A 42991-nucleotide genomic window follows, 5' to 3' on the forward strand; every position below is an offset into this window, starting at 1 on the left:
CAACATCGGCATCGGAAACTCCGGGGCCGGCAACATCGGCTTCTTCAACTCCGGCGAGGGCAATATCGGCTTCTTCAGCTCGGGCACCAATGCCCTGCAGCCCGGCCACTTCAACAGCCTCGGCTTTGGCAACGCTGGCTCCGGCAACGTGGGCTTCGGCAACTCTGGTATCGGAAACACCGGCTTCGGCAACGTGGGCAACTTCAACACCGGGTTCGGTAACTCCGGCGCCGAGAACACCGGCTTCGGGAACTCGGGCAACGTCAACACCGGCTTCGACAATGCGGGCGCCGATAACACCGGTGCGGGGAACTCGGGCAGCGTAAACACCGGCTTCTTCAACTCGGGCAATACGAACACGTCCGTCGGGGCAACGACGAACTCCGCCTCGGTTAACTCAGGCTTCGGTAACACCGGTAACAAGGTCTCGGGCTTCTTCAACTCCGCCACCGGTGGCACTATCCACGGCGATATGTCGGGATTCTTCAACTCGGTTAGCGGCGCCCCCGGTGCTAACGCCCGAATTTCCGGCATTGGCAATATCGGGGTTCTGAACACCGCGCTGAGCACCACCACTGCCGGCGTCAACTCAGGCTTTTTCAATATGGGCACCGGCGTTTCGGGCTTGTTCAACCTGAGCCGGTTATTGCCCTAGGCACGCGATATAGGTGTCGGCACGGTGCCGCCACCCACTGCGCGAAAACCCCATATCGGTTCTGCCGGCGTCGTAGCATCTGGGGTTAATTGCCCGATTCATCGGGGCAGGAGGTCGTCATGGTCAATTTTCCGATGCTGCCGCCGGAAATCAATTCATTGCTGATGTGCGGCGGAGCGGGCTCCGCACCGATGCTCGGGGCGGCCACGGCGTGGCGGGGATTATCCAATGAGCTTGCGGCCGCGGCGGATTCGTTCGTCTTGGTGACGTCAGGCCTGGCCGGTCAGGCGTGGCAGGGCCCGGCTTCGGCGGCCATGGCCGCCGCGGCGGCTCCGTATGCGAGTTGGCTGAGCGCTGCCTCGGCGACGGCCGCCGGAGCGGCCGGGCAGGCGCAGGCGGTGGTTAGTGCGTTCGAAGCGGCGCGGGCGGCGACGATCGACCCGCTGGCCGTGTCGGCCAACCGGGACATATTTTTGCAGTTGGTTCGCTCAAACTGGCTGGGGCTCAACGTGCAGGCCATCATGGCCGCCGAATGCCAGTACGAGCAGATGTGGGCCACAGACGTCGCAGCAATGTTCGGCTACCACTCCGGGGCGTCGGCCGCGGCAGCTGCATTGAACCCGTTCGAGCAGCTGTTGGAAAGTCTGCCCAGCCTGGGCATCGGTAACACCGGCAACAGTGTGGGCGACACCAACCTCGGCAGCGGAAACACCGGCAGCTTGAACGTGGGCAACGGCAACATCGGTAACCGGAACATCGGCGGGGGGAACTTCGGCGACGCCAACGCCGGCAGCGGCAACCTCGGTAGCGGTAACTTCGGCGCCGGAAACAGCGGCAATGGAAACATCGGATTCGGCAACGCAGGCGGGCCTGGCACCAACCCCGGTCACAACGTGGGGATGGGTAACCTCGGCGACTCCAATGTGGGCTTCGGCAACAGGGGCGTCGGAAACATCGGGGGCGGAAACTCCGGCAACGGAAACGTCGGTGGCGGAAACGCGGGTAGCGGCAACTGGGGCTTCGGCAACGCCGGCAACGGCAACATCGGAATCGGTCTCACCGGCAACAATCAGGTGGGCATCAACTTCGCCGGACTGCTGAACTCGGGCACGGGCAACATCGGCATCGGCAACTCGGGCACGGGCAACATCGGCTTCTTCAACTCGGGAAGCGACAACGTTGGCATCTTCAACACGGGCGTCAATGCCCCGATGCCGGGGCATCTCAACAACATTGGCATCGGAAACTCGAGTATCGGGAATGTCGGACTGGGGAATTCGGGCCTGGGCAACACCGGGATCGGGAACATTGGCCAGGTAAACACGGGCATCGGGAACTCGGGCACCTTTAACACCGGCTTCGGGAACTCGGGCAGCGTCAACACGGGTTTCTGGAATGCGGGCGATTTCAACACCGGCAACGGGAACTCGGGCACCAGCAACACGGGCTTTTGGAATTCGGGCAACGTGAACACCGGCTTCGGCATCATCACCGATACCGGTCTCGTCAATTCGGGCTTCAACACTACGGGTAGCGCAAGCTCTGGCTTCGGCAACAGTGGTGACGCCACGTCGGGCTTTGGCAACACCGCTAGCGGCGGCACCGTGTTTAACGGCTTTAGCTCCGGCTTTGGAAATAAGGGCGTCCCCGGCACGGCAGTCTCGTCAAGCGGCTTCAACTCCGGCTTGCTCAACGTCGGTTCGTTCGTATCCGGCTTGTTCAACCTCAGTCGGCTGTCGTAAGCCACCGGCTCACGGATGCTGATTCGATACCGAAATCACTTCTCCGGTAAGGTAACTCGAGTAGTCGCTGGCCAGGAACGCGATGGTGGCCGCCACCTCCCAGGGCTCGGCGGCGCGCCCGAAAGCCTCGCCCGCCGACAGCCGATCGAGCAGCTCGGCAGACGTCGTCTTGTCCAGGAACTTGTGCCGCGCGATACTGGGCGACACCGCGTTGATCCGGACCCCATATTCGGCGGCTTCTATTGCGCTACAACGCGTTAAGGCCATCACCCCGGCCTTGGCCGCGGCGTAGTGCGATTGCGAATGCTGGGCCCGCCAGCCCAACACGCTGGCGTTGTTGACGATCACCCCGCCGTGCGGTGCGTCGCGAAAGTAGCGCAGCGCCGCCCGGGTGGCCCGGAATACCGACGTCAGCGACACATCCAGAACCCGGTCCCACTGCTCGTCGGTCATGTCGGCTACGGGGGTTTGACCACCCAGGCCCGCGTTGTTGACCAATACGTCGAGTCGACCCATCCGCGCCGTGGTCGATGCGATCAGCGCGTCGACCTGGGCGGTAGACGTTACGTCGCACACCACGCTTTCGACACGACCCAGGCCCAGCGCAGACAGTTCGTCGGCGGTCTCCCCCAGGCGCCGTTCGTGATGGTCGGAGATGACGACATCAGCACCTTCGAGTAGCGCCCGCCGCGCGGTGGCCGAGCCGATGCCGGTGCCCGCCGCCGCGGTCACCACGACCACCTTGCCGTCCAGAAGTCCGTGTCCGGCAACCTCTTCGGGCGCTTCAGACAAGCTCACCCCTTCACCTCCCTGGGCAGGCCGAGCACCCGCTCGGCAATGATGTTGCGCTGGATTTCGTTGGATCCGCCGTAGATGGTGTCGGCGCGGGTAAATAGGTAGAGCCGCTGCCATTCGTCGAACTCACCCGCGGTCAGCACCAGCCCGGGCTTGCCGATCACATCCATGGCCAGCTCGCCCAGATCGCGATGCCAGTTGGCCCACAACAACTTTGATACGTTGTCCTGACCGGGCTGCTCAACATCCATGGTGGCCAGCGCGTAGGAACGCATCGCGCGCAACCCGGTCCACGCCCGGGTCAGCCGCTCCCGAATGAACGGGTCGTCGGCGGCGCCGGTACGTTGCGCCAGCCCGGCCAAGTTGGAAAGCTCACGGGCATAGACGATCTGCTGGCCCAGGGTGGAGACGCCGCGTTCGAAGGTAAGCGTTCCCATCGCGACCCGCCAGCCGTCGCCGGGCTGGCCGACCACCAACGATGCGTCGGTGCGGGCATCGTCGAAGAACACTTCGTTGAATTCGGCCGTGCCGGTGATCTGGACGATCGGCCGGATCTTCACCCCCGGTTGGTCAAGGGGCACAAGCAGATACGAGAGACCCGCGTGCCGCTTGGAACCCTTCTCGCTGCGCGCTACCACAAAGCACCACTGCGACAAGTGCGCCAGCGACGTCCACACCTTCTGGCCGTTGATCACCCACTGGTCGCCGTCGAGTTCGGCAGTGGTCGACACGTTGGCCAGGTCGCTGCCGGCGCCGGGTTCCGAATATCCCTGGCACCACAATTCGGTGACGTCGAGAATGCGCGGCAGGAAGCGCTGTTGCTGCTCGGGAGTGCCGAACGCGATCAGTGTCGGGCCCAGCAACTCTTCACCGAAGTGGTTGACCTTGTCCGGAGCGTCCGCCCGGGCGTACTCCTCGTAGAACGCCACCCGGTGCGCCGTCGACAGCCCGCGCCCGCCGTGCTCGACCGGCCATCCCAGACAGGTCAGTCCCGCGGCGGCCAGATGCTGGTTCCATGCGCGGCGTTCCTCGAACGCCTCATGCTCGCGCCCCGGCCCGCCGAGACCCTTGAGTGCTGCGAACTCGCCGACCAGATTGTCGCCGAGCCATTGGCGGACCTCCGCCCGGAACTCCTCGACCTCCTGCATGACCTGTAGGCTAACCTACCAAGCACTTGCTTTGTTAGCCTAGTGCCATGTCCGCCGATCCCCGCACCGTGCCCGCGGCGCTGGATCGTCTCGTGGCCCAGCTCCCCGATCACCAGGTTCTGATCACCGAGGACCGGACGTTCACCGCGACTGAGCTGCGCGACGAGATCTACCGCGCCGCTGCCGCGCTCATCAGCCTCGGCGTGCAGGCCGGAGACCGGGTGGCCATTTGGTCCCCGAACACCTGGCATTGGGTGGTGGCGTGTCTGGCTATCCACCACGCCGGCGCCGCGATGGTGCCGCTGAACACCCGCTATACCGCAGCCGAGGCCGCCGACATCCTGGCTCGAACCGAAGCTCCGGTGCTGTTCGCGCCGGGCCGGTTCCTCGGCAAGGATCGTGCAGCCGACCTCGACCGCGCCGCTTTGCCCGCGTTGCGGCAGATCGTGCGAATTCCGATCGAGGAATCCGACGGCACCTGGGACGAGTTCGTCGCCCTCGGTGCCGACGTCACGGCCGTACCCACCCGCGCCGCCGCCGTCACGCCCGACGATGTCAGCGACATCCTGTTCACCTCCGGCACCACCGGCCGCAGCAAAGGCGTGCTGTGCGCGCACCGGCAGTCGCTGGGAGCGTCGGCGTCGTGGGCGGCCAACGGCAAGATCACCAGCGACGATCGCTACCTCTGCATCAATCCGTTCTTCCACAACTTCGGCTACAAGGCCGGCATCCTGGCTTGCCTGCAGACCGGCGCGACGCTGATCCCCCATCTGACGTTCGACCCGTTGCGCACCCTGCAGGCCATCGAGCAACATCGCATCACCGTGCTGCCCGGGCCACCGACCATCTATCAGACGCTGCTCGATCACCCGGCTCGCGCCGACTACGACCTCAGCTCACTGCGGTTCGCGGTGACGGGCGCAGCGACCGTACCGGTGGTCCTGGTGGAACGCATGCAGTCCGAGCTCGACATCGACATCGTGCTCACGGCTTACGGCCTGACCGAGGCCAACGGCATGGGCACGATGTGCCGCGCCGACGACGACGCGGTGACGGTGGCGACCACCTGCGGGCGCCCGTTCGCCGACTTCGAACTGCGCATCGGTGACGACGGTTCGGACACCGGAGAGGTACTGTTGCGCGGGCCCAATGTCATGCTGGGCTACCTCGACGACCCCGAAGCCACCTCCGCCGCAATCGATTCCGATGGCTGGCTGCACACCGGCGACATCGGCGCGCTGGACCAAGCCGGCAATCTGCGCATCACCGACCGGCTCAAGGACATGTATATCTGCGGCGGCTTCAACGTCTACCCCGCCGAGATCGAGCAGGTGCTGGCCCGGCTGGAGGGCGTGGCCGACGCAGCGGTGATCGGCGTTGCCGACGAGCGGCTGGGCGAAGTGGGCCGGGCCTTCATCGTCACCCGGCCCGGAGCCGACCTTGACGAGGCATCGGTGATCGCCTACACCCGTGAGCATTTGGCGAACTTCAAGGCGCCGCGATCGGTGCGATTCGTCGACACGTTGCCGCGCAATGCCGGCGGCAAGGTGGTCAAACCACAACTGCGAGAGTTGGCCTGAATTGGATCTGAACTTCGACGAAGAGACGCTGGCCTTCCAGGCCGAGGTGCGCGATTTCCTCGCCGCCCACAAGGAGTCAATTCCCACCAAGTCGTATGACAACGCCGAAGGCTTTGCCCAGCACCGGGTTTGGGATCGGGTGCTGTTCGATGCCGGCCTGTCGGTGATCAACTGGCCGAAGAAGTACGGCGGCCGCGATGCTCCGCTGCTGCACTGGGTGGTTTACGAGGAGGAGTACTTTCGCGCCGGGGCACCGGGCCGCGCCAGCGCCAACGGGACCTCGATGCTGGCGCCGACGCTGTTCGCGCACGGCACCGAAGAACAACTGGAGCGGATCCTGCTGAAGATGGCCAGCGGCGAACAGATCTGGGCGCAGGCCTGGTCCGAACCCGAGTCGGGCAGCGACCTGGCGTCGCTGCGCTCGACCGCCAGCAAGACCGACGGCGGCTGGCTGCTCAACGGACAGAAGATCTGGAGCTCGCGAGCGCCGTTCGCCGACATGGGATTTGGGCTTTTCCGGTCCGATCCCACCGCCGAGCGGCACCACGGCCTCACCTACTTCATGTTCGACCTCAAGGCCGACGGCATAACGGTACGGCCGATCGTCCAGCTCGGCGGCGACACCGGCTTCGGCGAGATCTTTCTCGACGACGTCTTCGTGCCCGACCGCGACGTGATCGGCACCCCCAACGACGGCTGGCGCGCGGCCATGAGCACGTCGAGCAATGAGCGCGGCATGTCGCTGCGCAGCCCGGCCCGCTTCCTGGCGGCCGCGGAACGACTGGTGCGGCTGTGGCGGGAAAACGGCTCGCCACCGGAATTCGCCGATCGGGTTGCCGACGGCTGGATCAAGGCACAGGCCTACCGGCTGCAGACATTCGCCACCGTGACCAGACTGGCCTCCGGCGGTGAGCTGGGCGCGGAGTCGTCGGTGACCAAGGTGTTCTGGTCCGACCTCGATGTGGAGTTGCACCAGACCGCACTCGACATCCGGGGCGCCGACGGCGAGCTGGCGGGGCCGTGGACCGAGGGCCTGCTGTTCGCCCTGGGCGGCCCGATCTACGCCGGTACCAACGAGATCCAGCGAAATATAATCTCCGAGCGTCTGCTGGGCCTGCCGCGAGAGAAGAAGGGGGCCTAGGAATGCGATTCGTACTCGACGAACAGCAACGCGACTTCGCGGCCAGTATCGACGCGGCCCTGGGCGCCGCGGACCTTCCCGGCGCGGTCCGGGCCTGGGGGGCCGGCGACGCCGTACCCGGCCGCAAGGTGTGGGAGCAATTGGCCAACCTCGGCGTCACCGCACTGGCGGTACCGGAGAAGTACGACGGGATCGACGCTCACCCGGTCGACCTGGTGGTCGCTCTGGAACGGCTCGGGCACTGGTGCGTGCCCGGCCCGGTCACCGAATCCATTGCCGTCGCACCGGTTTTACTGGCCGCAGACGAGCGCAGTACCGGGCTGGCTTCCGGTGAGCTGATCGCCACCGTCGCACTGCCACCGCAGGTACCGTATGCGGTCGATGCCGATACCGCCGGGGTAGTGCTGCTGGCTGACGAAAGCGGCGTCAGGGAAGCCAAGCCCGGTGACGAGCATGAGTCCGTCGACCCGAGCCGTCGCCTCTACGAGGTGACCGCGACCGGTGAGCCGTGGCAGGCAAACACCAAGCGCGCCTACGAATTCGGCGCCCTGGCCACCGCGGCTCAACTGGTCGGGGCAGCCGGGGCACTGCTAGGCGCAACCGTGGACTACGCCAGGCAACGGACTCAATTCGGCCGGGCGATCGGCTCATACCAGGCGATCAAGCACAAGCTCGCCGACGTCCACATCGCGATCGAATTAGCCCGCCCCCTGGTCTACGGCGCCGCATTGTCGATGGAGCCCCGCGACGTCAGTGCCGCCAAGGTCGCTGCGGGCGAGGCCGCGCTGCTGGCGGCGCGGTCGTCGTTGCAGACCCACGGCGCGATCGGGTTCACCCAGGAACACGACCTGTCGCTGTTGCTGTTGCGGGTGCAGGCATTGCGCTCGGCATGGGGTACGCCCGAGCAGCATCGGCGGCGGGTGTTGGAGGCACTGCCATGAATAGCGCCGGCGACGATGCAGAGCGGAGCGATGAAGAGGAGCGGCGCCATGAATGAAGAACGTCAACTGCTGGCCGAGACCGTCGCCGCCCTGGTAACCAAGCACGCCAGCCCGGCGGCGGTGCGCGCGGCGATGGAATCCGACCGCGGCTATGACGAGTCGCTGTGGCAGCTGCTGTGCGAACAGGTCGGTGCCGCCGCACTGGTGATCCCCGAGGAACTGGGCGGAGCCGGTGGTGAATTAGCCGATGCCGCAACGGTTTTACAAGAGCTGGGTCGCGCGCTGGTCCCTTCTCCCCTGTTGTGCACCACCCTGACGGAACTGGCATTGCTCACCGCCGCTGAGCCCGACGCCGATACACTGGCGGCCCTCGCGGAGGGAACCTCGATCGGCGCGCTGGTCTTCGACCCCGAGTACGTGGTCAACGGCGACATCGCCGACGTCGTCGTCGCCGCCGCCGACGGCCGGCTGAGCCGCTGGACTCGGTTCAGCGCGCAGCCCGTGACCACCATGGATCCCACCCGCCGGCTGGCTCGCGTCGAGCCGGAAGAAGCCGAATCCGTCGGCGCAGACCCCGGCCTGGCCGACGCCGCGGCGATCCTGCTGGCGGCCGAGCAGGTCGGAGCCGCCGAACGCTGCCTGGAATTGACCGTCGAATATGCCAAGAGCCGAGTGCAATTCGGCCGCCCGATCGGCAGCTTTCAGGCGCTCAAGCACCGGATGGCCGACCTGTACGTGATGGTCGCCGCGGCCAAGGCCGTCGTCGACGATGCCTGCATCGAACCCAGCGGAACCAATGCCGCCACCGCGCGGCTGGCCGCCAGCGAGGCGCTGAGTAGGGTTGCGGCCGAAGGTATTCAGCTACACGGCGGCATCGCGATCACCTGGGAACACGACATGCACTTGTATTTCAAGCGCGCGCACGGCAGCGCGCGGCTGCTCGCGTCGCCACGGGAACTGCTGCGCCGACTGGAAGCAGAGGTGCTTGCCCCCAGTGAATGAGCGTGTCGCACAGCGCGCCGGCATCCCACCGTTTTACGTGATGGATGTCTGGCTGGCGGCCGCCGAGCGCCAGCGCACCCATGGTGATCTGGTGAACCTCTCGGCGGGTCAGCCCAGCGTGGGCGCCCCCGAGCCGGTACGGGCGGCCGCTGCCGCCGCGCTACATCTCAACCAGTTGGGTTACACGGTGGCACTGGGTATTCCGGAGCTGCGCACCGCGATCGCGGCGGATTACCAACGCCAGCACGGCATCTCCGTCGACATGGATGCGGTGGTGGTCACGACGGGTTCTTCGGGCGGCTTTCTGCTGGCCTTCCTGGCGTGCTTCGACGTGGGCGACAGGGTGGCGATGGCCAGCCCCGGCTACCCCTGCTACCGGAACATCCTGTCCGCGTTGGGATGTGAGGTCGTGGAGATCCCGTGCGGTCCGGACACCCGGTTTCAGCCCACCGCGCAGATGCTCGCCGAACTCGATCCGCCGGTGCAGGGGGTGATCGTCGCCAGCCCGGCCAACCCCACCGGCACGGTGATACCGCCCGAAGAACTGGCCGCGATAGCGTCTTGGTGCGACGCCTCCGGTGTTCGGCTGATCAGCGATGAGGTCTACCACGGCCTGGTCTACGACGGAGCGCCACAAACCAGCTGCGCGTGGCAGACATCACGAAACGCGGTGGTGGTAAACAGCTTTTCCAAGTACTACGCGATGACCGGCTGGCGGTTGGGCTGGCTGCTGGTGCCGGCCGAACTGCGCCGCGCGGTAGATTGCCTCACCGGCAATTTCACCATCTGCCCGCCGGTGCTATCCCAGATCGCGGCGGTTTCGGCTTTCACGCCGGACGCAACCGCAGAAGCCGACGGCAACCTGGCGCACTACGCGATCAACCGGTCGCTGTTGCTCGGCGGCCTGCGCGAGATCGGCATCGAACGACTGGCGCCCACCGACGGTGCGTTCTACGTCTACGCCGACGTCTCCGACTTCACCACCGATTCCCTGGTGTTCTGCTCAAAGTTGTTGGCGGACACCGGCGTTGCCATTGCGCCGGGCATCGACTTCGACACCACGCGTGGAAATTCGTTTGTCCGCCTGTCGTTCGCCGGGCCGACCAGCGACGTCGAGGAAGCCCTACGCCGGATTGGCGATTGGTTGCCCGGTCAGTAGCCGGTCGATCCGCGCTTCGAGCGCACCGCGCTCGCCGACATCGGCGACGTTGATGCCGAACCGGTCGGCCAGGGTATCGACTACCGCGGCGGCGTCCTCGAGCAGAACCTTCTCGGTCCCATCGGGGCGGTGCACGGCCAGTGTGCGGCCGGACAGATTGCAGCGTCCGTCCTCGGTCACCGCCGCCGCCATGAGGCCGGTCACGAAGTGCGACGCCGGGTGGGTCGAGGTGTACCAGCTGCCGACCGTGAGGTCGATCTGCGGGCGGACCGCAGTGGTGAACTCGTACAGGGTCTGCCACTCGCCGCGCACCTGCGCCTGCAGGATCAGCCCGTCGCCGCGCTCCTCGAGCCGGTACGGTTCGTGCGTCGTCTGCTGCGCGCCGCCGGTCTCGAAGCGCAGCGGCGACGGCGGCGTCTGGCCGCCGAAGCCGACGTCGACCAGATAGGACCCTTGAGAGCCGGGAAACGTGACCGCCAGCATGGTGTGCGTCTGCGCCGAGCGCGGCGCGTCCGGCGGGCGCATCCACACCACCCGGCCGGCGAAACGGCGCACTCGATACCCGAGTTCGGCCAGCACGTAACCCATCAGACCGTTGTGTTCGAAGCAGTAGCCGCCCCGGCGGCGGCGCACCAGTTTGTCGGTGAGCGCATCGGGCCCCAGGTCGTCGACCGGAACTCCCATCAACGGATCGAGATTCTCGAAAGGAATCGTTCGGGTATGTGCTGTCACCAGATTCTGCAACACATCAAGGGTCGGTTCGGTGGGGCCGCCGTAGTTGATGCGGTTGAAGTATCCGGTCAGATCCAGGGTCATGTAGGCCATTCTGGCAAGCGCGGCCCGGACCCCGCACGGTTAGCTGATGCTCCCGGGCACACTTGCCGATTGGCGCCATCGGCCGACATACCGATCCCAACAATGCGTGTCCGGGCGGCGGGCTTGTTTTATATCTGTTGAATATGGGGACTCGGTAGGGACGGCTGCAGCACAACCAGACCGATCTATCGACGGAGCTCATCATGAGTACCAGCGCCATATGGATTGTGATCGTCGCGGTAGTGGCGATCCTGCTAGTCATCGCCCTGGCCGTGGCCCTCACCAGAGGCCAGCGGCGCCGCCGCCAACGCCATGCCGAGGAGATTCGCGAGCAGGCCCGGTTGCAAACCGCCAAAGTCGAACGCCGTCAGGCACTGGCCGACGAAACGGCCGCCAAGGCGCGGGCCGCCCAGGCCGAGGCCGAGGTGAAGGCCGCCGAAGCCGCCCGGCTGCAGGAGCGAGCGGCCGCACACGAGAACCAATTGTCGGCATCGCGCGAACAACTGAAGCAACAGTGGGACCGCGCCGACGGCATCGACCCCACCGTCAGCAAGGACCGGCGCGAAACCGAGGACCAGCCGACTACCGGGCGCCACGCGCCCAACGGCTGACACCGCTACGTACACCCGCGTAGGCCGGGATGGCCCGCCCCCTCAACGGGCCATCCCGGCGGGCCTATCCGAGTTGCCGGGCTTCTTGACGGCATTGGTCGGCTATGTGCCGCTCGCGCGCGTAGAGCATGCCGTAGGTGAAGCCGTTCTCCCCGGGAGTCGTTCCCGCCGCTATCGCCATCTTGCGCAGCGCTTCGGTGGCGACCACGGTGTCCTGATGATTGCCGAGCACGCGCTGAATTTGCTTGTACCGCTTGGTTTTCCGCTTCGCGCCCTGGTGCAGCGGCCGACACAGTTCGGCGGCGTAACGTGCTCGCTTGGCGGCTTTGCGCGCCCGGTGCAGTAGGTGGTCCTGTCCGGATTGTGGTTGGGATCCAAGAGCGGTCACCAGCCGCCGATCCGCCTTGCGCCGGGCGCCGCGCACCCGCTTTCGCAGCTTGGCGGTGGTGACGTCGGCGGCGACGGGCGGTTGGGTGCGCCAGCGCCGCAGCACCGCCACGATGGCCAGGTAGCGCTCGGAGTCCATCGCCTCGCGTACGGCAGCGCGCGCCGGAAGTTCGACGGCCTGCAGATCGTTGCCGATGCGCGCCTTGACCGGTCCCAGCACCAGTTCGTCGGGAAGGCCATCGATCGCGTCGCCGAAGCGGTGCTGCTGGACCCGGCAATCGCGGACGTCGCCGAGTAGTCCGGCGAACCACCTGAGTTCACCGTCCATGTCGCCGATCGCCTCGTCGAGTACCGGTGCGAATACCCGCAGCGTGCTGCGTACCCGGCGGATCGCCACCCGGGTGTCGTGGATCGGGTCTCGGCCGCGCCGCAATCCGATGTCACCGGCGGCTATCTGATCGATCTGCGCGTTCAGATAGTCGACGAACGCTGCTGCCGCCCGGCCCGCCGGTACCGGTTCGGCCGGTGCGACGTGTGCGAGCTTCGACGAATACCGCGACGGCCGGGCGCCTGCGGCGCGTAGCCGCTTACCGATTCGCTTGGCCGCCGAGCGGTCCCGGCCGTCGGCGTCCACATCGATCTCACGCCACGCCAGCAGGCGCGCTCCGACTGAGGCGCGAACCCGATCGTCGTCGACTTCGAGGCGTGGCTTGGTTCGGCGATAGCGTTCGCGCAGGGTGTGAATCTTGACGATATCGACCAGACCTTTGCCAGCAGTCAGGCCGGTGAGCAAGCCGATCGCCTCGGCGGGCGGGTGATCCGAAGGCGGCCAACGCAATTCGGTGTGCCCGCCACTGACCGGAATCTCGAGCCGCCAGCCCGCTGTGCCGTCGCCGTCGTGGCGGTGCAGCGAAACGCCGAAGGCGCGCAGGTCGTGGTCTGGGGTGTCGTAGTACACGACGGTCTCGTCGACGCTGTCATGGCGTACCCGCTTACCCAGCAGGCCATCCGGCGCCGGTAGCACGAATCGATCGTCGACGTCCCAGGTGGCGTGACGTTCGAGCGTGCCGTGCATTCAAAAGGCATTTCCGCTTACGGCAGCGGTCAAACGTCGAGCCTGGTTTGTCGCGACCGTAACGCCACTGCGAAAAATCCAGCCGGAAACCTAGGTGGCGTTACGCTCGCGCCCGCAAGCCGCTATGGAGCGTGGTTACCGGTCTTCGGTCCGATATCGGACACCTGCCAGCCGTCGCCGGCCTTGTTGATCGTCACCTGCAGCAGGATGAGCGATACCCGCGGCTTCGGGTTCTGCATGTTGCGTGTGGACTGTGCGGCCGATACCACCACCTGGTACACCTGGCCGGGTTGGGCGACGGCGTCGGTGGCCAGCACCTCACCGGTCGACGTGACCTGCGCCTGCAGCATGACGCCCTTGAGGACGTCGGTGGCGTTGACGTATTTGTCTTTGAGCGTTTGCGAGACGCCGCCCTCCACCGACCGGAAGAACGCGTCGGGGTCCTCGAAGCTGTAGGTCAGCGACTTCAGCGCGTACTCCCTGGCGAGCTTGGCGGCCGCGTCGCGATCGGAATTGCTCTGGCGCAGGGCCGCCAGCTCGTCGGCCGCGTTGCGGTATTTGTCGTACCCGAACATGCCGCCGGCGATCGCCGCCGCCAGGACAAGAAGCGCAACCCACCGCCGCGGCCGCCGGAACCTGCTAACCACCGGCTCGGCTTCGTCACATACATCGGCTTCGGCCATGTCGCTGTTGGTCTTCTCGATCGTGTCGACGGTCATGTTCGATCCTTCACTGTCAGTGCCCCTCCGGCACGCTCACCTGCACCCGCAGTCCACCGGCGTCATTGAAGGTCGACTCCCAGAAATCCAGCCAGTGCCCGGCGTCGACCTTGAAGCCGCGCAGCGGCGCCGTCGCCGGCTCCAGCACCGTCGCGAAGGTGCTCAGCGGCCCGGCCAATGTGTCAACGTAGTCACCGAGGTTGGCGACCAGCGTGGAAATCGGCGTGCCCGGCCCGAAGGTTCCGTCACCGGCGCGGGTGTATTCGTCGGTATCGCGCACCATCCCGGTCAACGCCGACAGCGCGCCCGGCAGCAGGTTGCCCGTCTCACTCAGCACCGCCCCGGCGTGCAGTTGATCCAGGTCGGCGGTCAGCGTCGAGACATTGCTGAACAGCGTGGCGAGCAGCTCCCGGTTCTCCCACTCCATCTTGGCGACCAAACCCGCCGAGGTGGCCAGCGCGTCGAGAGTGTCGTCATTGCCGGCGAACGCCTGCGAAACGTTGGTCACGATGGTGCGGACATAAGCCGGATTGAGCGCAGAGAGCAACGCGTTGGCCCGGGCCAGCAGGTCGCTGACAGTAACCGCCGCGGCGACGCGGTCGGCGGGAATCACCCAGTCGTCGGTAAAGTACGGCGGCGCGACGTGTTTGGGCTTGAAGTCGATGTACTGCTCACCGACCAGGGAGAGGTTCTGCACACTGATCAAGCTGTCGACGGGAACCGGATACGCTGCGTCGAGATCGATCGACACCTTCAAGCCGGTTGCGGTGGTACGGATTCCAGTCACCCGGCCGACCTGGATCCCCCGCATGGTCACCTGCGAGGTGGGCAACAGCCCACCCGAGTTGTCCAGCATCAGGGTGATCCGGGTGGGCTTGGCGGTCGGGTCCGTGCGGAGTACACCGAGCGACAGGTAGCCGGCGCCGAGCACGGTCATGACCGCCAGGATCACCAAGGTCGTTGCGGCGTTGAATTTCACGGCAACATTCCCATCGTGCGCATGGCCGAGACCGCCTGATCAGCCTTGTCCGCGGGATGCACCTCGGAGACGCTGAACTTGGGTCCGCCATTGCCGAAGAACGGAATGAGCTTGTCGCGGACCAATCCGACCAGCTTGTCGGCGATCACCGGCACCGTGGTATCGGCCGTCGCAACCGATCCGACCAACGGTGTTATGTAGGAAAGCATCTGGATGAAGTCGGGCGTATTGGGTACCAGCAACTGTGCGCCACTGCGGCCGAGGTCCTGGAGATCGACGAGCAGCTGGATTATGTCCGGCAATACGCCGGCCATCGCCTCGAGTTTGCCCGGGCCTTCGGTGAGCAACCGATCCACGACACCGGTGTTATCGAGCACGCCTCTGCTGAGAGTTTCGGTGTTGGATAGTATCTCGTCGATGCCGGCCTGGTTGGCCGCCAGGTCGCGCAGCACGCCGGCCAGTTTCGTCCGGATCCGGTCCTGCTCGACGGGGTCTTTCGGAAAGGCCTTGTTGAAGTTGATCACCGTTTCCTGCAAGGTGTTCAGCGCGCCGCCGGACACCAGGTTCGATACCCCGCGCAAGATGTCTTCGACGTTGTCGGCCGGGACGGTATTGCGCAATGGAATGGTGTCGCCGTCGCGCAGTGCGGCCGGCGCCGGGTTGTCCGGCGGCAGCAGCGCGATGTAGATGTCGCCGAGGACGGTGGCCTGCCGTAGCTCGGCACGGGTATTCTGGGGCAGCAGCACGCTTTTCGCGACATCCACGTAGGCGACGGCGGTACTGCCGACCAGCTGAACACGGTCCAGAACACCCACCCGCACTCCGCCGAAGTCCACCTTGGCTCTGGCCGGCAGGTTGAGCACGCTGGAGAACTCGACCTTGATGGTGTACTTGTCGCCCGGGACGTACGAGCCCGGCACCGGCAACCGCGTCGGATCAAGCGAACACCCGGCGGTGAGGCTGACCACGGCGGCGCCGAGCAATGCGGCGATCAATCGTCGGCTCATGGGACCGCGGCCCCCAGGATGAGATCGGTAAGACCCAGCGTCACCGGGTCCGACGAGGCACCGGCCGCGCATGCCGCCTGACCGCCGGGAGTGTTGCGCTGGCGCAACACATCACAGATCGCACCGGCCTGCGCGGGTGAAACGGCAACCTGGGGCGGCAGATACGTGACGTTGTGCGTCCCCCAGGCCGGCTCGTATTTCGATGCGAGCCAATCGGTAAGCGGAGGCAAGGCGTTGATCGCGCCGACGATCTGCGGCGTGAAGGCGTTGAGAACGTCACGGATCCAGGGGATCAGCTTGTCGGTGATGTTGTGATAAACCCTGGGCGCGAACCGATTCAGCGCCTCGACGAGGATCGGCAGCGCGTGCGCGAGCTGATGTAGCGAAGCCCCGAAGCCGTCGGCCAGCCCCTCGATCATGCGCAGGCTGTCGGGCAGGGTCGAGACCACGGAGGCCACGGTGTCCCAGTGCTGCAACACGGTCGAGGTGAGGATCTCGATGTTCTCGATCAACTGGCGGTAGTCGGCGTCGGCTTTATAGGGGTCGCCGACGACGGCGACGAGTTCACGCAGCGTCCGGTTGAGCTCTGGGCCGGTGCCGTCCAGCGATCGGCTGGCCGCGAGCAGGCTGTCGTTGATGGCCTGTGCACCCGGTGCCTGCGACGGGTCTTTGCCTGCTTCGGCTCCCAGTACCGTGCTGGCGAGTTTGTCCACTGCCGCGAACGTTTCGCTGACACCGATGGGAGTCTTGGTTGCCGCCAGCTTGATACAGCCAGAGCCGTTGAACTTGGGGCCGCCGGCATAGGGTCTGGTGAGTTCGACGTGCCGGTCGCTCACGATCGACTGCGAGTAGGTGACGGCCCCGACGTCGGCCGGCAGCTCGAGATCCTTGGACACGGTGAAGTCGACTTGCACGTGATCGGGCTTGTTCGACACCGCCGTCACCGCGCCCACCTCGATGCCCAGCAACTGCACCTTATTGCCCGGGTAAAGCCCTGCCGCATCGCTGAATTCGGCGCACATGGCCCGGGTGTCGTCGAATTCGGCCAGCAGCACCTTGGCGCTCGAGATGCCGCCGCCCCCGACGACCGCGACTGCTGCGAGGGCGATGATGGCGCGCTTCTTCGTCATGTCAGCAGTGCCTCATGATGTTCGGCAGGCACAGGTCCTGCCCGGGTACCAACCGGTGGCTCTCGTCCAGCACGACACCGTTTCCGCTCAGCATCGGCCCCACGATGTTGAGGATCTGACCGACGCCCTCGGCGGCCTTGCCGATCCGGTCGGGGTGGGTGAACAGGGTGTCGAAGATGTCGTCGATACCGTTGACCGTCGGCGCGACCTCGTGCTGGTAGAACACCAGGACCCGGTCCAGGATTCGGGTCAGTTCGCGCAGCAGCGTGAAGAACTCGACGATGTCGACGGACTTCGATGTATAGCGTTGTCCCACCAAAGCGAACTGCTCGATCAGCGCGACCAGCTGTTTGCGCCCCGCGGCCAGTGCCGCACTGGAGTCGTTGACGAAGTCCAGACCGCGGTGCAGGTTGCCGGTCATCTTGCTCAACAAGCCGGTCAATTCGCCGGCCGACCGCAAGATATCGCGCAGCGCATCAGGATATTTGTCGACGGCGTGCGCGACTTCGGTGAACGTGTCGTGGATGACCTGCCCGTCGACGTCCCTGATGAAGGGGGTCACCTCCTGGATCATGTCGCTGCCCTCGTACGGCGATTTGACGCGTTGCGGCGGAATCGCGTTGTGGCCCAACGGCGTAGCGCCCTGTGGATCGAGGGCAACGTAGTGTCCACCCAATGGGGTGAGCAGCTTGATGTCCAGCGTGGACAGCGCGCCGACCACCACCGACCGCTTGACCTCGAATTTGATTTCGACCAGCGTTCGGTTCAGCCGGACACTGGTGACCTTGCCAACCGCAACACCGGCGATGCGAACCTCGTCGCCCGCACGCACACCGCCGGAGGCACCGGCGTTTGCGGTGTAATCGGCCTGCCCAGCCGGATTGAGGTAGGCCACGCCGGTGGTGGCCAGCACAACCACGATGGCGAAGATGCCGACGATGCCCTGCCTGCGGCTGCGTGTCGCAGCGGCGCGCTCGTCGAGTGCGCGACGATACCGGCCGAAGATCACTTGCACACCACCAAATCCTGTTGGGCGAACGACACTTCGCCGATACCCGGAAGATGGACTTGGCCGTGCGAGCAGGTGAAGGCCGGCGTGGCCGGCCGGTCGTCGGCCAGTGAATCGCGCAGCCCCTGAATCAGGGCGGGCACCAGCGACAGGCCGGCGACGATCGTCGGCGACTGCGGGAACATGCGGCTCATCAGGTCGTACAGCGGCGCCGTCGAGCCGTCGAAGGTGCGCTCGGCATACTGCAGGACGTGAACGAGGCTGCGCAACAATGGCAGTTCGATATCGATCGAGGCCCGAAAGTCGTCTGCCTTGGCGGTGAACTTCGCCAGCAAGTCGTTCAGCGTGGCGATGAGGTGAAACAGCTGCTGCGACTTGCCGCCCATATCACCGGAAATCTCGCTGAGATTGCGGATCAGCACGGTGATGGCGGCCTGCCGGTTGACGGCGAACTTGGCGATGGCATCCAGATCGCGCAGCACCGGTCCCAGGCCGGAATCGTCACCTTGAATCAGCCGCAGCAGGTTCTCGCCGAACTGGTTGAGCTGGGCGGGGTCGAGCGTCTGGAACACCGGCCGAAAACCGTTGAACAGCTTGGTGATATCGAACGACGGAACGGTCTGACCGATCGCGATGGCGCCACCCGCGGGCAACCGTTGCCCCACCGCCGCCGGCTGCACCAGTTCTAGATACCGCTGACCCAACAGGTTCTGAAACCGCACGGCGACAACGGTATTGCGATACACCGGGTGGCCGTTGAGCGCGGTGAAGCCGACCCTCGCAGCGCGGCCATCCAGCCGGATGGCCTCGACCTTGCCGACCTGCACGCCGGAAATGCGCACGTCGTTGCCCACGTCCAGTCCCGATACATCGGTGAAGGTAGCGGTGTAATGCGAGACCGGTCCGCTGACCGGACTGCGCAGAGCGGTGAGCACGATGACCCCGCACACCGTGGCGACCGCAGTGAACACGGTCAGCCACAGCACCGATCGCGACACCTTCCTCATCGGCCACCCTCCAGGATGACCTCGGTGCGCATCCGGACCTCGCCGTCGATGACTGTGAACGCGGCGCCGGTGCGGTCGAGCAGGCCGGAAAGCCGGTCATAGGCCGGCGCCAGGCTGCCGACGGCGTACATGGCCGGGACGTCAACGTTCATGATCGCGCCGAGCAGCTGGACGAGCCATGGATTGTTGCGCACAGAGATCTGGCCGGCATCGCGCAACAGCTGACCCGTTTGGCGCATAACCAGATTCGTGCGTGCCACACCACCCGGAGCTACGAGCGGATCCAGCGCGTCAAGCATTCCGGGTGCCAGACCAACCGCGGGCAGTGCGCCGGCCAGGCCGCCCAGGAAAGACGACAGCACCGAAAGCGATTGTGAGACAGGCACTGTCTGTGCGTCGGCCAAGCTTTTGGCGAGGTCCAGGCCGGCCCTGGCCGTTGGCTCGACGATGCCGGCGTGCCGGCGCAGCACCTCGATGACGTGGTCGAATTCCGGGGTGTCGAGGACGCGGCTGATGCGTTGTCCCTGACGCAGCAGCCCCGTCACCGATGCCGCGTCGGCGTCGGTGCGCAAGACCAACGTCTGATTCGGCCGCAACGGCGACCCCTTGCCCTCGCTGACGAGTTCGACTGCCGCCGTGCCGAATACGTTCGACGACGTGAACCTGGCGATGGTGTCGGCGGTCAGTACCCTGGCTTGGCGCGGGTCGAGAAGCACCGTCATCGTCTGCTTGTTGTATCCGGTGGCTTCCAGCTTCTTGACCGACCCGATGGCCAGCCCGTGAAACTTGACCTCGGCACCGGGCGCCAAACCTTCGCCGATCGTGTTGGCGACCACGGTCAGTTTGAACGTGTCGTCGTAGTTGCCGGTGGCGGCCTGGTGGAGGACGGCGCCGACGACGGCCAGCACTGCGGCGACGATCAGGCCCCGGATGCGAAGGGATTTCGAGCTGGGTGCTGCCATGGCCTACCCCGACAACTTCAGGCCGGGATTATTGCCCCAGAACAACAGGGTGAGCACCATGTCGGCGATGACGACGGTGATCAGGCTGGCCCGGATCGCTCGTCCCGAGGCCTGGCCGACGCCCTCGGGGCCGCCGCCTGCGTAATAGCCTTCGTAGCAGTGGATTACGACGATGAGGGTGACGAAAATGATCGCCTTGAGCACCGAGAAAGCCACGTCCGACGGTTGGATGAACGAGTCGAAATAGTGGTAATAGGTGCCCGACGCTTGATGCAGCTTGACCACCAGCGCGCAGGACAGGTAACTCAGGGCCAGGGCCAACAGGTAGAGCGGAACGATGGTGATCATGCCAGCGATGACGCGAGGGGTCACCACATACGGAATCGACGGGATGCCTTGGGCTTCGAGCGCGTCGATCTCGTCTGCGATGCGCATGGCGCCGATCTCGGCGGTCATCCGGGTACCGGCCTGGGCGCCGAACCCGATGGCCGCGATCATCGGCGCCATCTCCCGGGTGTTGGCGTAGGCGGAGATGAAGCCGGTGAGTGGCCCCATGCCGACCATGTCCAGCACCGCATAGCCTTCGACGCCGACCGAACCGCCGATCGCCGCACCCATGAACGCCAGTACGCCGATGGTGCCACCACCGACGACGAGCGAACCGTTGCCCCAGATCATGTCGACCAGAATCGCTCCGGTGTGGCGACGGTAGCGCGCGACTGTGCGCGGGATCGCGCCGAGCACCAACCCGAGGAAGGTCGCTTGGTGTCCGAGGCGCTCGAACACCGCGCCGCCGCGGCCGGCCACCCGCAAGGAGGCGGCCAGTCCGTGCGGTAGATACCGCGAAGGCGTTGCCATCAGCCGACTTTCGCCGGCATGAACAGGGTGACGAATTCGGTGATCACCAGGTTGAGCACGAACACCGTGACCACGCCGAGGACGACGGCCGCGTTGACGCCGTCGGCGACCCCGCGCGGGCCGCCCTTGGTTTCCAGACCGCGCTGGCAGGCGATCAGGGTCACGATCACGCCGAACAGCCACGTCTTCAGTAGCGCCACCACCACGTCGGCAACGGTGGCGAATGATCCGAACGAGGCGATATAGCTTCCGGGAGTGCCGGATTGGAAGCCCACATTGATCACGTAGCCGGCGGACAGACCCATGAAGATGATGAAGATGCACAGCGCCGGTGACACCAGCAGTATCGCCGCCAGCCGAGGCGTGACGAGCCGCTGCACCGGATCGATACCCATGACACGCAGCGCGTCAACCTCGTCGCGAATGCTGCGCGCGCCGAGGTCGGTGGTTATCGCCGCACCGGCCGCACCACCTAGCAGCAGTGCGGCCACGATCGGCGCGGCCTGCCGGATGACGCCGAGGCCGCCGGCCGCCCCGGAGATCGACGTGGCACCCACCTGCTGGATGACGCTGCCCACCTGCACCGCGACGATGACTCCGAACGGGACGGAGATCAGCAAGGCCGGAATCGCGGTGACACCGACTATGAACGAGGCCTGGTTGAGGGTGTCGCGCCACGGATGGCGCAACCGCACCAGGTCGGTGATCAGGTAGACCACGGCCTGCGCGGCCAATTCGAAGAACCGGCCGAGGGTCTGTAGTGAACCGTCGACCTGCCCCACAACATAGCGCCGCGGTCTGGCGACCATCTCGGCCAATGGCGCGCGAAACCGCCCGTCTGCCGCCGACTCAACCAGGAAATCTGGTCTTGTAAACAAAAGCGACATGACGGTTTCCTTGCTCGCCGGGTGATTTACGGATGTTATTGATTTCGCCCCGAAACACACCGGCCAATATCGGATCGTTATCTAATCGTTATAATTGATGTTTGGCATTGCTGCAGGTTGACGAAGTAAATGCGGTCGACAATGTGTTGCAATGACAGGGTTATGACCTTTCGTGTAAATCGAATGGACACTGGCTTCTGGATAACTTTTCCGGCCCCTTCCCGAAATTCCTTATAAGCGTCTACGCTGCGGTACTTATTCATCAGACGGAGGTTGCTGTCATGGCGGAAACGGCCGAGGCGCTCGCGACATCAATGGATGCGCTGCGCGACGAATACGACGTGGTGATCCTCGGTTCGGGCTACGGCGGGGCCATTACCGCGGCCCGCCTGGGAGTGGCGAACGCGGCCGCGGGCGGCAAGCTCGACATCGCGGTGCTGGAACGCGGCGCCGAACATCCGACCGGCAGCTTCCCCGAATCCGAGGCGGCCGCACTCACCGAGCTTCGTTCGCCGTTGAATCCGTTGGGCCTGATCGAGGTTGAGCGGTTCAAGAGCATCGACGTGATCCACGCGAACGGACTCGGCGGCACCTCGCTGATCAACTTCAACGTCGCGATCGTGCCGGACCGGGAAGTGTTTCTGGCAGCGTGGCCCCGGGAGTTCCGCAATCTGGTCGAACAACAGCGCGACGGCGTGGGCGGCCTGGAGGAGTACTACGCGCGGGCGCGGCGCATGCTAGGGGCGGTGCGTTACGGGGAGGACGTGCCGTTGCGCCGCGTCGAGGCATTCCGCCAGATCGCCAAGAACGCCGGCGCACAAATGCAGATCCTCGACATCACCGTCAGCACCGAGGACCGGATCACCAAGTACGGCGTGCAGCGTCGCCGCTGCCCCAACCACGGCGGCGACGGCACCGGGGACAACACGGGCTCGAAGAACACCCTGATGACCAACTACCTACCCATGGCCGCGCATTTCGGCGTCCAGTTGTTCCCCGGCATCGAAGCACAACGCATCGAACCGACCGACGACGGCCGGTGGCGGGTGATCGCACGACGCACCGGCGCACAGACCGACGTCGTCGTCACGGCCCGGCGTGTGGTGGTCGCGGCGGGCACGCTGGGCAGCAACGCGATCTTGCTGCGCTCGAGTCAGGCCGGGCTGCAAATGTCGACGCGGCTGGGCAAGAATTTCAGCGGTAATGGCGACAACTTCGGCATCGCCTACAACACCGATATGCGAACCGATACGCAAACCTGGGCAACCACCGACGGGCCGCCGCGCTGCGAACTGGCGTGCGGGCCGAGCATTACCGCCGCCATGCGCTTCGGTGCCGACCAGTCCGATTTGCGCAAACGGTTTACCGTGCAGGACCTTTCGCTGCCTCGAGCGCTCACCGACAGCTTCCGGTTCGGCCTGATGGGCCTGGCCGCCACCAGCTATCGCGACTACCGCAGGGCCAAGCTGGAGCGGTGGAGCCGCGACATCACGTTCAACACCGACGGAGCGATGAACCACTCGCTGGGATTCCTGATCATGTTGCACGACAACTCCGATGGCGAACTGGTGCTGCGCAACAACGGCACGGTGAAGATCGATTGGCCGGGGGCGCCGACGGAGCGGATCTACCGCGACGTCGATGCGATCATGAAGCCCGCGGTCGAGGCGATCGGTGGCACCTACATGAAGAACCCACGTTGGGATAAGCGACTTCTCGGCAAGCACCTGATCACCGCGCACCCGATGGGCGGGTGCGCGACTGCCGACAACGTCGACGCGGGTGTCGTCGACCACGCCGGCCGGGTTTTCCGGCCCGATGGCGGTACCTACGACGGGCTTTACGTGTGCGACGCGTCGGTAATCCCCCGGGCGATCGGCGTCAACCCATTCCTGACCATCTCGATGTTCGCCGAACGCACGGCCGAACTGCTGCGCGAAGAACTCGGCCTGCCCGGCTATGACCCGGCCGTCGAAGCCGACGACCGGGTCTAGCCTTCGCGAAACGCTAAGTGCGCAAAGCGAAGAAGCCGATCATCTCGTAGCGGCCCCGCGGCACCTTGAACAGGATCTTGCCGAGATACGTTCCCGGCACCACCTCGACGAGTTCGTCGCGGATGCTTCTGATGATGAGGTACGGGTTCTCCTTGACGTCGGAGTAGTCGATGACCATGACCTCGACGCCCGGGTCGCACTTGCCGGCGTCGCGGTAGGTCTTGAAGTCGAAGGCGAGTTTGCCGTCGGTGCCGTCCTTCATCTTGTACAGCGGCCACAGCAGCTTTGACGGCAGCTTCGCCGCGGAGATGATCCGGTTGTCACCGGTGCGGGCCTCGGAGTCGAATCGCTTTCCCTGCCAGGGCATCCACAGGCCGGTGACGAACCGTACGGCCGCGTCGACGAGCGGGTTCGTCGTCGTCATCACGAGGATGCCGTTAGTCGGACCGTCGAGGCTGGCCGGCGCTGTTCCGAGTTTGAAGATCGCGTTGAGTTGCGCCTCGGCGGCCGCACTGTCGGATTTCGCTTGTTCTTTGAGATCAACGATCCACTGCCAGGCCTCGTCGGCGGCGTCGCGGGTGCGCAGCTCGGAAACGCGAGATTCTGCTGTTTGAATTGACATTTCTTACCCTTGTCTGTGGTCAGGACCCCCAGATGTTAACGCCGCAAAACCCGGCAGGGAACAGCTTTTCTATAAAATGTTTGCGCAGGTCAAGCGGTACAAATATTTGACAATACGTGTCAAATTCGTTTACAAAATTGATTCGCCATTGGTGGTTCCCAGGTGCGGTTAGCCGTGCGGTCAACCATGTTGCTCTTCAATACGCGCTGTCGCCGGCGATACCGCGTTTGCAGTTCGAGTGGGCACCCGCGCCCGCCATGCCGCTAAAGCCAGGTGTCCTGCGTGGTGGTGGTGAGAAACGCCTCCAGGTCGTCGCGCCACTGCGCCGGCGTGGTCTTGTCCGGCTCGATCCCGGTGTAATCGCCGCGATAGAACAGCAGCGGGCGCGGTTTGACCTTGGGGACTTCCGACAACGACTCGACCGCGCCGAACACCACGAAGTGGTCGCCGCCGTCGTGCACGGATGCCACCGTGCAGTCGATATAGGCCAGCGAGCCGTCGATCACCGGTGATCCGAGTTCGGAAGGGTGCCAATCGATTCCGGCGAACTTGTCGGGTTCCTTGGACCCGAACCGGGCCGAGACGTCTTTCTGCTGCTCGGTAAGCACGTTGACGCAGAACCGGCCGCTGGCCTCGATGGCCTTCCAGGACCGCGACACCTTGGTGGGGCAGAACAACACCAGCGGCGGGTCCAGCGACAGCGCCGCAAAGGACTGGCAGGCAAAGCCGATGGGCACGTCGTCGTGCACGGTGGTGATGATCGTGATCCCGGTGCAGAACTGGCCCAGCACGCTACGGAACGTGCGCGGGTCGATCGGCGCCCCAGCCATGGTTAGCCGCGCATGCCGACAGTGAAGTCGTGACCCCACAGGCTGACGGCGGTGCTTTCCCTGGCGATCCAGTCGTGATCGTCGACTTGCCTGCCCTCGCAACCGAATTCGACGTCGAACCCGCCGGGTGTCTTCATGTAGAACGACAGCATCAGGTCGTTGACGTGGCGACCGAGGGTGGCCGACATCGGCACCTTGCGCCGCAGCGCGCGGTCCAGGCACAGACCGACGTCGTCGGCACTTTCCACCTCGACCATCAGGTGCACGATGCCAGTTGGGTTGGGCAGCGGCAGGAACGCCAGCGAATGATGCCGGGGGTTGCAGCCGAAGAAGCGCAGCCAAGCCGGCGCCCCGTCGGCGGGCCGTCCCACCATCTGCGGTGGCAGCCGCATCGAGTCACGCAGCTTGAAACCCAGCACATCCCGGTAGAAGTGCAGCGCCTCGGCGTCGTCGCGGGTGGTCAGCACCACGTGTCCCAGGCCTTGGTCGGCGGTGACGAACTTGTGCCCATAGGGGCTCACCACCCGGCGGTGTTCCAGTGCTGCGCCGTGAAAGACAGCCAGCGGGTTGCCCGACGGGTCGGAGAACAGGATCATCTCGTCGACTCGCCGCTCGGCCAATTGCGCGGCGGTGGCCTCCTTGTACGGCATGCCCTCCACATCGAGTCGCTGCCGGATCTCTTGCAGCCCTTCGGCATTCGCGCATTCCCAGCCGGCCTCGGCCAGCCGGTCATGCTCGCCGGGCACGATCACCAGACGGGCCGGAAAGTCGTCCATCCGCAGATATAGCGCACCCTCGGTGGTGCCTTTACCCTCGATCATGCCGAGGACTTTCAGGCCGTACTCCCGCCACGCACCCATGTCGGTGGCTTCGATGCGCAGATAGCCCAGTGACCGGATGCTCACCTCGCACCTCCCAGGAAATCGATGGTCAGCTTGTTGAATTCGTCGAACTTCTCCACCTGAGCCCAGTGTCCACACTGCCCGAACACATGCAACTGCGCACGCGGGATCGTCTTGAGCGCCACCAGCGCGCCGTCCAGCGGGTTGACCCGGTCCTCCCGGCCCCAGATCAGCAGCACCGGCTGGCGCAGCTTGTACACCTCTCGCCACATCATGCCGAGCTCGAAATCGGCCCCCGAGAACGACATTCCCATCGCACGCGTCGCGGTCAGCGATTCCGGCGTGCTCGCCAGCTCGAAGCGCTGGTCCACCAATTCGGGCGTGATCAGTTTCTGGTTGTAGACCATTACCCGCAGGAACGCCTCGAGATTCTCCCGGGTGGGCGCCAGGGAGAACTTGCCCAGCCGCTTCACGCCTTCGGTCGGGTCCGGCGCGAACAGGTTGATACTCAGCCCGCCCGGTCCCATCAGCACCAGCCGCCCGGCCAGGTCCGGGTAGTCCAGCGCGAACCGCACCGCGGTGCCCCCACCTAATGAGTTGCCCACCAACGGAACCCGGCTCAGGCCCAGCTGTTCGAAGAGGCCCTTCAAAGCCCTGGCGGCATACCGGTTGAACTGCCCGTGCTCGGCCCGTTTGTCGGAGTGCCCGTAGCCGGGCTGGTCGACGGCCAGCACGTGGAAGTGCTGGGCCAGCACCGCGATATTGCGCGAGAAGTTCGTCCAGCTCGACGCGCCCGGACCGCCGCCGTGCAGCAACACCATCGTCTGGTCGTTGCCTGCGCCGGCCTCGTGGTAGTGCAGCTTCAGCGGCCCGTCCACATCCACTTCCGCGTAACGCGAGGTGGATTCGAACGTCAGCTCCTCGGTAGCTGTCATGGGATTAAACCATGGTGTCGCCGGGCGGCAACCCGAACTCGTTGTTGCCGAAGATCACGTACGCCCGCTCGGGGTCGTTGGCCGCATGTACCCGGCCGGCGTGCGCGTCACGCCAAAAGCGTTGCACCGGTGCGTCACTGGCCAGTGCGGTAGCACCGGATGCCTCAAAGAGGCGGTCGATCGAGGCGATCGCACGCCCAGTGGCACGCACCTGGTCACGCCGCGCCCGAGCGCGCAGGTCGAACGGAATCTCCTTGCCGGCGGCCAACAACGCGTACTCGTCGCCGACATTGCCCATCAGCTGACGCCAGGCCGCGTCGATGTCGCTGGCCGCCTCGGCGATGCGAACCTTGGCAAACGGGTCGTCCTTGGCCTTCTCTCCGGCGAACGCCGCGCGCACCCGCTTGCCCTGATGCTCGACATGTGCGTCATACGCCCCGTAGGCCATGCCCACGATCGGCGCCGAGATGGTGGTGGGATGCATTGTGCCCCAAGGCATTTTGTAGACCGGAGCGGTGTTGGTCTGCAGGCCCCCGGCGGTGTGGTCGTTCATCGCCTTGTAGGACAAGAACCGGTGCCGCGGCACAAAGACATCCTTGACCATCAACGTATTGCTGCCGGTGCCCTTCAGCCCGACCACAAACCAGTTGTCGTCGATCTCGTACTCGGTGCGCGGAATCAAGAAGCTGCCGAAGTCGACCGGCCGGCCGTCTTTGATGACCGGACCACCGACGAAGGTCCAGGTGGCGTGGTCACAGCCCGACGACCAGTTCCAGGCCCCGTTGACCAGATAGCCGCCGTCGACCACGACGCCGGCGCCCATCGGCGCGTAGGACGACGAGATCCGCGTCTTGGTGTCCTCGCCCCAAACCTCTTCCTGCGCCTGCTGGTCGAACAGCGCCAGGTGCCAGTTGTGCACGCCGACGATCGAGCTCACCCAGCCGGTGGAACCGCACGCGCTGGCCAGCCTTCGTGTCGCTTCGTAGAACAAGGTGGGGTCGCATTGCAGGCCGCCCCACTGCTCGGGCTGCAACAGGGTGAAGAAGCCGACGTCGTCGAGCGCCTTGATGGATTCGTCGGGGATTCGGCGCAGATCCTCGGTCGCCTGCGCCCGGTCCCGAATCTCGGGCAGCAGATCATCGATGGCAGCAAGAACCGACTGCGCATCACGCTGTTGAATGGACGTCACTTACGTTTGCCTCCTGGGAGAGCGTGATTGGGCTCGTGATTGGCTTAAGGAAAGACTAGAACACGTTCCGATTTGTGTCGAGCAGGGTATTCCTGCGCCTGGTAGCGATACGAATCGGGTTTTCTGTAACATGTTCTAGTTGCTAGAAAGGTGGGCCGCTTCTTGACCGACGCGATACCCGACGAACCGCTCGGCGACCACGTCCTCGAGCTGCAGATCGCCGACGTCGTCGCCGAGACAGACGACGCCCGGTCGCTGGTGCTCGCCGTTCCGGATGGGGCCAACATCGCGGCGGACCGGTTGCGTTACGCACCCGGCCAGTTCCTGACGCTGCGCGTCCCCAGCGAACGCACCGGGTCGGTGGCACGCTGCTATTCGCTGTGCAGCTCGCCGTTCACTGACGACGCGCTGACCGTCACGGTCAAACGAACCGCGGACGGATACGCGTCGAACTGGCTGTGCGACAACGCCCACAAAGGCATGCGCATCCACGTGCTGGCCCCGTCGGGCAACTTCGTCCCCAACACCCTCGACGACGACTTCCTGCTGCTGGCCGCGGGCAGCGGCATCACCCCCATCATGGCGATCTGCAAGTCGGCGCTGGCCGAAGGCAGCGGGCAGATCACCCTGATCTATGCCAACCGGGACGACCGCTCGGTGATCTTTCGCGACGCGCTGCGCGAGCTGGCCGCGAAATATCCCGACCGGCTCACGGTGGTGCACTGGCTGGAATCGCTGCAGGGCCTCCCGAGCGCGACCGCGCTGGCCAAGCTGGCCCAACCGGGCACCGACCGGCCGGCGTTCATCTGCGGGCCCGGCCCATTCATGGAGGCCGCCCGCGTTGCCCTGGAAACGCTGAAAGTGCCTGCGCGCCAAGTACACATCGAGGTGTTCAAGTCGCTGGATTCCGACCCGTTCGCCGCGGTCAAGATCGAGGACACCGGTGACCAGCCGCCCGCCACCGCGGTGGTCGAGCTCGACGGTGTGACACACACGGTGGAGTGGCCGCGCAGCGCCAAACTGCTGGACGTACTGCTGGCCAAGGGCCTGGACGCGCCATTCTCCTGCCGCGAAGGCCATTGCGGGGCGTGTGCGTGCACGCTGCGCAGCGGCAAAGTCAACATGGAGGTCAACGACGTACTGGAGCAGCAGGATCTCGATGACGGGCTAATTTTGGCCTGTCAATCTCATCCGGAATCTGATTCGGTAGAGGTGACCTACGACGAGTAGTCGCGAGTGAGGGGAGCGGGATGAAGCGGCTGGTTCCTGGTTTCGCAGTTGTGGGCCTGATGCTCATGTTGCTGCCCACCCCGATCTCGGCCGCTGGAAGCAACACCGCTACGACGCTTTTCCCGGTCGACGACGCGACCCAACTCGAGACGCACACGTTTCTCAATTGCCACCCGAACGGCAGCTGCGACTTCGTGGCCGGCACCAACCTGCGCACCCCAGACGGCCCGGCCGGCTTCCCGCCCAGCCTGTGGGCGCGGCAAACCACCGAGATCCGGCCCACGAACCGGTTGATGTATCTCGACGCGCACGCCACCAGCCAGTTCGAGCGGGTCATGAAGGAGGGCGGGTCCGACGTCATCACCACCGTGTACTTCGGCGAGGGTCCGCCGGACAAGTACCAAACGACCGGCGTCATCGACGCGACCAGCTGGTCGACCGGGCAGCCGATGACCAATGCCAACGTCATCGTCTGCACCCACATGCAGGTGATCTACACCGGGGTCAACCTCACCACCCCCAGCACCTGTGCACAGGCGAACTTCGGCTAAGCCGCCCGGCGTTGCGCCGAGGCTGCAAATTTGCAGACAAAGTGCGAGTACGGGCCTGCAAAATTGCAGGCTCGGCGAAAGCTAGCCGGCCAACGCAGCAACCGTCGCCAACTCCGGCCGCCAACCCCTGGCCAGAAGTGCGCGCCGCACGCGATCGATAACCTCTTCAGGCTTGTCCTCAGCGATCACCCGGATAACGATCCAGCCCATCTCTGCCAGCTTGCGGAGCCGCCACTGGTCCTTGGCGTATTGGCGCCGGTCGCTGCGATGATGATCGCCGTCGTACTCGACGGCAACGCCGAACTCCGCCCAGCCCATGTCGAGCATGGCCAAGCTCCGGTAGTTGTCGTTTACCGGTATCTGTAAGGCGGGCGTGGGCAAGCCCGCGTCGAGCACCACGAGCCGCAGCCAAGTCTCCTTTGGCGACGCGGCGCCCCCGTCAACCAACGGCAACGCGGCACGCAGCCGGCGTATGCCACGAGCGCCCGGGTATCGATCGGCCAGCTGCAATACTTTCTCGGCCGAGAACGGTGTGGCCCGCATCAAGGCGTCGAGGCGCGCAACCGCCTGTCCACGCGGCAGATGGCGGCCCAGATCGTAGGCCGTTCGGACCGGGCAGGTGACCGGTAACCCGCTGACGCGGGTGCGCTCGTCGTCGGCGAGCGTCTGGTCGCGGGTAACAATCCCTCGTGGTGGGCGGGTGCCCGACCAGATCAACTCGATCGGGGCATCGGCGTCCACCCAGTTGGCACCGTGTAGTGCCGAGGCCGCGACACCGGCGATGACGGCGCCACCGCGAGACCACAACAATGCGCCCATCGTCCTGTCGCGCAACGAAAGCTGTCGATTCCTTGGCGCGTACACGCCCGGAAAGATCGGGCGATACCAACGCTGCAGCTCGTGTCGCGTTACTCCGCCCCCCGCAACCGCATCGCTGCCTCTGAAGACCATCTGCATGGCCAAATAGTGGACTCGGCCTCCGACAACTGCGCCGAAGCTGCAAATTTGCAGACAAAGTGCGAGTAGAGCCCTGCAAAATTGCAGGCTCGGCGAAACACGACTTATCTAGGCAGACCCAGCAGCCGCTCGGCGGCCACGGTCAGCAGGATCTGCTCGGTACCCCCGGCGATAGTGAGGCAGCGGGTATTCAGAAAGTCGTGTACCGCAACGTTTTCCACGAGGCCACCACCCTCGGAGACGTCCATCATGAACTCCGCCAGCGCCTGCCGGTACCGGACGCCGATGAGTTTGCGCACGCTGGACTGCGAGCCCGGATCCTGACCACCCACGGCCAGCTGAGCGATCCGCTGGTCCAGCAGCGCACCGGTCGCAGCCAGCAGGATCAGCCTGCCCAGCCGATCCTCTTGTGCAACATCGAGATTCAGCTGCGCGAGTACCTTGAGCAGCTCTTCCATCGGGTTGCCCAGCGCGGTTCCGGTGGCCATCGCCACCCGCTCGTTGGCCAGCGTGGTGCGCGCCAGCCGCCAGCCGTCGTTGACGTTCCCGACGACCATCTCGTCGGGAACGAACACGTCATCCAGAAAGACCTCGTTGAACAGCGAATCCCCGGTGATCTCGCGCAGCGGGCGAATCTCGATGCCCGGCGATTGCATGTCCATCAGGAAGTAGGTGATGCCCTTGTGTTTTGGCGCATCCGGGTCGGTGCGGGCCAGGCACACCCCCCAGCGCGCCTTGTGCGCCGCCGACGTCCACACCTTCTGCCCGGTAAGCAGCCAGCCGCCCTCCCCGCGGACCGCTTTAGTGCGCAGCGAAGCCAGATCAGACCCCGCACCCGGCTCGGAAAACAGTTGGCACCAAAGGAATTCACCGCGCAGGGTGGCCGGCACGAAGCGCTCGATCTGTTCGGGCGTGCCGTGCTCGAGGATGGTCGGCGCGGCCCACCAGCCGATCACCAAGTCCGGCCGCACCACTCCGGCCGCCGCCATCTCCTGATCGATCAGCAGCTGCTCGGCCGGCGCTGCGGCGCGTCCGTACGGCGCGGGCCAGTGCGGGGCCAGCAGCCCAGCTTCGGCCAGGGCAACCTGGCGCTTCTCGACGGGCAGCGCGGCAACCTCGGCGACGGCAGCTGTGATCGCGGGCCGGCGGCCCTCCACTTCGGAGAGATCCAAGCTGAGGCGACGACGCACACCGGCCTGAGTCAGCGCGGTGACGCGGCGCAGCCAGCGCTCGGCGCCGCCCAAGAACCGCCCGATGCTGTGCGCCCGGCGCAGATACAAATGCGCGTCGTGCTCCCAGGTGCAACCGATCCCGCCGAGCACCTGGATGCAGTCTTTGGCGTTGGCCTTCGCGGCGGCGATACCGAGGCCGGCGGCCACCGCGGCAGCGATGGAGAATTGCCCCGCGTCATCAGGCTCGGAGGCACCCCGAGCTGCATCTGAAGCCACCACCTCAACCTGCTCAGCACGGCACAGCATCTCCGCGCACAAATGCTTGATGGCCTGGAAGCTGCCGATCGGCTTACCGAATTGCTCGCGCACTTTGGCGTAGGCCACTGCGGTGTCCAGCGCCCATCGGGTCACCCCGGCCGCCTCGGCGGCCAGTACCGTCGCGGCGAGATCCACCACACGCTGCCCTGGCACTGAAACCGCCGGCGCGTCCGTCAGCTCCAGCCGTGCCAGGGGCCGGGAAAAGTCGGTGGCCCGCAGCGGCTCCAACCGCACCCCGTCGTCCTCGGTGTCGACCAGTAGCCAGTCCCCACCGGCCGGCAACAGCACGACGCCGCCGGGTGCGCCACCGAGCACCAGTTCGACGGTGCCGGATGCGGTCTGGCCGGCGAATCGCACGTCGGCTTCCAGTGCCAGCCCGGCGAACCGTTCGCCGGACACCAGGGCAGCCAGCAGGCCGGGCTCCTCGACGACGAGGGTGGCCAGCGCGGTGGTCGCGACCGGACCGGGCACCAGCGCCTTGGCCGCCTCTTCGACCATGGCGCACAGGTCTTCGACGCTGCCGCCGGCGCCGCCACGGTCCTCGGGGACGGCCACGCCGAACAGTCCCAGGTCGGCCAGACCGGCGAAAACGGGGCGCCAGGCGTCGGCGTCTCCTTGCTCGATATTGCGGCTCGCCGTCGCTCCCGATGCCGAGGTGCGGGCCCAGTCGCGCACCAACTCGCGTGCCGCAAACTGTTCGTTAGTGACGGTCGCTACCACCTGCGGACCTCCCCGTCGTGAATTTCACAGGACAAGAAACCTTTCCCGCCCACTAGAACGTGTTCTAATAGTGCAAACGACCAACCGTCAAGTTGACACCTATTACGCCAGTACACGCCGTTGTCCCGGCAGCGGGGAGGTGGAAGATTAACGCCGCGAATGCGTATCGTTTGCGAACATACCGCCCGGAAGAGGAGCTGCCCGCTACATGTCACAACCTCGCGAGGTCATGAACGTGGCGGTACTGGCTGAGTCCGAGCTGGGCTCGGAAGCACAGCGGGAACGCCGCAAGCGCATCCTGGACGCCACCATGGCCATCGCCTCCAAAGGTGGGTACGAGGCGGTTCAGATGCGGGCCGTCGCCGACCGGGCCGATGTCGCGGTTGGCACGCTGTACCGCTACTTTCCGTCGAAGGTGCACCTGCTGGTCTCGGCGCTGGGCCGGGAGTTCAGCCGCATCGACGCCAAGACCGACCGCTCTGCGGTACTCGGCGGAACTCCGTTCCAGCGGCTCAATTTCATGGTCGGCAAGCTCAACCGTGCGATGCAGCGCAATCCGCTGCTCACCGAAGCGATGACGCGTGCCTACGTCTTCGCGGATGCGTCGGCGGCCAGTGAGGTCGACCAGGTCGAGAAGCTCATCGACAGCATGTTCGCCCGCGCCATGAGCGACGGCGAACCCACCGAGGACCAGTACCACATCGCCCGGGTGATTTCGGACGTGTGGCTGTCGAATCTGCTGGCATGGCTCACCCGGCGCGCGTCGGCCACCGACGTCAGCAAGCGACTGGATCTGGCCGTGCGGCTGCTGATCGGCGACAGCGAAGCCAGCTAAGCGGGCGGTCCGGAGGTACGGCCGCGCACCAGCTCGGTGTCCAGCAGCTCGATCACGGGCAGGCCGGAACGCGGCGGTTTTTGTACCAATTCCCCGGCCCGGCGGCCCTTCTGCAAGCTCGGTTGTGCGACCGTGGTCAGCCCCCGGCTGATCGCTTCGGGGACCCCGTCGAACCCGGTGACGGTCAGCTGACCCGGCACGTAAATGCCATGTGCCCGAAGGTAATCCATTGCCGAGAGGGCCAATATGTCGGCGGTGCACATGAGCGCCGTTATCCGCGGATTCGCCTCCAGCGCCACCTTGGCGGCATCGCCCCCCGATGTCGGCAGGTGCTCGTAGCTTTCCACCACGGTCAGCGAATCCGGTTCGACGCCGGCGGCGGTCATCGCGTCCCAGACACCCATGATGCGCTCGCGTTGCACGTCGAAGGTCGGCGACTTCAGCCGCTCGGCGTCCACCAGGTCCTGGCGCCGGTCCCGGCCCAGCCGCATGGTCAGCAATCCGATCTCGCGATGCCCCAACCCGAGCACGTAGTCGGCGATCTGGCGCATCGCCGCGCGGTCGTCGATGCCCACCCGGGACACTCCGGCCAGGCCCTTGGGCTGATCGACCACCACGACGGGCAGCCGCCGCTGCAATACCACCTGTAGGTAGGGGTCGTCGTCGCACACCGAATACACCACGAAGCCGTCCACCCCGGCCGACAGCACGGCAGCGGTGTTGTCCTCGAGGCTGCGGCTGGAGCCGACCGCCACCAGCAACAGCCCCTGGCCCAGCTCTTCGCAGGACTGCGCCACTCCGGCAACGAAATCGCGCGCCGCCGGGTCGCTGAAGAAGTAGGTCAGCGGTTCGGCCATCACCAGGCCGACGGCTCCGGCTTTGCGGGTCCGCAAGGATCGCGCCACCGGATCCGGGCCGGCGTAGCCCAGCCGCTTCGCGGTGGCCAGTACCCGTTCGCGTAGGTCGGCGGAGAGCTGGTCCGGCCGGTTGAAGGCATTAGAGACGGTGGTGCGCGACACCTTGAGCTCGGCCGCCAACGACGCCAGAGTCGCCCGCCTGCGCGGTGTTGGACTCACGTTCGGTGAGGCTACAGCGGGTGGGCGGGCACGGCTACGCGACTCCGTCACCCCGCTTTCTAATGGAAACGATTTTCATTATTATCAAGCGGTGCGAATGGTGTTTGCTGCCGTGCTCGTCTGCGTGCTCGGGGCACCGATCCTGACGGGCTGCGGATCCGACGGCCCGGCTCATCCCGGTGCCACTACCGTGGTGGCCTCCACCGACGTGTGGGGCAGTGTGGCGCGCGCGGTCGCCGGCGACCGGCTCACCGTCAGGTCCATCCTGACCGGCGCCCAGGCCGATCCACACTCCTACCAGGCCAGCCCGGCCGATGCCGCCGCGATCGCCGACGCGCGCCTGGTGATCTACAACGGCGGCGGCTACGACCCGTGGGTGGACCGGGTACTCGCCGGCCATCCAGACATCCAGTCGATCGACGCCTATTCGCTGCTGGGCGCCACCACCGGCCGCCCCGACGAACACGTCTTCTACAACTTGAGCGTCGTCAAGGCCGTCGCGGTGTCGATCGCCGCCCGGCTGGCGACCATCGACCCCGCCAACGCGGGTTACTACCACGCCAACGCGGCAGATTTCGGTCGCGGAGCCGATGCCGTCGCCACCGCCGAACAAGCCATCGCCACCAACTACCCTGCAGCGGGTGTCATCGCGACCGAGCCGGTGGTGAACTACCTGCTGGCGGCGTCCGGTCTGGTCAACCGCGCTCCGAGCACCTTCACCGAGGCCGACGAAAACGACGACGACCCCTCCCCCGCCGACATGGCCGCCATCCTCGACCTGATCGATCGGCGTGAAGTCTCGGCGTTGCTGATCAACCCACAGACCTCGAGTGCGGCCATCAACGGTCTGCAAGCCGCCGCCCGGCGCGCCGGGGTGCCGGTGGCCGAGGTCACCGAGACGTTGCCGCACGGCACCGACTACCTGACCTGGCAACGCGACACCGTCGACCAACTGACGGCCGCGCTGCGGTCGAACCGCTGATCCGCAGGTGGACCTCGACAACGCGGTTGCGCTCACCGGTGCCCGCCTGGCATTCGGCGATCGGCTGCTCTGGGACCACCTCGACCTGACGGTGTCGCCCGGTGAGTTCGTTGTGGTGCTGGGGCCCAACGGCTCTGGTAAGACCTCACTGCTGCGGGTGCTGCTCGGCCAGCTGGCGCTGAGCGCCGGGACCGCAGTGGTGAGCGGACGAATCGGCTATGTGCCGCAACACAATCCGATCGACCGCGAGGTGGTGCTGCGTGGCACCGACCTGGTCCGGCTCGGCGTCGACGGGCGGCGCTGGGGCCCCATGCCGCTACGAGCCGGTGAGCGGGCCCGACGGCGGGAGGCGGTGCGACGGGCGCTGCACCAGGTCAACGGGGAACAGCTGGCCGATGTCCGGGTGGGGCTCATGTCCGGCGGCGAGTTGCAGCGGATGCGCATCGCCCAGGCGCTGGCCAGCGACCCGGCGCTGATGCTGTGCGATGAGCCGCTATTGGCCCTCGATCCCGCCAATGCCCGGCTGGTCGCGGCGCTGATCGACCGGCGCCGCCGAGAAGCGGGCACCGCGATCATCGTGGTCACCCATGAGGTCAACCCGTTCCTGCCGTATGTGGATCGGGTGCTCTATCTGGTCGACGGCCGGTTCCGGATCGGCACCGTTGACCAGGTGATGACCTCGGCGACACTCTCCGCGCTGTATCGGGCCGACATCGAAGTAGTACGCGCCAAGGGCAGCTACGTAATCGTCGGAGAGTCCTCGTGAACACCCGGCTAGCCGACATGCTGGATCACCTCTTCTCCTTCGACCTGACCATGCATCTGCTGCGGCACGACTTCGTTCAGCAGGCGTTGGTGGCGGCCGCGCTGCTGGGATTGGTGGCCGGACTGATCGGGCCGTTCATCGTGATGCGACAGATGTCGTTCGCCGTGCACGGTTCCAGCGAATTGTCTTTGACCGGAGCCGCTTTCGCGTTACTGGTTGGTTTTCAGGTGGGGGTGGGCGCGCTTGTCGGCAGCGCCCTGGCCGCCGCGCTGTTCGGCATTCTGGGCCAGCGGGCCCGCGAGCGCGACTCGGTGATCGGCGTGGTGCTGGCCTTCGGGCTGGGCCTGGCGGTGCTGTTCATCCACCTCTACCCGGGCCGGACCGGAACCAGCTTCGCACTGCTGACCGGCCAGATCGTCGGCGTCGGTTACTCCGGATTGGCCATGCTCGCGGTGGTGTGCGTGCTCGTCGTCGCCGTGCTGACGGTCTGCTACCGACCGCTGCTGTTCGCCAGCGTCGATCCGGAGGTGGCGGCGGGTTACGGCGTGCCGGTGCGCACCCTGGGCATCGTGTTCGCCGCGCTGGTCGGTGTGGTGGCGGCTCAGGCGGTGCAGATCGTCGGCGCCCTGCTGGTGATGTCGTTGCTGATCACCCCGGCGGCCGCAGCCGCCCGGCTGGTCGCCGCGCCGGTTGCCGCGATCCTGACCTCGGTGGCATTCGCCGAGGTGGCCGCGGTTGGTGGGATCGTGCTGTCACTTGCCCCGGGGGTGCCGGTGTCGGTGATTGTGGCCACCATCTCGTTCGTGATCTACGTGATCTGTTGGCTGCTCGGGCGCCGTCTGCGGCGCTGACACTAAGCTGGTCGCACACAATTAGGGGAGGAACCAGTGCGCCAGCACATCGCTGCGATCACCGCCTTGGCCGGTACGTGTTTGCTCGTGGTTGGTTGCACCAAAATGGTCGACGGGAATGCCATTGCCGCCGACACCTCGGGACCGTTGAACCAGACGCCGATTCCGGTATCCGCCCTGGACAACTTGCTGCTGGACACCAGTGAGATCAACACCGAGCTCGGCGCCACCTCAATGAAGGTGTGGTTCAACGCCAAAGCGATGTGGGACTGGAGCCAGAACGTGGCCGACAAGAACTGTCTGGCCGTGGACGGCCCCGCCCAGGACAAGGTCTACGCCGGCACCGGGTGGACCGCGATGCGGGGCCAGCGTCTCGACGACAGCGTGGACGACTCGAAGAACCGCAAGCACTATGCCATTCAGACGGTCGTCGCCTTCCCGAGCGCCAAGGACGCGAATTCGTTCTACGACAGCCAGGTGCAGAGCTGGAATTCGTGTTCCAACCGCCGATTCAACGATGTCAGCCCCAATCAGCCCGACACCGTGTGGACAGTCGCCGCGGCAACCAACAACGACGGCACGCTGAGCACCTCACAGGTGCAGGAGGGTGGCGACGGCTGGGCCTGTCAGCGTGCGCTGACCGTGCGCAACAACATCGCCGTCGATGTGGTCACCTGCGCCTATAGCCAAAAGAGTTCAGTGGCAACCGATATCGTCACCCAGATAGCCGCCAAGATCGCCAAGCAGTAGGCGTCAACCTACTTCTCGTTTTTCGTCGGCGCCCAATAGAAGAATCCCGGCCCGGGTACCGATGAGGCGATCAACAGAAATATCAGGTACGGCAATAAGACGCCCACGAGCAGGGCGAAAAAGGCCGCCAAACCGCCGGGTGTCGAGGTTTCTTGACCAATGATTATGCAACACAGCGATCCAAAGAATGCCATAGGCGCCGTTAATACGATCGCGCTGACGAACGGAATGCGCCGAAGCCGCCGGGCCATGACGGTCTCTTCGCCGACCAACGGCCTGCCCGCCGTTAGATCCCGGTAGTACCGCAGAATTCTTATTCCGATGACGGCGGCACTGACCACCGCAATCAAGCCGAATATCGACCACAGCACGGCGTCCAGTTGCCGCGGCAGGTGCACGCCAAATTCATGCATCCGTGCGACATAGTTCAGCGAATTGCGGGTTAACAGCAGCGATACCGTCACGATTGCGATGAGCACCAGCGAATTGCCGAGATGCACGAGAGATTTGCGGTCGCGAACGTCCGCATCCGCTGCGTGCGCCATTGTCCAGGCCAAGCCGGCGATCATGATAACGAAGCCCACACCCAACATGCCATTAGCCGCCTGGCTCTGTGTCAGAGCAACACCGCACACATATTGTCCGTCCGGCGGTACCTGGCCATTACGCACCGGCGGCGCGATCGCCGCTATGCTGCCGAATAGATTGGATGCGAGCGCGAGGACCAGCACCCCGGGCGCGAACAGCGCAACTGCGTGCAGGGCTTTCTCTTCTGATTTTTTTCTGCCAAGCAAGAATGCAATCGCGGTAATCGTGAATCCCGCCAGTACGGTCGCCAGGTTCGCATTCAGCGTCGCTGAGACGATTACACTCCACGGTGCATGCGCATTTCGGCAGGCTTGATCCAAATCCATGATGCATCCTCTCGCGCACCCAAGGCCGCCGCTCCCCGCCAGGGCGGCCCTACCGGCAGGCTAGGTGGATCTCTACCAGGATCAGGCTCACGACATGGGCGGAAATGCGAATGTACGCAGAACTTGCCGCACCGCACGCCGAGAGCCGCCTCGATCAGGTCATCGCCAGCATCCCGCAATAAGCTGGCCTGCGTGGCTGCTATCGACCTCAATGCCGACCTGGGCGAGGGATTCGGCGTGTGGCGCCTCGGCGACGACGACGCCATGCTCGGGATTGTCACCAGCGCCAATGTGGCGTGCGGCTTTCATGCCGGCGATCCGGCAGGGTTGTTGCGGGTGTGCCGGTCGGCGGCCGAACGCGAGGTGCGGATCGGCGCGCAACTGAGCTACCGCGACTTGGCCGGGTTCGGCAGGCGTTTCATCGACGTGACCGCCGAAGACCTGTTCGCCGATGTGGTGTATCAGATCGGTGCCTTGCACGCGATCGCGCAGGCTTGCGGCTCTGCGGTGGTCTACGCCAAACCCCATGGCGCGCTGTACAACACGGTTGTGACCCATCGCGAGCAGGCCGCCGCGGTAGCCGAGGCGGTGGCCACGGTGGACGACATGCTGCCGGTGCTGGGCATGGCCGGTTCGGTGCTTTTCGAAGAGGCCGCGCGCGTTGGCCTGCGCACCGTTGCCGAGGCGTTCGCCGATCGCGCCTACCGACCCGACGGGCAGTTGGTGTCGCGTCGCGAACCGGGCGCGGTGCTCGACGATCCGGACGCGATCGCCCAGCGCGTTCTGGGCATGGTGACCACCGGCGAGGTCACCGCGATCGACGGCACCCGGGTCGCCATACCCGTGGAATCGGTTTGCGTGCACGGTGATTCACCGGGGGCGGTACGGATCGCGGCTGCAGTGCGCGATCAGCTCGAGTCGGCCGGTACCGAGATCAAGGCATTCTGCTGATGCGGCTGAAGCTGGGTCGTCCAGATATCGGGCGGTATTCCGGCCGGTTCACCGTGCCGGCGGCGGCGCCCGATGCACCGCTATCGGCGACCTGGCTGGGTGTCGCAACGGTACTGCTCGATGACGGCTCCGAAGCGCTGATGACCGACGGCTACTTCTCCCGGCCCAGTCTCGCGCAGGTGGCCCTCGGCAAGGTGGCCCCGTCGGCGGCGCGCGTCGACGGCTGCCTGGCGCGGGCCAAGGTGTCCCGGCTGGCCGCGGTCATTCCGGTGCACACGCACATCGACCATGTGCTGGATTCCGCTGTGGTGGCCGACCGTACCGGCGCACAATTGGTCGGCGGCGAATCCGCGGCCAACGTGGGCCGCGGATACGGACTGGCCGAGGACCGTTTGGTAGTCGCAACCTCCGGCGAACCAATCGCGTTGGGCGCCTTCGAGGTAACGCTGATCGAATCACACCACTGTCCCCCCGACCGGTTTCCAGGGGCGATCGACGCTCCGGTGCAACCGCCGGTGCGGGCGTCGGCCTACCGGTGCGGCGAAGCCTGGTCGACGCTGATTCACCACCGGCCGTCCGGCCGACGACTGCTGATTCAGGGCAGCGCCGGTTACGTCAAGGGTGCGCTGGCCGGCCGGCGCGCCGATGCGGTTTACCTCAGCGTCGGGCAATTGGGCCTGCAGCCGCGCCCGTATCTGGTCGAGTACTGGACCGAGGTCGTGCGTGCGGTGGGCGCGCGCCGGGTGATTCTCATTCATTGGGACGATTTCTTCCGCCCGCTGTCAAAGCCGTTGCGGGCCTTGCCATATGCGGGCGACGACCTCGACGTGTCCATCCGCATCCTCGACGAGCTGGCCGCCCAGGACGGTGTCGCACTGCAGCTGCCGACGGTGTGGCAGCGCGAGGACCCCTGGGTTTAGCTTTGGCACTGGCCGTTTCGCTGATTCTGCTCGGCGTCGTCCTCGGGTTTGCCGTTGCGCGTCCACGAGGATGGCCCGAAGCGCTGGCGGCAGTCCCGGCGGCCGGCATCCTGATCGTCAGCGGGGTGATCTCGCCGCGGCAGGCGATGGCGCAGGTAAACGGGCTGGCCGGGGTGGTCGCGTTCCTGGGCGCGGTATTGGTGCTGGCCAAACTGTGCGACGACGAGGGTCTGTTCGAGGCGGCCGGTGCCGCGATGGCGCGCACCAGCTCCGGTCCGCACGGCTTGCTGCGGCAGGTGTTCGTCATCGCCGCGGTCATCACCGCGACACTGAGTCTGGACGCCACCGCGGTATTGCTGACGCCGGTGATCCTGGTGACGGTGCGCCGATTGCGAACCCCGGTGCGCCCCTACGCCTATGCCACTGCCCACATGGCGAACGCGGCCTCGCTGCTGCTGCCGGTGTCGAACCTGACCAACCTGCTGGGCTATCACGTCGCCAACATCTCGTTCGTCAAGTTCACCATGGTGATGACGTTGCCGTGGCTATCCGCGGTGGCCGCGGTGTATCTGGTCTTCCGGTGGTTCTTCGCCAAGGATCTGCGTACCGAACCCGATCGCGAGGAACTCGGCCCACCACCGCGACCACCGGTGTTCGTGCTGGTGGTGGTGGCGCTGACGCTGGCCGGGTTCGCCGTCGCCGAGTCGCTGGGGGTTGCCCCCGCGTGGGCCGCGATCGTCGGCGCGTCGGCATTGGCGGTGCGTGCGCTGTGGCGGCGGCATACCTCGGTGCTGGATATCGCGCGTTCGGTGAACGTGTCGTTTCTGGTGTTCGTCCTGGCGCTGGGCATCGTGGTGCAAGCGGTGATGATCAACGGCATGGCCACCCGAATGTGTGCCTGGTTGCCCACGGGTTCGGGCCTGGCGGCCCTGCTCGGTATCGCCGCGGTGGCCGCGCTATTGGCCAATGTGGTGAACAATCTGCCGGCGACTCTGGTGCTGGTGCCGCTGGTGGCGGCCAGCGGGCCGGCCGCGGTGCTGGCGGTGCTGATCGGGGTCAACATCGGCCCCAACCTGACTTATGTGGGCTCGCTGTCCAACCTGCTGTGGCGGCGCGTTTTGCGCCAGCATCAGGTGCCCGCCAGCGTCGGCGAGTACACCCGTCTGGGGCTGTACACCGTGCCGACGGCCCTCGTCGCGTCGGTGCTGGCGCTGTGGTTGAGCGTGCGTGTGTTGAGTGTGTAATGGTTCGTGAAAGGCCGAAAGGCGTGCCCCGCCCCGCGATACGGTAGGCCGATGTTCATGACGGCGCAGCCCGCACTGATGGCTGCGGCGGCAACCGATCTTGCGGCTCTTGGCTCCAGTCTCACCGCGGCCAACACAGCCGCAGCGGCCCCCACGGGCGCAATACTCGCCGCGGCTGGCGACGAGATATCGGCGGCAATCGCAACGGTGTTTTCCAATCACGCGCAGGCCTATCAGGCGCTGACCGCGCAGGCGGCGGCGTTTCACGATCAATTCGTGCACGCCTTGGCCGGCAACGCGGGTTCCTATGCCGGCGCTGAGGCTCTGAACGCGTCGCTTCAGACGCTGGGGCAGGACGTCCTGGCGGTGCTCAATGCGCCCACCCAGACGCTGTTTGGGCGCCCACTGATCGGCAACGGTGCCAACGCCGCGCCCGGCAGCGGTCAAGACGGCTCGCCCGGCGGAATCCTGATCGGCAATGGCGGGGCCGGCGGGTCCAGCGCTGAGGGCACAGGCCGACCTGGCGGCAACGGCGGCGCCGGCGGACTGCTGATCGGCAACGGAGGTACGGGCGGCGCTGGCGCCGCGTCGAACTCGGGCATCGGTGGGACCGGTGGACAGGGCGGCAACGCCGGCCTGCTTGGTTCCGGAGGCGCCGGCGGCACCGGCGGGCAAGGCCTCACCAACGGGGGGGCGGGCGGAGCGGGAGGTCGTGGCGGGCCCCTGTTCGGC

41 protein-coding genes and 1 pseudogene are annotated in these 42991 nt (G+C 65.7%); 20 read left to right on the forward strand and 22 right to left on the reverse strand.

Annotation, left to right across the window (positions count from 1 at the left end; genetic code table 11):
* A pseudogene (locus tag BST12_RS21160) lies at window positions 1-655 on the forward strand (hypothetical protein); the annotation flags it as partial.
* A gap of 119 nt (window positions 656-774) precedes the next feature.
* Window positions 775-2397: a PPE family protein gene (locus BST12_RS21165; RefSeq protein WP_083115115.1), complete on the forward strand. Its 1623-nt coding sequence runs from the start codon at window positions 775-777 to the stop codon at window positions 2395-2397.
* A 9-nt stretch (window positions 2398-2406) separates the two neighbouring features.
* On the opposite strand, the gene ipdF is transcribed toward BST12_RS21165, so the two are convergent.
* Complete coding sequence (ipdF, locus tag BST12_RS21170; RefSeq protein ID WP_083115117.1) at window positions 2407-3195, reverse strand: (5R,7aS)-5-hydroxy-7a-methyl-1-oxo-2,3,5,6,7,7a-hexahydro-1H-indene-carboxyl-CoA reductase; 789 nt, start codon at window positions 3193-3195, stop codon at window positions 2407-2409.
* Complete coding sequence (gene ipdE1 / locus BST12_RS21175; RefSeq protein ID WP_083115119.1) at window positions 3192-4340, reverse strand: acyl-CoA dehydrogenase IpdE1; 1149 nt, start codon at window positions 4338-4340, stop codon at window positions 3192-3194. The genes ipdF and ipdE1 overlap by 4 nt, the downstream gene beginning before the upstream one ends.
* 47 nt (window positions 4341-4387) lie before the next feature.
* Between ipdE1 and fadD3 the strand changes: the two genes are divergently transcribed.
* Genes fadD3 through BST12_RS21200 form a run of 5 tightly spaced genes read left to right on the forward strand, consistent with a single transcriptional unit; the run spans window position 4388 to window position 10163 of the window.
* Window positions 4388-5920, forward strand: coding sequence for a 3-((3aS,4S,7aS)-7a-methyl-1,5-dioxo-octahydro-1H-inden-4-yl)propanoate--CoA ligase FadD3 (gene fadD3 / locus BST12_RS21180; protein ID WP_083115121.1), 1533 nt, complete (start codon window positions 4388-4390; stop codon window positions 5918-5920).
* 1 nt (window position 5921) lies between these two features.
* Window positions 5922-7061, forward strand: coding sequence for an acyl-CoA dehydrogenase family protein (locus BST12_RS21185; RefSeq protein ID WP_083115122.1), 1140 nt, complete (start codon window positions 5922-5924; stop codon window positions 7059-7061).
* Window positions 7062-7063: 2 nt separating this feature from the next.
* Window positions 7064-8002 carry an acyl-CoA dehydrogenase family protein gene (locus BST12_RS21190; RefSeq protein ID WP_083115124.1) on the forward strand — a complete coding sequence of 313 codons (939 nt, stop codon included), beginning with the start codon at window positions 7064-7066 and terminating at the stop codon, window positions 8000-8002.
* 48 nt (window positions 8003-8050) lie between these two features.
* Window positions 8051-9004 carry an acyl-CoA dehydrogenase IpdE2 gene (ipdE2, locus tag BST12_RS21195; protein WP_083115125.1) on the forward strand — a complete coding sequence of 318 codons (954 nt, stop codon included), beginning with the start codon at window positions 8051-8053 and terminating at the stop codon, window positions 9002-9004.
* Complete coding sequence (locus BST12_RS21200; RefSeq protein ID WP_083115127.1) at window positions 8997-10163, forward strand: pyridoxal phosphate-dependent aminotransferase; 1167 nt, start codon at window positions 8997-8999, stop codon at window positions 10161-10163. The genes ipdE2 and BST12_RS21200 overlap by 8 nt, the downstream gene beginning before the upstream one ends.
* Here BST12_RS21200 and BST12_RS21205 read toward each other — a convergent pair.
* Entirely contained in the window at window positions 10128-10979 is an 852-nt protein-coding gene (locus tag BST12_RS21205; RefSeq protein ID WP_083115176.1) for an arylamine N-acetyltransferase family protein, read from the reverse strand. The genes BST12_RS21200 and BST12_RS21205 overlap by 36 nt on opposite strands.
* 203 nt (window positions 10980-11182) lie before the next feature.
* On the opposite strand from BST12_RS21205, the gene BST12_RS21210 reads away from it, so the two are divergent.
* Entirely contained in the window at window positions 11183-11590 is a 408-nt protein-coding gene (locus BST12_RS21210) for a hypothetical protein (protein ID WP_083115128.1), read from the forward strand.
* 64 nt (window positions 11591-11654) lie between these two features.
* On the opposite strand, the gene BST12_RS21215 is transcribed toward BST12_RS21210, so the two are convergent.
* From BST12_RS21215 to BST12_RS21260, 10 genes are all read right to left on the reverse strand, one after another.
* Window positions 11655-13052 (reverse strand): CYTH and CHAD domain-containing protein, encoded by a 1398-nt coding sequence (locus BST12_RS21215; RefSeq protein WP_083115130.1) that lies wholly within the window; start codon window positions 13050-13052, stop codon window positions 11655-11657.
* A gap of 122 nt (window positions 13053-13174) precedes the next feature.
* Window positions 13175-13771, reverse strand: a complete 597-nt coding sequence (locus tag BST12_RS21220) for a hypothetical protein (RefSeq protein ID WP_083115132.1) — start codon at window positions 13769-13771, stop codon at window positions 13175-13177.
* Window positions 13772-13787: 16 nt separating this feature from the next.
* Entirely contained in the window at window positions 13788-14750 is a 963-nt protein-coding gene (locus tag BST12_RS21225) for an MlaD family protein (protein ID WP_083115133.1), read from the reverse strand.
* On the reverse strand, window positions 14747-15757 hold the full coding sequence (locus BST12_RS21230) for an MlaD family protein (RefSeq protein WP_083115135.1): 1011 nt from the start codon (window positions 15755-15757) through the stop codon (window positions 14747-14749). The genes BST12_RS21225 and BST12_RS21230 overlap by 4 nt, the downstream gene beginning before the upstream one ends.
* Window positions 15754-16887 (reverse strand): MlaD family protein, encoded by a 1134-nt coding sequence (locus tag BST12_RS21235; protein WP_083115137.1) that lies wholly within the window; start codon window positions 16885-16887, stop codon window positions 15754-15756. Before BST12_RS21235 ends, BST12_RS21230 begins: the two co-directional genes overlap by 4 nt.
* A gap of 1 nt (window position 16888) precedes the next feature.
* On the reverse strand, window positions 16889-17902 hold the full coding sequence (locus tag BST12_RS21240) for an MlaD family protein (protein WP_245850470.1): 1014 nt from the start codon (window positions 17900-17902) through the stop codon (window positions 16889-16891).
* Window positions 17893-18903: an MlaD family protein gene (locus BST12_RS21245; protein ID WP_083115138.1), complete on the reverse strand. Its 1011-nt coding sequence runs from the start codon at window positions 18901-18903 to the stop codon at window positions 17893-17895. The genes BST12_RS21240 and BST12_RS21245 overlap by 10 nt, the downstream gene beginning before the upstream one ends.
* A complete protein-coding gene (locus BST12_RS21250) occupies window positions 18900-19865 on the reverse strand; it encodes an MlaD family protein (RefSeq protein WP_083115140.1) in 966 nt (321 codons plus the stop codon). Before BST12_RS21250 ends, BST12_RS21245 begins: the two co-directional genes overlap by 4 nt.
* Before the next feature lie 3 nt (window positions 19866-19868).
* Entirely contained in the window at window positions 19869-20723 is an 855-nt protein-coding gene (locus tag BST12_RS21255; RefSeq protein ID WP_083115142.1) for an MlaE family ABC transporter permease, read from the reverse strand.
* A complete protein-coding gene (locus BST12_RS21260) occupies window positions 20723-21532 on the reverse strand; it encodes an MlaE family ABC transporter permease (protein ID WP_139801818.1) in 810 nt (269 codons plus the stop codon). The genes BST12_RS21255 and BST12_RS21260 overlap by 1 nt, the downstream gene beginning before the upstream one ends.
* 359 nt (window positions 21533-21891) lie before the next feature.
* Between BST12_RS21260 and BST12_RS21265 the strand changes: the two genes are divergently transcribed.
* The gene (locus BST12_RS21265) at window positions 21892-23604 is read left to right on the forward strand and encodes a GMC oxidoreductase (protein WP_083115146.1); all 1713 of its coding nucleotides are present in this window, start codon (window positions 21892-21894) and stop codon (window positions 23602-23604) included.
* Between the two features lie 13 nt (window positions 23605-23617).
* Here BST12_RS21265 and BST12_RS21270 read toward each other — a convergent pair whose 3' ends face one another.
* From BST12_RS21270 to hsaA, 5 genes are all read right to left on the reverse strand, one after another.
* Window positions 23618-24226 (reverse strand): hypothetical protein, encoded by a 609-nt coding sequence (locus tag BST12_RS21270; protein WP_083115148.1) that lies wholly within the window; start codon window positions 24224-24226, stop codon window positions 23618-23620.
* A 263-nt stretch (window positions 24227-24489) separates the two neighbouring features.
* Window positions 24490-25056 carry a 3-hydroxy-9,10-secoandrosta-1,3,5(10)-triene-9,17-dione monooxygenase reductase subunit gene (hsaB, locus tag BST12_RS21275; protein ID WP_083115149.1) on the reverse strand — a complete coding sequence of 189 codons (567 nt, stop codon included), beginning with the start codon at window positions 25054-25056 and terminating at the stop codon, window positions 24490-24492.
* 2 nt (window positions 25057-25058) lie between these two features.
* Entirely contained in the window at window positions 25059-25961 is a 903-nt protein-coding gene (gene hsaC / locus BST12_RS21280; protein WP_083115151.1) for an iron-dependent extradiol dioxygenase HsaC, read from the reverse strand.
* Entirely contained in the window at window positions 25958-26833 is an 876-nt protein-coding gene (gene hsaD / locus BST12_RS21285) for a 4,5:9,10-diseco-3-hydroxy-5,9,17-trioxoandrosta-1(10),2-diene-4-oate hydrolase (RefSeq protein ID WP_083115153.1), read from the reverse strand. Before hsaD ends, hsaC begins: the two co-directional genes overlap by 4 nt.
* A gap of 4 nt (window positions 26834-26837) precedes the next feature.
* Window positions 26838-28022: a 3-hydroxy-9,10-secoandrosta-1,3,5(10)-triene-9,17-dione monooxygenase oxygenase subunit gene (hsaA, locus tag BST12_RS21290; protein WP_083115155.1), complete on the reverse strand. Its 1185-nt coding sequence runs from the start codon at window positions 28020-28022 to the stop codon at window positions 26838-26840.
* Window positions 28023-28184: 162 nt separating this feature from the next.
* Here hsaA and BST12_RS21295 point away from each other — a divergent pair, with 162 nt between their 5' ends.
* Entirely contained in the window at window positions 28185-29252 is a 1068-nt protein-coding gene (locus BST12_RS21295; RefSeq protein ID WP_083115179.1) for a ferredoxin--NADP reductase, read from the forward strand.
* A gap of 20 nt (window positions 29253-29272) precedes the next feature.
* Complete coding sequence (locus BST12_RS21300) at window positions 29273-29803, forward strand: hypothetical protein (RefSeq protein ID WP_083115157.1); 531 nt, start codon at window positions 29273-29275, stop codon at window positions 29801-29803.
* Window positions 29804-29884: 81 nt separating this feature from the next.
* On the opposite strand, the gene BST12_RS21305 is transcribed toward BST12_RS21300, so the two are convergent.
* Both BST12_RS21305 and BST12_RS21310 read right to left on the reverse strand, forming a co-directional pair.
* Complete coding sequence (locus BST12_RS21305; RefSeq protein WP_083115159.1) at window positions 29885-30760, reverse strand: endonuclease domain-containing protein; 876 nt, start codon at window positions 30758-30760, stop codon at window positions 29885-29887.
* Window positions 30761-30864: 104 nt separating this feature from the next.
* Entirely contained in the window at window positions 30865-32970 is a 2106-nt protein-coding gene (locus BST12_RS21310) for an acyl-CoA dehydrogenase family protein (RefSeq protein ID WP_083115161.1), read from the reverse strand.
* A gap of 235 nt (window positions 32971-33205) precedes the next feature.
* Between BST12_RS21310 and kstR the strand changes: the two genes are divergently transcribed.
* Window positions 33206-33805 carry a cholesterol catabolism transcriptional regulator KstR gene (gene kstR, locus BST12_RS21315; RefSeq protein ID WP_083115182.1) on the forward strand — a complete coding sequence of 200 codons (600 nt, stop codon included), beginning with the start codon at window positions 33206-33208 and terminating at the stop codon, window positions 33803-33805.
* Here the strand turns inward: kstR and BST12_RS21320 are convergent.
* A complete protein-coding gene (locus BST12_RS21320) occupies window positions 33802-34881 on the reverse strand; it encodes an Rv3575c family transcriptional regulator (protein WP_083115163.1) in 1080 nt (359 codons plus the stop codon). The genes kstR and BST12_RS21320 overlap by 4 nt on opposite strands.
* A gap of 97 nt (window positions 34882-34978) precedes the next feature.
* On the opposite strand from BST12_RS21320, the gene BST12_RS21325 reads away from it, so the two are divergent.
* From BST12_RS21325 to BST12_RS21340, 4 genes are read left to right on the forward strand one after another with little or no spacing between them, the layout of a single operon-like run.
* On the forward strand, window positions 34979-35863 hold the full coding sequence (locus BST12_RS21325; protein WP_083115184.1) for a metal ABC transporter solute-binding protein, Zn/Mn family: 885 nt from the start codon (window positions 34979-34981) through the stop codon (window positions 35861-35863).
* Between the two features lie 7 nt (window positions 35864-35870).
* Window positions 35871-36629, forward strand: a complete 759-nt coding sequence (locus BST12_RS21330; protein ID WP_083115164.1) for a metal ABC transporter ATP-binding protein — start codon at window positions 35871-35873, stop codon at window positions 36627-36629.
* Window positions 36626-37480: a metal ABC transporter permease gene (locus BST12_RS21335; protein ID WP_139801816.1), complete on the forward strand. Its 855-nt coding sequence runs from the start codon at window positions 36626-36628 to the stop codon at window positions 37478-37480. The genes BST12_RS21330 and BST12_RS21335 overlap by 4 nt, the downstream gene beginning before the upstream one ends.
* Before the next feature lie 36 nt (window positions 37481-37516).
* The gene (locus BST12_RS21340; RefSeq protein ID WP_083115166.1) at window positions 37517-38230 is read left to right on the forward strand and encodes a sensor domain-containing protein; all 714 of its coding nucleotides are present in this window, start codon (window positions 37517-37519) and stop codon (window positions 38228-38230) included.
* A gap of 8 nt (window positions 38231-38238) precedes the next feature.
* Here the strand turns inward: BST12_RS21340 and BST12_RS21345 are convergent, their stop codons facing one another.
* Entirely contained in the window at window positions 38239-39144 is a 906-nt protein-coding gene (locus tag BST12_RS21345) for a hypothetical protein (protein ID WP_083115168.1), read from the reverse strand.
* Between the two features lie 192 nt (window positions 39145-39336).
* Between BST12_RS21345 and BST12_RS21350 the strand changes: the two genes are divergently transcribed.
* From BST12_RS21350 to BST12_RS21365, 4 genes are all read left to right on the forward strand, one after another.
* Window positions 39337-40095: a LamB/YcsF family protein gene (locus BST12_RS21350; RefSeq protein WP_083115169.1), complete on the forward strand. Its 759-nt coding sequence runs from the start codon at window positions 39337-39339 to the stop codon at window positions 40093-40095.
* Window positions 40095-41015 (forward strand): MBL fold metallo-hydrolase, encoded by a 921-nt coding sequence (locus BST12_RS21355; protein WP_083115171.1) that lies wholly within the window; start codon window positions 40095-40097, stop codon window positions 41013-41015. Before BST12_RS21350 ends, BST12_RS21355 begins: the two co-directional genes overlap by 1 nt.
* A gap of 2 nt (window positions 41016-41017) precedes the next feature.
* The gene (locus BST12_RS21360) at window positions 41018-42259 is read left to right on the forward strand and encodes an SLC13 family permease (protein ID WP_083115172.1); all 1242 of its coding nucleotides are present in this window, start codon (window positions 41018-41020) and stop codon (window positions 42257-42259) included.
* Between the two features lie 51 nt (window positions 42260-42310).
* Window positions 42311-42991: PE family protein (locus BST12_RS21365; RefSeq protein WP_139801817.1), on the forward strand; the 681-nt coding region annotated here is incomplete at its 3' end.

Origin of the sequence: Mycobacterium angelicum (genome assembly GCF_002086155.1) — a bacterium.
Taxonomy (GTDB): domain Bacteria; phylum Actinomycetota; class Actinomycetes; order Mycobacteriales; family Mycobacteriaceae; genus Mycobacterium; species Mycobacterium angelicum.

Bases quoted from the DNA above. Each gene is read 5' to 3' on its own strand.
- BST12_RS21165 (WP_083115115.1), top strand. From the start codon at position 775: ATGGTCAATTTTCCGATGCTGCCGCCGGAAATCAATTCATTGCTGATG.
- ipdE1 (WP_083115119.1), bottom strand. From the start codon at position 4,340: ATGCAGGAGGTCGAGGAGTTCCGGGCGGAGGTCCGCCAATGGCTCGGC.
- fadD3 (WP_083115121.1), top strand. From the start codon at position 4,388: ATGTCCGCCGATCCCCGCACCGTGCCCGCGGCGCTGGATCGTCTCGTG.
- BST12_RS21190 (WP_083115124.1), top strand. From the start codon at position 7,064: ATGCGATTCGTACTCGACGAACAGCAACGCGACTTCGCGGCCAGTATC.
- ipdE2 (WP_083115125.1), top strand. From the start codon at position 8,051: ATGAATGAAGAACGTCAACTGCTGGCCGAGACCGTCGCCGCCCTGGTA.
- BST12_RS21205 (WP_083115176.1), bottom strand. From the start codon at position 10,979: ATGACCCTGGATCTGACCGGATACTTCAACCGCATCAACTACGGCGGC.
- BST12_RS21210 (WP_083115128.1), top strand. From the start codon at position 11,183: ATGAGTACCAGCGCCATATGGATTGTGATCGTCGCGGTAGTGGCGATC.
- BST12_RS21215 (WP_083115130.1), bottom strand. From the start codon at position 13,052: ATGCACGGCACGCTCGAACGTCACGCCACCTGGGACGTCGACGATCGA.
- BST12_RS21220 (WP_083115132.1), bottom strand. From the start codon at position 13,771: ATGACCGTCGACACGATCGAGAAGACCAACAGCGACATGGCCGAAGCC.
- BST12_RS21230 (WP_083115135.1), bottom strand. From the start codon at position 15,757: ATGAGCCGACGATTGATCGCCGCATTGCTCGGCGCCGCCGTGGTCAGC.
- BST12_RS21235 (WP_083115137.1), bottom strand. From the start codon at position 16,887: ATGACGAAGAAGCGCGCCATCATCGCCCTCGCAGCAGTCGCGGTCGTC.
- BST12_RS21245 (WP_083115138.1), bottom strand. From the start codon at position 18,903: ATGAGGAAGGTGTCGCGATCGGTGCTGTGGCTGACCGTGTTCACTGCG.
- BST12_RS21250 (WP_083115140.1), bottom strand. From the start codon at position 19,865: ATGGCAGCACCCAGCTCGAAATCCCTTCGCATCCGGGGCCTGATCGTC.
- BST12_RS21255 (WP_083115142.1), bottom strand. From the start codon at position 20,723: ATGGCAACGCCTTCGCGGTATCTACCGCACGGACTGGCCGCCTCCTTG.
- BST12_RS21260 (WP_139801818.1), bottom strand. From the start codon at position 21,532: ATGGTCGCCAGACCGCGGCGCTATGTTGTGGGGCAGGTCGACGGTTCA.
- BST12_RS21265 (WP_083115146.1), top strand. From the start codon at position 21,892: ATGGCGGAAACGGCCGAGGCGCTCGCGACATCAATGGATGCGCTGCGC.
- BST12_RS21270 (WP_083115148.1), bottom strand. From the start codon at position 24,226: ATGTCAATTCAAACAGCAGAATCTCGCGTTTCCGAGCTGCGCACCCGC.
- hsaB (WP_083115149.1), bottom strand. From the start codon at position 25,056: ATGGCTGGGGCGCCGATCGACCCGCGCACGTTCCGTAGCGTGCTGGGC.
- hsaD (WP_083115153.1), bottom strand. From the start codon at position 26,833: ATGACAGCTACCGAGGAGCTGACGTTCGAATCCACCTCGCGTTACGCG.
- BST12_RS21300 (WP_083115157.1), top strand. From the start codon at position 29,273: ATGAAGCGGCTGGTTCCTGGTTTCGCAGTTGTGGGCCTGATGCTCATG.
- BST12_RS21305 (WP_083115159.1), bottom strand. From the start codon at position 30,760: ATGCAGATGGTCTTCAGAGGCAGCGATGCGGTTGCGGGGGGCGGAGTA.
- BST12_RS21325 (WP_083115184.1), top strand. From the start codon at position 34,979: ATGGTGTTTGCTGCCGTGCTCGTCTGCGTGCTCGGGGCACCGATCCTG.
- BST12_RS21345 (WP_083115168.1), bottom strand. From the start codon at position 39,144: ATGGATTTGGATCAAGCCTGCCGAAATGCGCATGCACCGTGGAGTGTA.
- BST12_RS21355 (WP_083115171.1), top strand. From the start codon at position 40,095: ATGCGGCTGAAGCTGGGTCGTCCAGATATCGGGCGGTATTCCGGCCGG.